At 44.1% G+C, this 57,671-nt stretch carries 41 protein-coding genes, 1 tRNA gene and 1 pseudogene (2 of these 43 running past the window's edge); 21 read left to right on the top strand and 22 right to left on the bottom strand.

Annotated elements, in window-relative coordinates; all coding sequences use genetic code 11:
* Positions 1 to 471 carry the 5' end (the start) of an IS256 family transposase gene (locus STSP1_RS01955; RefSeq protein ID WP_161491560.1) on the bottom strand. 768 nt of this gene lie to the left of the window's left edge, so only the first 471 of its 1,239 coding nucleotides appear in the window; the start codon lies at positions 469 to 471; its stop codon lies beyond the left edge, outside the window.
* 147 nt (positions 472 to 618) lie between these two features.
* On the opposite strand from STSP1_RS01955, the gene STSP1_RS01950 reads away from it, so the two are divergent.
* The 6 genes from STSP1_RS01950 to STSP1_RS01925 all read left to right on the top strand — a co-directional run bounded on the left by STSP1_RS01950 (position 619) and on the right by STSP1_RS01925 (position 11,990).
* Positions 619 to 1,164, top strand: coding sequence for a hypothetical protein (locus STSP1_RS01950; protein ID WP_085754738.1), 546 nt, complete (start codon positions 619 to 621; stop codon positions 1,162 to 1,164).
* Between the two features lie 622 nt (positions 1,165 to 1,786).
* Positions 1,787 to 8,068, top strand: a complete 6,282-nt coding sequence (locus tag STSP1_RS01945) for a CARDB domain-containing protein (protein WP_085754737.1) — start codon at positions 1,787 to 1,789, stop codon at positions 8,066 to 8,068.
* 99 nt (positions 8,069 to 8,167) lie between these two features.
* Positions 8,168 to 9,199, top strand: a complete 1,032-nt coding sequence (locus STSP1_RS01940) for a 3-deoxy-7-phosphoheptulonate synthase (protein ID WP_085754736.1) — start codon at positions 8,168 to 8,170, stop codon at positions 9,197 to 9,199.
* Between the two features lie 43 nt (positions 9,200 to 9,242).
* Positions 9,243 to 9,962: a 1-(5-phosphoribosyl)-5-[(5-phosphoribosylamino)methylideneamino]imidazole-4-carboxamide isomerase gene (gene hisA, locus STSP1_RS01935; RefSeq protein WP_085754735.1), complete on the top strand. Its 720-nt coding sequence runs from the start codon at positions 9,243 to 9,245 to the stop codon at positions 9,960 to 9,962.
* Positions 9,959 to 11,182: a ribosome small subunit-dependent GTPase A gene (gene rsgA, locus STSP1_RS01930; RefSeq protein ID WP_085754734.1), complete on the top strand. Its 1,224-nt coding sequence runs from the start codon at positions 9,959 to 9,961 to the stop codon at positions 11,180 to 11,182. Before hisA ends, rsgA begins: the two co-directional genes overlap by 4 nt.
* Positions 11,183 to 11,195: 13 nt before the next feature.
* The gene (locus STSP1_RS01925) at positions 11,196 to 11,990 is read left to right on the top strand and encodes a M48 family metallopeptidase (RefSeq protein WP_085754733.1); all 795 of its coding nucleotides are present in this window, start codon (positions 11,196 to 11,198) and stop codon (positions 11,988 to 11,990) included.
* On the opposite strand, the gene STSP1_RS01920 is transcribed toward STSP1_RS01925, so the two are convergent.
* Positions 11,976 to 13,670 carry an ATP-binding protein gene (locus tag STSP1_RS01920; protein ID WP_085754732.1) on the bottom strand — a complete coding sequence of 565 codons (1,695 nt, stop codon included), beginning with the start codon at positions 13,668 to 13,670 and terminating at the stop codon, positions 11,976 to 11,978. The genes STSP1_RS01925 and STSP1_RS01920 overlap by 15 nt on opposite strands.
* A 112-nt stretch (positions 13,671 to 13,782) precedes the next feature.
* Positions 13,783 to 15,222, bottom strand: a complete 1,440-nt coding sequence (locus tag STSP1_RS01915) for a sodium:solute symporter family protein (protein WP_085754731.1) — start codon at positions 15,220 to 15,222, stop codon at positions 13,783 to 13,785.
* 383 nt (positions 15,223 to 15,605) lie between these two features.
* Here STSP1_RS01915 and STSP1_RS01910 point away from each other — a divergent pair, with 383 nt between their 5' ends.
* From STSP1_RS01910 to STSP1_RS01885, 6 genes are all read left to right on the top strand, one after another.
* Positions 15,606 to 17,825, top strand: a complete 2,220-nt coding sequence (locus STSP1_RS01910) for a glycoside hydrolase family 76 protein (RefSeq protein ID WP_161491559.1) — start codon at positions 15,606 to 15,608, stop codon at positions 17,823 to 17,825.
* 186 nt (positions 17,826 to 18,011) lie between these two features.
* Complete coding sequence (rpsD, locus tag STSP1_RS01905) at positions 18,012 to 18,626, top strand: 30S ribosomal protein S4 (protein ID WP_123806948.1); 615 nt, start codon at positions 18,012 to 18,014, stop codon at positions 18,624 to 18,626.
* A gap of 172 nt (positions 18,627 to 18,798) precedes the next feature.
* Positions 18,799 to 19,887, top strand: coding sequence for an MlaD family protein (locus tag STSP1_RS01900; RefSeq protein ID WP_085754728.1), 1,089 nt, complete (start codon positions 18,799 to 18,801; stop codon positions 19,885 to 19,887).
* A complete protein-coding gene (locus tag STSP1_RS01895; protein ID WP_085754727.1) occupies positions 19,884 to 20,477 on the top strand; it encodes an ABC-type transport auxiliary lipoprotein family protein in 594 nt (197 codons plus the stop codon). The genes STSP1_RS01900 and STSP1_RS01895 overlap by 4 nt, the downstream gene beginning before the upstream one ends.
* Positions 20,464 to 21,129: a 7-carboxy-7-deazaguanine synthase QueE gene (locus STSP1_RS01890; protein ID WP_085754726.1), complete on the top strand. Its 666-nt coding sequence runs from the start codon at positions 20,464 to 20,466 to the stop codon at positions 21,127 to 21,129. Before STSP1_RS01895 ends, STSP1_RS01890 begins: the two co-directional genes overlap by 14 nt.
* Before the next feature lie 8 nt (positions 21,130 to 21,137).
* Entirely contained in the window at positions 21,138 to 22,610 is a 1,473-nt protein-coding gene (locus STSP1_RS01885) for a radical SAM protein (RefSeq protein WP_085754725.1), read from the top strand.
* Between the two features lie 9 nt (positions 22,611 to 22,619).
* Here STSP1_RS01885 and STSP1_RS01880 read toward each other — a convergent pair whose 3' ends face one another.
* The 6 genes from STSP1_RS01880 to STSP1_RS01855 all read right to left on the bottom strand — a co-directional run bounded on the left by STSP1_RS01880 (position 22,620) and on the right by STSP1_RS01855 (position 30,833).
* Positions 22,620 to 23,648: an SPFH domain-containing protein gene (locus tag STSP1_RS01880; protein ID WP_085754724.1), complete on the bottom strand. Its 1,029-nt coding sequence runs from the start codon at positions 23,646 to 23,648 to the stop codon at positions 22,620 to 22,622.
* A gap of 28 nt (positions 23,649 to 23,676) precedes the next feature.
* A complete protein-coding gene (locus STSP1_RS01875) occupies positions 23,677 to 24,156 on the bottom strand; it encodes an NfeD family protein (RefSeq protein ID WP_085754723.1) in 480 nt (159 codons plus the stop codon).
* 79 nt (positions 24,157 to 24,235) lie between these two features.
* Positions 24,236 to 27,391 carry an efflux RND transporter permease subunit gene (locus STSP1_RS01870; RefSeq protein ID WP_085754722.1) on the bottom strand — a complete coding sequence of 1,052 codons (3,156 nt, stop codon included), beginning with the start codon at positions 27,389 to 27,391 and terminating at the stop codon, positions 24,236 to 24,238.
* Complete coding sequence (locus tag STSP1_RS01865; protein WP_085754721.1) at positions 27,391 to 28,566, bottom strand: efflux RND transporter periplasmic adaptor subunit; 1,176 nt, start codon at positions 28,564 to 28,566, stop codon at positions 27,391 to 27,393. Before STSP1_RS01865 ends, STSP1_RS01870 begins: the two co-directional genes overlap by 1 nt.
* The gene (locus STSP1_RS01860) at positions 28,556 to 29,995 is read right to left on the bottom strand and encodes an efflux transporter outer membrane subunit (protein ID WP_085754720.1); all 1,440 of its coding nucleotides are present in this window, start codon (positions 29,993 to 29,995) and stop codon (positions 28,556 to 28,558) included. Before STSP1_RS01860 ends, STSP1_RS01865 begins: the two co-directional genes overlap by 11 nt.
* Positions 29,988 to 30,833 carry a metallophosphoesterase gene (locus tag STSP1_RS01855; protein WP_085754719.1) on the bottom strand — a complete coding sequence of 282 codons (846 nt, stop codon included), beginning with the start codon at positions 30,831 to 30,833 and terminating at the stop codon, positions 29,988 to 29,990. The genes STSP1_RS01860 and STSP1_RS01855 overlap by 8 nt, the downstream gene beginning before the upstream one ends.
* Positions 30,834 to 30,987: 154 nt before the next feature.
* Here STSP1_RS01855 and STSP1_RS01850 point away from each other — a divergent pair, with 154 nt between their 5' ends.
* Positions 30,988 to 32,097, top strand: coding sequence for an L-threonylcarbamoyladenylate synthase (locus STSP1_RS01850; RefSeq protein ID WP_085754718.1), 1,110 nt, complete (start codon positions 30,988 to 30,990; stop codon positions 32,095 to 32,097).
* Positions 32,094 to 32,549 (top strand): ribose 5-phosphate isomerase B, encoded by a 456-nt coding sequence (rpiB, locus tag STSP1_RS01845; RefSeq protein ID WP_085754717.1) that lies wholly within the window; start codon positions 32,094 to 32,096, stop codon positions 32,547 to 32,549. The genes STSP1_RS01850 and rpiB overlap by 4 nt, the downstream gene beginning before the upstream one ends.
* Positions 32,550 to 32,608: 59 nt before the next feature.
* On the opposite strand, the gene pyrG is transcribed toward rpiB, so the two are convergent.
* Positions 32,609 to 34,384, bottom strand: a complete 1,776-nt coding sequence (gene pyrG, locus STSP1_RS01840; protein WP_085754716.1) for a glutamine hydrolyzing CTP synthase — start codon at positions 34,382 to 34,384, stop codon at positions 32,609 to 32,611.
* 16 nt (positions 34,385 to 34,400) lie between these two features.
* Positions 34,401 to 35,132, bottom strand: coding sequence for a 3-deoxy-manno-octulosonate cytidylyltransferase (gene kdsB, locus STSP1_RS01835; protein ID WP_161491558.1), 732 nt, complete (start codon positions 35,130 to 35,132; stop codon positions 34,401 to 34,403).
* 474 nt (positions 35,133 to 35,606) lie between these two features.
* On the opposite strand from kdsB, the gene ileS reads away from it, so the two are divergent.
* From ileS to STSP1_RS01800, 7 genes are all read left to right on the top strand, one after another.
* Positions 35,607 to 38,444: an isoleucine--tRNA ligase gene (gene ileS / locus STSP1_RS01830; RefSeq protein ID WP_085754714.1), complete on the top strand. Its 2,838-nt coding sequence runs from the start codon at positions 35,607 to 35,609 to the stop codon at positions 38,442 to 38,444.
* Positions 38,445 to 38,464: 20 nt separating this feature from the next.
* On the top strand, positions 38,465 to 40,261 hold the full coding sequence (gene lepA / locus STSP1_RS01825) for a translation elongation factor 4 (protein WP_085754713.1): 1,797 nt from the start codon (positions 38,465 to 38,467) through the stop codon (positions 40,259 to 40,261).
* A gap of 40 nt (positions 40,262 to 40,301) precedes the next feature.
* The gene (locus STSP1_RS01820) at positions 40,302 to 40,880 is read left to right on the top strand and encodes an RNA recognition motif domain-containing protein (protein ID WP_226997494.1); all 579 of its coding nucleotides are present in this window, start codon (positions 40,302 to 40,304) and stop codon (positions 40,878 to 40,880) included.
* Positions 40,881 to 40,884: 4 nt separating this feature from the next.
* Positions 40,885 to 42,162, top strand: a complete 1,278-nt coding sequence (gene lysA / locus STSP1_RS01815) for a diaminopimelate decarboxylase (protein WP_085754712.1) — start codon at positions 40,885 to 40,887, stop codon at positions 42,160 to 42,162.
* Positions 42,163 to 42,469: 307 nt separating this feature from the next.
* Positions 42,470 to 43,813, top strand: a complete 1,344-nt coding sequence (locus STSP1_RS01810) for an IS5 family transposase (RefSeq protein ID WP_118158561.1) — start codon at positions 42,470 to 42,472, stop codon at positions 43,811 to 43,813.
* An 80-nt stretch (positions 43,814 to 43,893) separates the two neighbouring features.
* The gene (locus STSP1_RS01805; RefSeq protein ID WP_085754711.1) at positions 43,894 to 46,002 is read left to right on the top strand and encodes a S8 family serine peptidase; all 2,109 of its coding nucleotides are present in this window, start codon (positions 43,894 to 43,896) and stop codon (positions 46,000 to 46,002) included.
* 122 nt (positions 46,003 to 46,124) lie between these two features.
* Positions 46,125 to 46,583: a TraR/DksA family transcriptional regulator gene (locus STSP1_RS01800; protein ID WP_085754710.1), complete on the top strand. Its 459-nt coding sequence runs from the start codon at positions 46,125 to 46,127 to the stop codon at positions 46,581 to 46,583.
* On the opposite strand, the gene STSP1_RS01795 is transcribed toward STSP1_RS01800, so the two are convergent.
* The 11 genes and pseudogenes from STSP1_RS01795 to xseB form a co-directional block, all read right to left on the bottom strand.
* Positions 46,584 to 47,537: a calcium/sodium antiporter gene (locus tag STSP1_RS01795; protein WP_085754709.1), complete on the bottom strand. Its 954-nt coding sequence runs from the start codon at positions 47,535 to 47,537 to the stop codon at positions 46,584 to 46,586.
* Between the two features lie 93 nt (positions 47,538 to 47,630).
* Entirely contained in the window at positions 47,631 to 48,983 is a 1,353-nt protein-coding gene (locus STSP1_RS01790; protein ID WP_085754708.1) for a citrate/2-methylcitrate synthase, read from the bottom strand.
* Between the two features lie 207 nt (positions 48,984 to 49,190).
* Positions 49,191 to 49,943: a hypothetical protein gene (locus STSP1_RS01785; RefSeq protein ID WP_085754707.1), complete on the bottom strand. Its 753-nt coding sequence runs from the start codon at positions 49,941 to 49,943 to the stop codon at positions 49,191 to 49,193.
* 14 nt (positions 49,944 to 49,957) lie between these two features.
* Complete coding sequence (gene hydF, locus STSP1_RS01780) at positions 49,958 to 51,187, bottom strand: [FeFe] hydrogenase H-cluster maturation GTPase HydF (RefSeq protein ID WP_085754706.1); 1,230 nt, start codon at positions 51,185 to 51,187, stop codon at positions 49,958 to 49,960.
* A gap of 240 nt (positions 51,188 to 51,427) precedes the next feature.
* Positions 51,428 to 52,765 (bottom strand): DUF4380 domain-containing protein, encoded by a 1,338-nt coding sequence (locus STSP1_RS01775; protein WP_085754705.1) that lies wholly within the window; start codon positions 52,763 to 52,765, stop codon positions 51,428 to 51,430.
* Positions 52,766 to 52,827: 62 nt separating this feature from the next.
* Complete coding sequence (locus STSP1_RS01770; RefSeq protein WP_085754704.1) at positions 52,828 to 53,973, bottom strand: cellulase family glycosylhydrolase; 1,146 nt, start codon at positions 53,971 to 53,973, stop codon at positions 52,828 to 52,830.
* A gap of 129 nt (positions 53,974 to 54,102) precedes the next feature.
* A pseudogene (locus STSP1_RS01765) lies at positions 54,103 to 55,104 on the bottom strand (IS3 family transposase); the annotation flags it as partial.
* 20 nt (positions 55,105 to 55,124) lie between these two features.
* Entirely contained in the window at positions 55,125 to 55,394 is a 270-nt protein-coding gene (locus STSP1_RS01760; protein ID WP_085754702.1) for a transposase, read from the bottom strand.
* A gap of 332 nt (positions 55,395 to 55,726) precedes the next feature.
* The gene (locus STSP1_RS01755) at positions 55,727 to 57,328 is read right to left on the bottom strand and encodes a DUF11 domain-containing protein (protein ID WP_085754701.1); all 1,602 of its coding nucleotides are present in this window, start codon (positions 57,326 to 57,328) and stop codon (positions 55,727 to 55,729) included.
* A 120-nt stretch (positions 57,329 to 57,448) separates the two neighbouring features.
* Positions 57,449 to 57,530 (bottom strand) — tRNA-Leu (locus STSP1_RS01750).
* Positions 57,531 to 57,537: 7 nt separating this feature from the next.
* On the bottom strand, positions 57,538 to 57,671 hold the 3' portion of the coding sequence (xseB, locus tag STSP1_RS01745) for an exodeoxyribonuclease VII small subunit (protein ID WP_085754700.1). Its footprint extends 70 nt past the window's final position; the window shows 134 of its 204 coding nt (coding positions 71-204); its start codon lies beyond the right edge, outside the window; its stop codon occupies positions 57,538 to 57,540.

The following is a 57,671-nucleotide window of genomic DNA, read 5'->3' as shown; positions in this document are numbered from 1 at the left end:
TTCATCCAGCGGCCTGTTCTGCCAGAGCTTGCGGTATTCTGTGAAATTCGAGGTTATGCGAGATATGCTGCTCTTGGAGTAATTTTGCTCGAAAAGCTCCTGGAAAATCTCTTCGATCTTTCGAGTCGTAAGGCCTTTGCTGTATAACCTAAAGGCTAAATTATCATATTTGCCTCTCTGAGAATTTAACAGATCAAGAAAAAATGGCTGAAAATTACCAAGACGATCTCGGGGAATGTTTATCCTGAAAGTGGATTGCAATCCCTGGACTAAAGCCTGACGGTAACCATTACGCTTGTTGCTCGTGGATTTGTCTTTCCGGCAGCCGTTGACGTAACCCAAAAATTCATCCTGCTCGGCTTTGAGAATAGTCTCGAATGTAATCCGAATTGCATCTTCCAAACTTTTCCCGCTGTGGGCAAGAAAATCTTCAACCGCTTTTTCCAAAATTGTGTTATAATTCCTTTTCATAGGGGTTCCTTTTTGTTTAATTTGACTTTTTTTTAACATACTAAGCATATAGCTTAGAAAAGGAATCCCTTTTTCTTTAGACACACTAATTGGGACGGTCTCAAATTAGAAGAGCTAATAGATAAAATAACAGACCGAAGAGTGAAAATGCAGAAAGTTATAATATTATTTTCAGCGGCAATATTATTTCTCGCCCCTGTAGCGAAATCACAGGAGCTTGGAGCAAATTTTAATCAATTTTTAGGACGCCCTGTCGAATTTATTGAACAGATGGAGCAAAACGAGATTACTTATGTCCGTGCTTTTATAGACTTTATGGATTACTTTCTCATCCTTGATGAAGACAGAAAGATAAGCGGGGTGGATTTGGATGCTATTCGAAATCACAAGCCTTCAGAGCAATTTGCTGCTGTGAAAGACAAATCAAAAGGAAGGCTGAAGCTGATTTCAAGCTTTAAGATACGTTTCGATATCTGCAAGGGCGATGTTCCGCCGCTTCATTCTCAGCAGATGGAATATGTGTTTACTGCTGCTGAGGAATTTCTCAAATCTTACAATATTGGCGAAAAAATCAGCATACTCGTGATGGGCAATGAGCCAATGTTTGCATCTGGAAGAGATTCCAAAGACTACGCCCAATTTATCAACGAGCTGGCTGACAGAATCGCCGGCTGGAAAAAGAAATACGGCTGAAATTTTCTGGTATTTGCCGGTTCACTTAACAAAGTGTCATTCAGCAAGCACCCGACAATTCCCGAAGTTATTAAAGTTGCAAAGAGAAACACTAACATAGACGGCCTCGATATTCATATACATGCTCGCGAAAGAAAACATTTATGGGAGGATTTTAGGTTTATTCGTGAGAAAGCCGTCCATGGTATCCTGAAGACTGGTACAAGACCTTTTATGATGCCTGCAAAAAATATGATGTGTTCGCAACATCAGGGCGGACATTCTGTGATATGGGAGCTAAAAAGTTTACCGAAGACAGCAAGATGTGGTGCTTGGGATCTGTATTCAGCGGCAAATTTATGGGGAAAAACGAAGACAGCGATCAAAATCCAAGCCCTCTATTATACCCTGAATTTAAGGCGTCTGTCGAGGAAGCGGGACAATTGCAATCAAAGCAGTCTGAATAATTTTAGTTTTCATCCTTAAAAATTCCCTGTTTCATACCTTTTTGCGGAGCATTAACTGCCGGCTTGCATACTTTTTTGGCGATTTAGCGGTATTAATTCTTGTTATTAAGCCGCAGAATGATAAAATACCTGAGTATTAGTTTTGATAAAAATTGTCTCAAAAACGGAGTGAAATTATGAATCGAATCGTTGTTTTGTCGCTCGCTTTGGTTATGGTTTTCAATGCTGGAGCTATTGCTTACAGCGGAGGAAACGGAAGCGCTTCTGCACCTTATGAAATTTCTACCGCAGAAGATCTTTTCAACCTCTCCCAAGAGAGTTCAGACTGGTCATCCCATTTCATCGTTACTTCTGATCTGGATCTGTCGGGGTTTCCTGATATCACAATCGGCGATTCAGGCACACCTTTCACCGGAAGCTTTGACGGAGGAACTTCATCTGGCGGCCTTACTGTATTAGGCGGTTACATTTACCAGAAAGGTTACGAGATAAGCGGCTTAAGCACAACAGGAGAAGGCCTTTTCGGGGTAATAGGTGCAGGCGGAGAAGTGAAAAATATACTTCTGGTTGATCCTTTAGTGCAGGCTGGAGACAGTACTGATAATGTTGGTGCTGTATGCGGCGAAAATGACGGCGGCTCAATCTTAGACTGCTCAGCTGTTAAGTCTGAGTTTGCAGATCCTAATACAGTGAACGTATCCGGCGATGATTCTATCGGCGGTATATGCGGCTATAATTCTGGCGGCACCATCACGGGCTGTTTCTCTTCTGTTAATATAGAAGGTGATTCTATGGTGGGCGGAATTGTCGGTGAGCAGAAAAATTCATCCCAGATAAGTGAAAGTGCTTCTGCGGGTGTTCTGAATGCTGGTAGCTCTTTTTCATCAAAGGCAGGCGGTATTGTTGGAGAAAACAGCAACAGTGATATTCTTAACTGCTACTCATTTGCAGAGATTACAGGCCCAAGGTACACAGGGGGAATTATAGGTTCCAATACCTCTGGCACGATTGCCCAATGCTATTGGGCAGGCCCTTCTCTAAGCTTTGATTTATATGGCGGCGGCGTTGTGGGAGACAGAAGCTCCGGCGCATTCTCAGGCTGCCTCTTTGATAATACCAAGGGCGAAGGGCTTACTGGTGTTGGTTCAGGGGCCAGCGTTGGAATTGAAGGCAAGACAAACGAGCAGCTCAGGCAGTATGATACATACAATACTGCCGGATATGATTTTGAAAATATTTGGCTAATTGTGGATGGCAATGATTTTGCGAGGCTTGATGACACCGGCTTCCAGCCGCCCCAGCTTCCAAATCTTGAACCCGCTGTTACCAGCGGAACATCTCTAAGCGTTGGTACAGGAGACAGCTTTGATATAAGCTATTCAGAGATAAATGACGGAACTGCCTCGGCCCTCCCGCATTCAGTGAAAGTTTACTATAACAATGTTGACAGCGGATGGGATTCAATCCTCGGTACTCAGGGCAATATTTCAGAAGGCAGCCCCGGCTACGTTGATTCCGTCGCTGTGCCTGAGCTCGAAATTGACGCTTCATACAACGGCAGCTTCACCCTTACTGCTTCCGATAATGGAAATATGCTTTACTTTAGAATATACAGCGACGGGGACGAGGAGCTTCTGGAATTCAGCGAGCTGGATAACTATTCTCAAACTGTTACAGTTGAAGTGGTTCCCTCGCCGGAACTGAGCATTACATCAGTTAGCCCTGAAACGCAGATGGTTGAACCTGACAGCTCAACAAGTATTGATGTTACGATTGAGAACGATGGGCCTGCTGTTACAGGAGATTTCGACCTTTCTCTTTATTATTCATCTGAACCTGTCAGTAATTGGCCTGATGCAATAGCAGACTCTTCAGCAGAACATATCAGTACTCAGGTTATAAGCGGCATAGGGGAGCTCTCTGCCTCTACTGAGACCTTCAACTTTAATTCAGGAACGCAGGCAGGCCTTGGTTATTATGCCTTTATGGTTGATTCTGGTGAGGCTGTGAGCGAATCTGACGAGAGCAACAATTTCTCCACTGCTTCTACAGATTCAGGCGATATTGAAATAACAGTACTCTCCGGGATAGATCTGACAGTACCAAGCGGTTCTTCAGAGCTGCCTGATATCTATGCAGGCGAGCAGATGCAGATTACCTCATCTATTGAAAATACTGGTCAGAATCCGGCAGGAGCGTTTGAAGCAGCTCTTCAAAGCTCTCAAGACGGGGTAAACTGGACTGATATAGATACAGTTTCGGTTTCATCTCTTTCAGCGGGAGCGAATATCTCTAAAGAATTTACATATACCGCACCTGAACAGGCAGGTGCATATCAGCTTAGAATACTGGCCGATTCAGGCGAGGCGGTTCCGGAAGACAGCGAAAACAACAACACTTGGGATACAGGCGGGGTTACAGTTTTAGATACCATAGACCTCACTGCTGAATTCACAGGTGATTCAGTTATAAACGGAGCTGAACCTTCCCAGAGCCTTTCTATACCATTTACAGTAACAAACAGCGGAAGCGGCGCGACCGGCAGTTCATTTACTACCACCCTGTATATGAGCGAAGATCCGCAGAGCTGGGGCTCAGCAGCAGCGGTTGCTGACGTGTCCAGCGGTGAGCTTGAGGCAGGGGCATCATTAAATGAACAATTTGATATTACCCTGCCTGAACAGGAAGGCACCTACTATTTCCGAGCTCTTACTGATTCAGCCGGTGAGGCAGCGGAAGTTCCTGCGCCGGCAAATGAAAATAACAACTGGACGCCAGATTATATTACTGTAGATATTCCTCCGGTAGTTGACCTTACGCTGTCCAATGTGCCTTCAGGCCTCGGACAGGTTTATTCAGGTGAATCGGTAGATTTCAGCATAACTGTATCGAATGGAAGAACCGGCGAAGCCTCAGCATTTGATGTAAAAGTTTATCTAAAGAAGGCGGATACTAGCTGGTTTGAAGTTGCTTCAGAGGGTGTCATAGCCCTTGCCGGAAATTCCTCAGAGCAGGTAAGCTTCAGTTTTTCTCCTGATACAGCAGGAACTTATCAGGTGAAAGTGGCGGTTAATCCGGATCACGCAGTTGAGGAAGTTGACTATTCCAACAACGAACAGCTTGCAGGTGAGCTTGAAGTTCTAGAAAAGATTGATCTTGTCTCCTCGTTTGCTGATTATCTAACAAGCCCAATAAGCAGTCCTGCAGGAATGCAGGTTAATGTTCCGGGCGTAATAACAAATATGGGCACGGATACAGCTCTTCCGGAATCAGGGAAGATTGTAACATCGCTTCTGCTTTCCGATGTTTCCGGGGATTGGGGCTCTGCTCAGCATGCAGCCAGTTTCGAGAAAAGTTTCGTTCTTGCAGGCGAGCCGTCGAACGGTAATTTCCAGTTTACTGCCCCTGTTACTCCAGGCGAATATTTCCTGAAAACTCAGGCCGATTCAAGTGCTGTGGTTGATGAGTTTGACGAAACAAACAACCTCTCAGATGAGGTGATAACTCTCAACGTTCTTCCAAATATTGATCTGGCAGTAACTGACTACCCCCAAAGCGGGACATCCGCTTTTCTAAACGGGGATGTGAATGTTAGCTCTGTGATCACTAATCTGGGTGTTAACACTGCCGGTGAGTTTGATGTTGAGATTTACAAATCTTCCAGCCCAATTGATGACTGGGAATCTCTCAGCCCTTCAGATTCTATCACGGTTTCATCGCTGGCTGCTCCTGAAAGCGCTAATGCTGATTTCAGCTTCCCTGTAACCGAAACTGAAGCACAAACTGTTTACCTGCGAATTAAAGCAGACAGCGGCTCGGCAATTGAAGAAACAGGCGAGGTGAACAACTGGTCTGAGGTTTTTGAGCTTGAAATTAAGCCTGATGTTGATCTTTCCGCAGATTCTTCAGTTGAATCAGCTGAAGTTCCAAGCGGCGGAGCTGTAGAATTCGATATTACCGCATCTAACAGCGGCAGCTCAGATTCAAAAGCTTTTGAGGCCGCAGTATATATCTCAGATCAGGATTCCGGCTGGGATACTCTTGAGGCCTCTGATATCGTTTACAGCGACCAGATCATCGGCGTTACTGCCGGCGGCAGCGAGACTATGCAGGTAAGCTTCTCTTCTCCTGCCTCTGCCGGTACTTATTATCTCAAGGCTAAGGTTGATAATGCAGAAGCGATAGACGAGACAGATGAAACCAACAATTGGAGCGAAACTGTAACGCTTACTGTACCTAAAGAGATAGATCTTACCGCAGCAATAGATGAGGGAATGATAACCGCCTACGAGGGCAATGAGCAGACACTCGGCTTCTCGGCAGACTGCGAAGGGAATGCTCCTGCTGAAAACTTTAAAGTATCGCTATATTACAGTGAAACAGAAGGAGACTGGCAGAATGCTGAGCTCCTTGATGAAGAAGTGCTCAGCTCTCTGGCTCAGGGAAGCAGTTATAACGGCGAATTTACATTCGATCTACCGCCCGTTAATTCTGCATACTATCTAAAGGCGATGGTTGATTCTGCGGATACTGTTGTCGAGACAGACGAAGCTAACAACTGGTCTGCCTCCGAGCAGATAGAAGTATTGTTTACATATTCAGGCGGATACGGAACAGAGTATGCACCTTATCTGATTGAAACTCCGCAGGACTTTGCTGATCTAACTGAATCTGTCCTCCAGCTCAATGCATACTATGTATTGCTGAATGATATCGATATGACAGGATTTACTGTGGGCTCTGTCGGCTCTGCCTCAATGCCTTTTGCGGGCGAAATGAACGGTAATTTCAAAGTTATCAGCAATCTCAATGTAGTTGAAGATGGCAAAACCGCACCTTTCGCGGCTGTTACAGGCAGTGTTAAGAATATGGGAATTGATAATTCATCCGTAACCTCTAACACCGATTCGGCAGCCGGCTTTGCTGTACAGCTCAGCGATGCGGTAATCGAGGATGTTTTTGCGATAGCAGACGTTGAAGGAACAAAAGCCTACGGGTTTGCAGAATCCGTTTCAGGAGCGGCTCTCCGGCGCTGCGTTAGCTTAGGAACTCTTCTTTATTCTGAAGAGAGTGCAGGCTTCGTTGGAACTGTTACAGACGGGGCAGCAGCATCACTGATTGAAAACTGCTACACCAGCAGTCTTGCTGATTCCGGATCCACAGGTACTTTCTACGGATTCTATACTACGCTTGCCGGCTCTTCAGAAGTAAACAGCTGTTTCTGGAACAGCGAGCTGGGCGGACAGGCCAGCCCTGGAGCTGCAGGCCTCTCTGATTCTGAAATGAAGAAAGAAGCCAATTTCAAAGCAGCGGGCTGGGATTACATTGATGAAACAGCAAACGGCGAAGAAGACTATTGGTACACCGCTGAAAGCGGATATCCTGAATTCACATGGACAATCTTCAGCGGCGGAGCAGGAACGGATGCCAATCCGTTCGTGATATCATCTGCTGAAGATATGGAAAAACTCGCAGCAGAAAACGGTTTCTGGAAATACAGCTTCGCACTTGGAACAGATATCGACATCTCCGAAGCTGCTCTTACACCTATAGGCAATGAATCAGTGCCGTTCACTGGAGATTTCAGCGGCGATGGATATGCGATTTCCGGCTTCACCTGCAATGCCCTTGAAAACGGTTTATGCGGGCTGTTTGGCGTAAATGAGGGTTCTCTGGACTGGATCACCCTTGAGGATGTAAACATAAACATTACAGCCGAAGAAGCAAACGCTGGTGCTCTTGCAGCCGTAAATAAAGGCCTTATAAGCCAGTGCGAGGCAATGGGCAATATTACAATTGCCGGCGAATATAACAATGCAGGTGCGATAGCAGCTGTAAATGAGGCCGCTGGAACAATTGCAGGATGTTTTGCAGACTGCCTGATGACAGCGGAAGGTGATCTTGATGCAGTTTCTCAGGTGGCAGGGTTTAACTCAGGGCATATAGAATCCTGCTATGCCGAGGGAACCATTAATGCAGATGCAGTGGCAGTGTTTGCAGGCTTCCTCTCAGGCATAAACGAAGGAACACTCTCAAACAGCTACACTGCTCAGAGCGTAACAGACGTATCGGGCGATAATATACTGGGAGCTCTTGCCGGAGCTAACATTAACGATTCTCCTGAAGCCCTCTCAGGCTGCATATTCAACAGCGACAATTCTGCTTACGGTGTTGGGGCAGGCGATTCAGCCGGAAGCGCCGGATACCCCCACAGTCAGATGACCGGCAGCGGTATATATCAGTCGGCAGGATGGGACAGCTCCCTCTGGTTCTTCACTTCAGACGCCTACCCAGAGCTGCTCTGGCAGGTAGATCAGTATTCAGATTTCCTCCTGCTTGCTGATAACTGGCTCGCAGAAGGCGAAGGTATCCCGGGAGACTTTAACAGCGACGGTGTTGTTAATTATCAAGACTTTGCTTATCTTGCCTCTGAGGTGCCTGCTGGAAATGTTGACTGAAATCAATAAATAAATAATATAAAGGCGGGCCAGCAGATTTGCAGGCTCGCCTTTTTTATTGCTTGGATGTACTGGTTTGAAATTTTTTAGGAAAATACAATGAGAGCAACTGATAATGTAAATATCGTAGCATTAAGAGAGCTTACAACCCCACGAGAGCTGAGAGAGGACTTACCAATAACTCAGAAGCAGGCGGATGTAGTTTTGAATGCACGCAAAAGCTTAAAAAATATTATATCTCATCTTGATAAGAGGATGGTGGCCATAGTAGGCCCATGCTCTATTCATAATGAAGATTCAGCAGTTGAATATGCTGAAAAACTTGCCAAAATTCAGGAAAAAACAAAAGACAAGCTCCTCATAGTCATGAGGGCGTATTTTGAAAAGCCCCGCACGACTATAGGCTGGAAGGGCCTGCTTTACGATCCAGAACTCAACGGCAGTTACAATATGAAGAAAGGTCTGCACTTAAGCAGAAAGATTATGCTTTCGATTCTCGATGCAGGTATCCCGATAGCCACAGAAATACTGGATCCAATTGTACCCCAGTATCTTACTGATCTTATTAGCTGGTCGGCGATTGGAGCAAGAACAAGCGAATCGCAAATCCACAGGCAGATGGTCAGCGGTCTTTCAATGCCTGTTGGATTCAAAAACTCCACAGATGGAAGCCTCTACACTTCCGCTCAGGCTATTAAAACTGCCAGAAATCCGCATTTCTTCTTTGGTATCAATATTGATGGGCAGGTGGCCCTCGCTGAAACAAAGGGCAACGCCTATACCCATTTCATCTTGAGAGGAGGATGCCTTGGCCCAAATTATGAGGTTGAGCATATAGCTTTCGCTGAGGCACTTCTTCGCAAGGAAAAAATCGGTTCGGGAATCGTTGTTGACTGCAGCCACGCTAATTCAAGAAAAGATTACAAAAAGCAGAGTAAAGTTCTGGATAATATAATAGAGCAGAAGCTCAGCGGCAATAAATCTATAGTTGGCGTAATGATAGAAAGCTTCCTTGAGCAGGGCAGTCAGAAGATTGGTTCGGGCAGACTCAAGCCAAACGTTTCAGTTACCGATTCCTGTATCGGCTGGGAGGAAACAGAGCAGCTCCTGATGAAACTGGCAGAGGTATAGCTTGATAAAGCGTAAATCTAAATCTAAGCAATTGGAAACTTTAATGGATGTTCTTCCTGCAATAGACCTTATCGACGGCAAATGCGTGCGTCTTGTTCAAGGCGATTATGAGAAAAAAATAACATACAAAGACGACCCTTCAGATCAGGCCAAAGACTTTGCAAAGGCCGGTGCGAAATGGATTCATCTTATAGACCTCGACGGAGCAAAGCAGGGCAAGCCTGTAAATCTTAAAACTGTTAAGAAAATTGCCAAAGGCAGGCTCAATGTTGAATTCGGCGGCGGTGTTAGAAACGAAGACTCAATTAAGATTCTCCTGGATGCAGGCGTATCAAGGATAATAATAGGAACAAGAGCAATCAGAGAATTCGACTGGTTCACCCAGATGGCAGAGAAATATCCAGATAAGCTCGTTCTGGGGCTTGATGCAAGGGGAGATAAGATTGCAACTCACGGCTGGCTTGAAAACACAGACTTGGAGCTTATTGAGTTTGCAAGGAAGGCGTCTGCGCTGCCAATCAATTCAATAATTTATACCGATATCTCCAAAGACGGCACGCTGGAAGGGCCAAATCTTGAACGAACCTCGAATCTTGTTAAATCGGTGGATTCATCCGTTATAGCCGCAGGCGGTGTTACCTGCGTAGATGACATTACTAAACTTGGAGAGGCAGGGGTAGCCGGGGCCGTTATTGGAAGGGCTCTGTATGAAGGAACTATCACTTTAAAGGGTGCTATTGAGGCAGCAGGTAATAAAGGTTGAAAAAAAGCAAACGCAAATTTTTCCAGCAGCAGCTTAAAAAGCTGAACGAAAGTGAAAAAAAACAGCTCTACAAAAGAGCTGCAAATTTGCGTAAAGCCTCTCAGGTGGGAGCGATGAACAGGAAACACTCATTCAGAAGCAAAATAGATCACCGCAGCAATTGGGATAATGTTACAAATTTTGAAAAAAAGAAAAAAGCTCCCAAAATGGACATCGACGATTGGGCGCTGAAGGTTCTTGAAGAGGAGGGGATCCAGACACTCAGAGAAACTTGCAGGCACAGGGAGGACTTAGGGGAATACAGCGAGAAGCATTACGGAATGATAGAGGAAGTGATGCCGGCAGAATGTTTGGTGTATTCCGAGGGCAGCGATGTAAGGTGTATAATTGGCCCTGAATTTTCAATGACCCAGAAGAGCGATCTGGCTGTTGGTGATAATGTTTACTTCTCATATTCTAAGCACGGTACTGCAGTGCTTCATAGCGTGGAGCAGAGAAAGTCCTGCATATCACGCCCAGACCCGACAAAAGCAGGAATAGAGCGCGTAACAGCAGCTAATGTAGATAAGGCTGTAATCGTAGCTGCAATCAAAAGGCCAGAGCTCAGGCCGAGCCTTATAGACAGATATTTGATAGCGGCGCAGAAGGGCGGTGTTGAGCCCGTTATATGCGTAAATAAAATCGACCTGATTAATGATTCTGCAAGAGAGAAGGAAATGGAGATCTTAAAGGCCTATCAGGAAATAGGGCTTGATGTTGTGGAATGCTCTGCGGAAAACGGTTCCGGTTTGTACGAGCTCAAAAAATCGCTGGCATCTTCGAGAAGTGTCTTCGTTGGCCACAGCGGCACGGGCAAAACCTCGCTCCTTAACCGGCTGTGCCCTAATGTGGATGCTCAAACCGGCTCAGTACATAACGGGACAGGACTCGGACGCCATACTACAAAAAATTCCAAGCTCTATCAGATTGAAAACAATATCTGGATTATTGACACGCCCGGAATAAGGGAATTCGGGCTTTGGGATATGAATCCTGATGATTTGAAATGGTATTTTGAAGAATTCGATTATTTTGCTGAAAACTGCCGATATTCAGACTGCTCCCATACTCACGAGCCAGGATGTGCTGTTAAACAAGCAGTTCAGAGCGGCGATATCAGCCGAACGAGATACGAGAGTTATCTGAGGATACTTGAAACTATATCTAAAAACAGCTCTTAACAAGGGGGTAATTATGGGTAAATTTTGTAAATCTGCGCCGATTATTCTAATTCCTTTGCTGATTGCCTGCAGCACTGTCCCGATTAGCAATCGCGATAGATTGAATTTCGTTTCTGATTCCAGAATCAATTCAATCGCTGCCCAGGAGTATCAGCAGTTTCTAAGCGAAAACAGACCAACGATAAATCAGAATCAGCAGCAGGTGAAACTGGTGAGAAAGGTTGGTTTTCGCATAAGAGATGCTGTTGAGAGGTACTTTATTCAAAACAATCAGCAAATAAGCTTCAGCTGGGAATTTAATGTAATCCAGAATTCACAGGCCAACGCCTGGGCAATGCCGGGCGGGAAGGTGATGGTATATTCGGGAATTTTTGAAAAAACACGCAATGAAGAAGGGCTTGCCGTGGTGATATCGCACGAAATAGCTCATGCCGCAGCAAAACATGGAGCGGAAAGGATGAGCCAGCAGACTCTCTTAAATCTCGGCGGTTATGCTTTGAGTAAAAGCGGGGCTGGTGAGGGGTTTATGAAGGCCTTTTCTATAGGAAGTCATTACGGGATTATGCTTCCATACAGCAGAAAGCATGAATACGAAGCAGACCATCTTGGCCTTATCTTTATGGCTATGGCAGGCTACGATCCGAAAGCTGCTGTTGATTTCTGGCAGAGGATGTCGGAGAATTCTTCGGCTGCCCCTGAATTTATGAGTACACACCCCTGCGACAGAAAAAGGATTCAGGCTTTAAAAGACCTTATGCCTGAGGCGAAAAGATACTATCGCCAAAGCATCAAATCAGGCAGGCAGTGAGAAGAAAAAGCTTGAGCCAACTCCCTGCTCTGATTTCACCCAGATTTTCCCCCCGTGCTGTTCAACAATACGTTTGCATATTGCAAGCCCTATACCGCTGCCTTCGTGTTCCTGCTGGGTATGCAGACGCTTAAAGGCGATGAAGATCTGGTTGTAGTATTGCTTCTCGATCCCGATTCCATTATCACGAACCTCAAACCGCCACATATTTTCCGTTTTTCTGCTTTCAATATGAACTGCCGGTTTTCGCCCTTCCGGCTGGTATGTTATTGCGTTGTGAATTAGATTAGTAAATAAGAGCTGCAGACGCATTTTATCGCCCTTAATCGCCGGCAAGTCGCTTACTTTAACTTCAGCGTTTTTCTCGTTTATTTCCTGCTGCAGATCTTTGATTGCCTGATCTACTATCAAGTTACACTCGCAATTTTCCGTTTCCAGCTCTGTGTTGCCTATGTTGGAGTATGAAAGCAGGGCTTTGAGCAGGCCTTTCATTCTTCTCGACCCCTGAACAGCATAGTCAATGAGCTGTTTGCCCTGCTCGTCGAGATTCTCGCTGTATTGATTTTCAAGAAGCTGAACGCAGCTTGTAACCGAGCGGAGCGGCTCCTGAAGATCGTGAGAGGCAACGTCTGCAAACCGGCGCAGCTCATCAAGAGATTTTTTCAGATCTCTTTCTGCTGCCTTTCGCATTTCAGTATCTTTTTGCAGCCGCTCGATCATAAGGTTGAATTCATGTCCGAGCAGATCAATCTCATCCTTGCCCTCTTCCTGCATCATTCGCACAAGAACACCGCTGTGCCGAATCTTTATGATATGATCGATTAGGGTTTCCAGCCTCTGGCCGATTGTTCTGTAAACAATAAAAAGAATCAAGAGCAGGGTAATAAGGCCGGTAACAATCTTTGTAAATATGTTTACTTTGTTCGCCGTGCTAGCTCTTGCTGCAATCGAAGAAGGCACTTCAACCTTCAGCGCATACTTCTCAGACTTGCCCAATCCGTCCAAAGCTATGTGTGCTATAAATTTTCCGCCTCCCTTTCTTCGGATATTGATTCCGCCTTCACTCTGTTCCTTTGAGAACGGGCCTTTTTCTTCAGGGACAATGTTGATTTTGTCGCCAGTTTTGCCGGATATCTCGCTGGCAATTTTCTTACCAAACAGCTCGCATACTATAACTGTACCAACTACCTGGCCATCACTGATTACCGGATCTGCTGAAATCAGAGTCATGCCCTGAGATGTCTTCGTCAGTCCATAACGCCTTGTATCGGTGTTGTTCAGGTTGAGATTTTTCTCCCTTATGAATTCCTCAGAAAAAACCTTGCCCCAATCTTCACCTCCGGAATTATAAACCACTTCTGAATTGATATTCAGTATTAATACATTTTCAAGTCTTGTAAGCTGTTTGATTTGCGATACAAGGTCCTTGTATTCATCTCCCCCGCTTTTAATAAAGTCTGCAGTGGCTTTGAGCTCGCCAAGCTCACGGGTTGTGTTGCGCAGACGTTTTCTGTCCTCTTCAATAGTTCCCGCATACCACATAAGGTATTTCTCAAGATTTTGCCTGTCGCTTTCAACCTGCGTTGATTCGGAGACAACCTTGTGAATACCGATGTCAACTATAACGTTTATGCCTATCATAAAGGCAACAACTAAAACTATTTTTGAGCCTATGGACATTAAAATCCTTAACTGTTGTTATATCAATACTTTTTAGTACGAATGATTATTGATTTTTCGTTCTCGATTGTCAATAAGACAATTGAAATAATTCTGATTATTTTGCAGTTTATCACACTTTGGCTGTACTTTTTTCTGGCATAGCAAAGGAAAAGGCTATGAAAAAGACAGCAGAAAGAAAAATACCGTATGCGCTGGGGTCGAGTCCGTATTTTGCAATCGGCTCAGGGAGCTTTACTACTTTCGTTAGCATCAGAAGCGTGGGAACTCCGCCTGCAAGCATTCCAGCTAGCGCACCGGCCGAGCTGGATTTCTTCCAGAAATACGCTCCGAGCGTTGGAATAAAGAGCCCCGATACCATAAACGAATATGCGTAAAGGATTGCGTTCAGTACAGTGCTGAACTGTGCGGCCAGTGTAACTGCAAGGGTTCCGATTACAAATGTAGCAGCCATAGAGAGCCTAACCGATGTTTTGTGAGATTTCTTTCCGATAATATGCCTTTCGAGCAGGTCGTTTACAAAATTACCAGAGGAGGCCATCATGCAGCTGTCCGCTGTTGACATAATTGCAGAGAAATACGAGGCGATAACGATACCGGTTACCCCTATCGGAAGCACATCCCTGATAAGCATCGGCAGGGCGGCTTCGCTGTCTGCCTCAGGATATATCACCCTTGCACACATACCGAGAAAAACGCCTGTAAACGCCATTACAGGATATTCGAGCAAGCCGGCGGTAAACCAAGCCTTTTTTGCATGTTTTTCATTTTTGCAGGCATAAATCCTTTGATAGAGCGTCATACCAATAAGCCAGATTGGTATTATCGTAACCATCCAGTTTATAAATGTAGAGGCTTCAATGTTGGTGAGGGTGAAATATTCTTTAGGCAGGGTTTCTCTTAATGCTGAAATACCGCCAATTTCTAAGAGCGTGGCGGGGATTGTGATGAAGATAAGCCCGCTGAGCAGTATCATCCACTGTATTGTATCTGTGTATATAACAGCTTTCAGGCCGCCGAAAACGGTGTAAACCACTGTTATTACAGCTATTACTAACAGGGAAAACAATATCGGATCCATGTCGAATGGGTTTTTCTGCAAAATTGTGGTAGAGGCGAGTTTGGCGCCTGCAAGCATCTGAGCACCGGTAAATCCGAGATAACCGATTCCAGATATTAATGCAGCTGCCAGTGCAACCTTGTCACTGTATTTACAGCGAAGGAAGTCCGGATACGTAAGATACCCTTCCTTTTCATCGAGCTTCTTGATCTTGGGTATTACAAACACTGCAGTAAGCCATGCGCCTATCAGACCGGTAAATAAAAGCCAGCTTCCCGATAGACCCATTGCAAATCCTACACCGCCAAGACCAATTGAGAACCCTCCGCCTACATCTGTTGCCACGATCGAAAAACCAACGTGCGATGCTTTGATAGACCTGCTGCCTACATAGTAATCTTCAGAGCTCTTATTTTTAAAGAAGTGGTAAAATCCAACCCCCAAAACGCAAATCATATAAATGCCGAATATAAGATAGTCTAAGATGTACATATAAAGCTGAATGCCCCCGAATTAAACAATAAAGCAGTCGTAGACACATAATTACCTCGTTCGCCGAGAACGCAATTCTAATATAATAATTATATTTGTCAAAAATGAGCTTATCGCTAGAATGCCTGTTATAAACAACATAACAATACACCAAGCTCAATTACGGATGAAACGGGAAGCTTACATTTAACATTTCAAAGAACAGCTTGCCAGTGTTTTTTGTATTTGTTGATAATTGCACTTAATTATTACTGATAACAGCAGGGTTATGAATGAAAAAAGTCATCTTAACAGGTTTTATCTTTTTTGCTTCAGTCAATCTGCTTTGTGATGAAGCGTTTGCACTCAAAAAGAGCAGGCTCCGCGAATGGGGTCAGGAAAGTATGAAAAAAATCAAGGGCGATTTCAGACTTCCAAACGGCCTATACTGCAAAACGCTATCTGACAGGACTTCTGCGTATGCATGGGGGCAGGGGATCGTTTTCGGAGCTTTAGCAGCAGCGGCAAGGGTTGATCAGAGCTATCTTGCTGAAGCAGAAGCCCTTGCGGATTTAATCCAGACAAACTACTGGTGCACCTCAGGCGGGCTTTCTGCTTATAATGCTTCAGCAGGCGGCTGCGGGGATAGATATACAGATGATAACGCATGGATTGTTCTTGCAATGCTCGAGCTCTATGATATTACCGGAAATGATGTATATATTCAGCGATCTGAGCAGGCTATGGATTTTATTATGGAATTCGAAAACGGCACTGCAAACACTCCAAGCGGCGGGATTCGCTGGCACGAATCTAACACTTGCGGAACAAGAACATGCTCAACAGCTCCGGTATGCCTTGCAAATTTAGTGCTCTACAGTAAAACATCCAAAGCCGAATACCTCCAAAACGGGCTTAGAATATATCAGTGGGCGCTTGACTATGGTTTACAGTCTGATAGGGGCACATTTTATGAAGGCGTGCATTGTAACGGCACTTTAGATTATGTTAAGCTCGGATATGACACTGCACCATTTCTGCAGGCGGCTGTTGAGCTTTATAAGATCACCGATGACCAGCAATACCTGAGGCAGGCCAAGAATATGGCTTATGCACTTGAAACTGAAATGATAAACGCTCGTACTAATGCCCTACATCAAACCGGCAAATGGGGCGGACATGATATGACAAATGCATTTGTTGATCTTTATGAGGTTGATCAAAATCAAAGATGGATAAATCTTGCAGCCGGCTATCTGAGATTTCTTCACGATAACTGTAAAACCGAAGGACGATATCCAGAAGACTGGAGCAGCACTAGCGGGGATTTCACTGACGACCTTATAGACCAAGCCTCTGCTGCAAGAGCGTATTGGACTCTCGCCAGGACTCAGGGAGGCGCAGCCCAGTTTTATCCTGCTGTTCTTTTTGACAGCTGCGGCTATCAGGGGTGGTCTCTAGGGCTTGATTACGGCAGCTATTCACTTGATGACCTGAAATTCCGCGGAGTATTGAATAATTCTGTTTCCTCTTTTCTTCTGGAAGATAATTGTTCTGTCAAGTTGTACGATGCCGGCAATTTCAGCGGCGAAACGCTCACTAAATCTCTCAGCGATAATTGCTTAAACTATGAAGGATGGGGTAACAGGGCTTCCTCTCTGAAGATTACAAACAGATGCCCGGTACATTCTATTACCCCTTTGGTAAAAACAGGCAGCAGTGATTGGGCTCAATCCTCTGTCTGCTATGCAGAGGTGGGGGATGCAGTAAGTTTTAAGGCTCAAACTGACGCAGTACATTGCAGCTGGAAAGGGCCTAACGGATTTACATCTTCCGAGAAAAGCATCACTTTCGAGCCTGCTTTGCTGATGCATTCGGGTGTTTATACCGCAGTCTGCACGAATTCTTGCGGAACTGTAAAGGAGAAGATGTTCAAACTTAATGTTTCCAACCCGGAAAACTTCCCGCATGAGCGGTCAAATCTGGCATTGAATAAGCAAGTTACTGCAGACAGCTATATCAGCGGAGAACACCCCGCACTGGCGGTTGACGGTTCTCTTCGAAGCAACAGTAAATGGTGCGCCAGTTCAGGACGCATAGAGCCTCATTGGCTTACAGTTGATTTGGGCGATTATTACGATGTGGACACATTTGTGATTGCCCATGCCGCAGCTGGAGGCGAATATCAAAGCTGGAATACAAGCGATTTCTGTATTCAGGCAAATCAAGATGGACAAGGCGGATGGGAGGATATTCTCTGCATTGAAGAGAATTCAGGCAGTATAACCAGAGCAGTTTTAGATGAGCCTAAAAGGATACGTTTCGTAAGGCTGCACATAACCGCCCCGACACAGGGGACAGACCCGGCGGTTCGAATTTATGAATTTCAGGTTTTCGAAGCTTTCTCAGAGCATTGCCTTAAGGCGGATATATCAGGCCCTGCCGGCCAGCCGGACGGCGCAGTGGATATGCAGGATTACTTCCTGATCTCCGAAAAATGGAGAGATGCAGACCAGACGGAAAATTATTTAGGTGATTTTAATGGAGACTCAGAGGTTAATTTGAATGATCTGCTCATTTTCTCTGACAGGTGGCTCAGCTGCATCGGTTCAGGCTGCCTTTAAAAAGCCAGTAGGGCGTTTCAATCTGTTATTTTTTCAAAAAAATGCTTGTTTTTCCTTGGTTAAATAATAAAATCCTCTTTTTCGTTGTGCCGAAGTAATCGGAAGTTCTGCTCCGAGAAAAAACGGCTGAATTAGAAAAGGGCTTCCCGCCCGTAAGCAGAACTTATCTTGAAGGAGATTGAATTTATGGGAAATTATACAGGACCAAAAGTAAAGCTCAGCAGGGCTCTTGGTGTGCCGGTAGCGGAAACGCCCAAGCACGTTAGCCCGAAGAAAACCAACCGCCCGGGAGCGCACGGCTACAGGAGGCAGAAGCCTACTCTTTACGGCGTTCAGCTTAAAGAAAAGCAGAAAATCGCCTACTACTACAATGTGAAGAACAACCAGCTTAGAAGGTATATGAAACTGGCTGAATCTTCCAAGGATGCCTCAGATAAAGTCTTCCAGACACTTCTGGAAACAAGGCTTGATAATGTAGTACGCAGGCTTCGCTGGGCAAGAACTATTTGGCAGGCCAGACAGATGGTATCTCACGCACATTTCAGACTCAACGGCCGCAGGGTTGATATTCCATCGGTTAGAGTGAAGCCGGGCGATGTGATCGAGGTTAAAGAAAGAAGCAAAAAGTTCGTTCAGCAGGCCGCAGAAGAGGCCGGTTCGCTCGGGCTCTCAGTGCCTGAATGGATTGCCTCAGACACTGGTAATATGAAGGCCTCCATCACAAGGCTTCCTGAATTTGATGAAGTCCGTCTTCCATTTGATGTGGACTTCTCAAAGATTATTGAGTTTTACACGCTTTAGGCTTTCAGCTTAAAAAAGACTTTCGGACAGCGGTGCAGACTTGCATCGCTGTTTTTTTATGGTTAATATATTGCTTAAAACTAAAAAAGTTATTGCAAATTAGAAAGTAAACTTTAGTATAAATCCCCGTGTTTCCGAGAACGTGAAGTTAAGTTTATAAGCTGAGGGAGATATGTCGAGGGAGCCGAATTATTTTAACATAGGGCTTTTCTTATTAACAGCAGCGCTGCTGCTTGTTGTAGGGGTTGTGGTATTTGGCACAGGAGCTGTGGGCGCCAAGAAGATTCGGATGGAGTCTTATTTTGATGAGTCCATTCAGGGATTAAGTGTTGGCTCGCCACTGAAATACAGAGGCGTTGAGATTGGCAGAGTTGAAAGCATAGATCTTGCCTCCAAGGTTTACAGCAGACAGCTCAAAGACGAGCAGATAAATAAATACGGCAAATATGTTCGCGTTGTAACTGCTGTGGACCCGCAAAAAGCCCCTGAAAGCCTTCTGGATAAAGACAATCTTTCCGAAACTAATCTCCGTGTTCGCGTAACTGCGCAGGGCATTACGGGAATCTCCTTTCTTGATGTTGATTATTTCACTCCAGCAGAAGACTATCCCGTTTTGGAGTATTCCTGGGAGCCGGAATATAAATGTATCCCTTCAACTGAAAGTATGATGAACAGCTTTCTTTCCAAGGCTGAGGATATAATGAAAGAGTTCTCTAAAGTAGAGTTCGGGAATATTTCTGACGAGCTTAATTCGCTTCTCGCCAAAACCAATCAGGCTATTGATGATGCGAGGATAAAAGAACTTTCAGATAATTTTATCACTCTCACAGAAGATTTAACCAGTACTTCAGAGAATGCAAGGAATCTTATTGCGGATTTAGATGAGTCTTTGAAAGCGGGAGAATTAAAAGAGCTTCAGAACTCTGCTATTGACACCCTTGAAAAAATTCAGGCATCCGCAAATGAGTTTGATAAAGGTGTTGCCTCTTTCGACGAGCTCTGCAATAATGCAAACGTACTTTTAGAATATAAAGAGTCCCAGACTGAAAGCGTTACTGTTCCGGAGCTTCTCCAAGAACTCAGAAACACCCTTACCCGTATAAGAACGATGGCAGCATCAAATTCACGCAGCATTGAAAAGCTTATCGACAACAGCAAGAGACTTACAGATAAACTAAATGATACCGCCGAGAAGATAAATCAGCAGCCTTCTACGGTGATTTTTTCTAATCCTCCTGAAAAGTCTGAGGTACTAAAATGAGACACTTGATTATTATTCTTACATTCGTCTTTATTTGCGGGTGCGCAAACGAAACAATGAGCGTAAAAGATTTGTATCTGCTTGAACCGGACCTTCCTGAAAGCATCGCTGATGCTCCGCAAGTTCCGATAAATATTGGGCATTTCCATACAGCAGATGCTTTTGATTACAAAAACTTTACATACAGAAAAGCGGAAGGCGTTTATGAAATAGATCATTACAGAAAATTCATTTCACCCAAAAGTTCAATGGTTGAAAACCGTCTAACCCAATGGCTTGATTCAAGCGGATTCAATGTTCAGCCCGATAATGTAAAGAGCGAGTATATTATCACCGGCATAATTAACGAATTTTATGCTAATTTTGTAAACTCTCTGAAACCGGAAGCTGTAATAGAACTGAAGATATTCATATCGACAAGAAACGCCGATCCGGTAAGTTCAAAAACATTCAGAGCAAAAAAACCGATTCTTGAAACTGATGAGAAAAATGCTATTGATTCTTGGGAGCAATGTTTAGAGCAAATCTTTCCAGAGGCTGCCCGGTTTATCTCAAAATCTGTTAAGGCACGCATAAATGAAAATCAGTGAAATATTCTATTCTATCCAAGGGGAAGGGCGTCTTGCAGGTGTTCCATCGCTGTTTATTCGCACAGCAGGCTGCCCGGTGAACTGCCCTTGGTGCGACACTGATTACGCCAAATCCTTTGATGCAGGTGAAGAGATGAGCGTTGCTCAAATTCTTCGCCGAGCTGATGCAAGAGATGGCAGCAATGTAGTTATCACTGGAGGCGAGCCGTTAATACAGGAGGATTTAGCTGATCTGTGCTACGGTCTCCGAGCAATCAGCCCGCATATTACCTTGGAAACAAGCGGGATACTGCCGGCAGGTGATCTGGCAGTGGATCTTATGAGCATAAGCCCGAAGCTTAGCAACGCACAGAACGATGAAGAAAAAAACTTCGAGCATTTCTACCCCGAGATTATCTCAGGTTTGATAGAGGAGTATTCCTCTCAGATAAAATTCGTAGTATCTGATTTACAGGATGTGCTTGAAGCCGGCAGGGCAGTGAAAGAGATTTCGGCGGTTGGGAGGGCAGATTTGATGCTTATGCCAATGGCTTCTACATTTGAAGAATATCAGCTCAAGGCTCCTGAAGTGGCTCAATACTGCCTTGGTTTTGGATACACCTTTTGCCCGCGTCTGCAGCTGGTTTTATTCGGCGGCGGAAAAGGGGCTTAAAAGCTCTTATGGCAAGAAAAAGAGTAATCATAGACTGTTATACCGACGAACCTGCCGGTCTTGGGGTGCCTCCATTTTTAGGTACGCATCCAAGGATAGTTTTCGGAGAGCTTAAAGGTAAAGCGGAATATCTCACAATAGACGATTTGAGAATTTTTTCTGCGCAAATCAAGCTAACTTCCAGCAAACTCGATCCTCCAACAGCTAAAACACGAATTGATCTTTTAAACCGAACCAGAAGCCCTGAAAAAGCGAAACAGCTGCTCAGCTCTGCAGATCAGATTATTGTTGTTGCAGGCCTGCAAACTCCGGGCAAATACCTCTCAGCCCAGCCTGCCGGACTCAAAGAAATTTCAAAACTGTTAAAACCCCTCAAGGCCACCAAAATACTCACAGGCCCTGCCGCTTCAATCGGTACTCAGCAAATGGGCGGATTTGCTGCTGAGCTGCCTGATAGAGGGATATTCGATCATATTCGTGAATATAAATTTGCTGACTACAGAGAAATGCAGCCCGCTTTCACAAAAGGGGCAGATGTTCTCAAACAAATAACTGCTGAAAGAATTATCGAAATAGAAACTGGCAGAGGGTGCTCACGTCAGAGCGGCTGTTCTTTCTGCACCGAGCCTCTCAAGCAGCAGCTCTGTTGGAGGGAGCCTGATCTGATTATTGAAGAGGTTAAAAAATTAACACAAAACGGTGCAGCGCGCTTCAGGCTCGGCAAGCAGTCCTGCATTTACAGCTATATGAAATCAAGCCCCGAAAAGTTAGAGCAGCTTCTCTCAGGAATAAAGGCTCTCGAGCCTTCGGTTTTTCATATTGACAATGCCAACCCTGCTTTTGTAACCAAAGAGCTTACTGAGCTTTTTGTTAAATATCTAACACCCGGCAGCACTGCTGCAATGGGCGCAGAAACATTTGACCCTGAGGTTTACCGCCTCAATAACCTAAACAGCTCTCCTGAGAATACCCTTCAAGCGATAGAGATAATTAACGAATGCGGGCGGAGTTATGGAGATAATGGAATGCCCGCACTCCTGCCCGGGATTAATATTCTGCTCGGCCTTGAAGGCGAATCGGAGCGAACGCTTGAGCTGAACTTTCAAGCCCTAAAAGATATGCTCAAGAAAGATCTGTTCGTTCGCAGGATAAACATAAGGCAGGTTGTTCCGTTCCCGGGAACAAGGCTCTATGAAGTGGCTGGGGATAGATATCTTCGGAAAAACAAACACCTTTACTCCGCATGGAGTCGAAAAATTCGAGAAGAAATAGACCTTCCAATGCTCGAGAAAATTTTCCCCGAAGGCCATAGATTATACGGCCTTCTTGCAGAAACCCATGAGGGAAACGTAACATTTTTGCGGCATCCGGGCAGCTACCCGATAATCGTAGGCGTAAGGCAGAGATTAGAGCTCGGCCGTTTTTATGATGTTAAAGTTACCGGCCATATGCTCAGAAGCCTTACCGGAGAGCTGATTTGAAAATTAATCTTATCCTTGATTTTCGCCCTCTGAGCTGCTCTTCTTTGAGGTTCTGTTTCTTTGGTTCTGCTGGTTATCTGAATTTTTCGGAGTAAAATTTTGGTTTTTAACCACTTCTGAAGCAGTTTTGATAAATCCTGAAATATCTGCAAGGTCGCTTGGTATTATCATTGTGTTGTTAGTTTTGGCGAGCCTGCCGAATTCCCCTATATACTGCTCAGCAATACGAAGGTTAACAGCATCAGAACCGCCGGGTTCGTTGATTGCAGTAGAAATCATCTTAAGACCTTCGGATGTGGCTTTAGCAACGAGCTTGATCTCGGAAGCCCTTCCGGCAGCCTCATTGATTCGCTTCATTTTCTCACCTTCACTGAGGCTTATAGACTCTTGCTTTACACCTTCAGCACGATTGATTTTAGCCTGCCGCTGACCTTCAGACTCAGCTATCATAGCCCTCTTCTCTCGCTCAGCTCGCATCTGCTTTTCCATAGCATCTTTAATGCTCTGGGGCGGAATGATATTCTTCACTTCATATCTTGTAACCTTCACTCCCCAAGGGTCGGAGGCTTTGTCAACTGCATCAACAATTGTCTGATTTATCTCCTCACGAACCTCAAAGGTTTTGTCGAGCTCTAATTTGCCTATAACGCTTCGCATGGTTGTCTGGGCAAGCTGGATGGAGGCAAAATGATAATTATCAATTCCGTAAGATGCCTTTACTGCATCGATAACCCTCAGATAAAGCACCCCATCTACCTCAACGGCAATATTATCTTTAGTAATGCACTGCTGTGGGGGCACGTCAATCGCCTGCTCTTTGAGGGTATGCTTGTATGCAACCTTATCGATAAACGGAATAAGAATATGGAAACCGGCACTGAGGGTTTTTTTGTACTTTCCAAGGGTTTCAATTATGAATGCGGTTTTCTGGGGAACAACCCTTGCTGTCTTGATAAGGGCAATAACGACCAGAATTCCGAATAGGAAAGCAAGTAATCCGCCTGTGGAGACATCTGCTATTATAATCTGATTCACCATTTAAAATACTCCTGAGAAATATTGACAGTTATTCTTCTACGCACCTTTTTACCTTCAGAGTGAGGTTATCGTGCGAGATTATTTCAGCATATTCGCCGGCTTTTATACGCTCCTTGCTTGAAGCGTTCCATGTGCTGCCCTGAAATTCAACTTTGCCTGTAACACCAGGTTTAATATCTTTTGCAACCTTTACAATCTTGCCGGTAAAATCGTCTTCATTAAAGTCGTTCAGGCCGCCGCTTTTCTGGTCGCCGTAAAACATTCGCTTGGCGTATTTTCTCAGGAAAATAAGGCTCAGTACTGAAAAGACTGTGAACATTATCATCTGCGCAGTGAAGCTTACTGTAACAAATCCGGAAAGCAGCTGAGTGATTACTGCTGTTAGAATTGCCCCTATACCGAAAAACACTACGATAAATCCGGGGAAAGAGAACTCCAGAAAAATCAGAACTATCCCCGCTACCATCCAAAGAAAAAAGGGATCTGTAAAATTGCTCAGCCAATCCATTTTTATACCTTTAGAATAAAAAACAATCTTTACCTGCTGGTAATATTAACATAAGGCTCGGTAAATAGCTATAAAAATTCTAATTTTTTCGCGCATTTTTCGCCGTAAAAATAGACCAATATATATCCTCAATTATCATATACAGCGACGGGACAAGTATCAAGGTGATGCAAGTAGCAAACAGGACGCCGAAAGCGAGACTCACGGCCATTGGAATCAAGAATTGTGCTTGAAGGGACTGTTCAAGAATCATTGGAACAAGGCCGAAAAAGGTGGTTAATGTGGTCAGCAGGATAGGGCGGAGTCTGCTCACAGCAGAATCTATAACAGCCTGATAAAGACTCAAACCGTTTTTTCTTTCTCTGTTGATAAGGTCTATGAGTATAAGCGAATCATTTACCACAATTCCTGTAAGGGCAACTATTCCGAAAGTGCTCATAAGGGACAAATCGAATCCCATAAGCAAATGCCCTGCAACAGCGCCTATAATCCCAAACGGGATTGCACTCATTACAATTACCGGCTGAATATAGCTCCTGAACTGAACTGCTATGAGTGCATAGATGCCGAAAAATGCGTAAATGAATCCGTTTCCAAGGCTCGACATACTCTCATTCATCGATTTCTGCTCTCCCTCCACATCGTAGGTGAGTTTGGGGTAATCTCTTTTCATATTAGGAAGGATTGTGCTGAATATGTAGTTATTAACCTCCTGCGAGTTTGCCTCAAGCGGGTCAACATCTGCGCTTACAGTGATAGTACGCTGCCTGTTTGAGCGGTTGATTTGCGAATAGCCTCTGCCGTATTCGATATTGACAGCAGTTTCAAAGGGTATCTGTCTTGAGTCGGGGGTTTTAATCATCACATTCTTAATATCCCTAAGAGTGGTTCTTTTCTCGTATGGATACCTAAGCATAATCCGAACTTCATCCTTCTGCCTTTGAATCCTCTGAACCTCATCGCCGTAAAATCCCTGTCTCGCCTGAATGGCAATATCTGCAAGGGTGAGCCCTGCGTCCCTCCCTTCACGAGACAGAGAAAGTTTAATTTCTCTTTTGCCTTGCTCAAAGTTGTCTTTAATGTCCTTTACCCCCGGGATTTGAGCTATTCGTTTTTTGAAAATCTCAACAGAAGATTTGAGTTTTTCAAAATCCCTGTTTCCAAGCTCTATTTTCACTGCCTCCCCTGCATCCTGCATTGTGTAGTTGTATTTAATCGAATTCAGTCCGGGTATCAGACCTACATTTTCCCGCCATCTGTTCACAAATTCTTTCGAGGAAATACTCCTCTCTTCAGCACTACGAAGCTCAACTTCCACAACAGCAAGATGAGATGATGCAGACCCGTCTGATATCTGAGGCCCGGGCGAATTGTCAACTATCTGAGACTTGCCCACAATCGTTGTGATGTATCTGAGCATTGATTTCTCATCTCTTTCAGATTTGTTTAGTTCTGAGGCAGTTTTTCTGCCGGCTTTTTCAACTTTTGCAGCGGCCTTTCGGGTTTTCTCAGATGGCGTTCCCACGGGCATTTCTATCGAAACGCTTACGGTATCCGAATCAACTGAAGGAAAGAAAGTGTATTTTACATAGCCTGCCCTTATTACTGCAAATGTAATGATCAAAACAAACAATCCGCAGGCCATGGTAACGTATCGCCAGCTTATAATTTTTTCAATAATCCTTTTGAAAGTCCCTTCGGAGAATTTTTTGTAGGATTTATCTATAAGATTTCTGAGCCTTCCCGGGCGGTCTCTGCCGGTCTTTTTCATAGAAGCATCAAGATGAGCAGGCAGGATAAGCAAAGACTCCACCAGAGATATTGCAAGAACTGCTATAACCACAATTGGTATAACCCTGAGGATTCGTCCCATGATCCCAATAGTAAACATCATAGGCAGGAATGCTACAATGGTGGTCAAAACGGCTATCGTAACAGGGCTCGCCATCTCTTTTGCGCCTTGTACAGCGGCCTTAGAGGCAGGTACTCCTTTCTGATGGAGCGCATGGATATTCTCGCCTACAACAATAGCATCGTCAACGACAATTCCAAGGCATATTATAAAAGCAAACAGAGAGAGCATATCTATCGATACACCCAGAAAAGACAAAATGATCATCGCCCCCATAAATGAGATTGGTATCCCGAGGGTTGTCCAGAAGGAGAGCCGGATATTGAGCGAGATCAGAAGGCAGATGAATACAAGAATCAGGCCGTTTCGTCCGTTGTTAAGCAGGAGGCTCAGCCGAGATCGCAGATGCACTGAATAGTCGTTGTAAGTTTGCATCTTTATGCCGGCTGGCAGAGAGCTTCCGTTTTTCTCAACGTATTCATTAACTGCGGCAGCTATATCAACAGCATCCTGCCTTCCCACTCTGCCTACCTCCACGAGTACAGCAGGCTCTCCGTTGAATCTTGTTATCATAGGAGTTTCTTCAAAGCCGTCTATCACTTTGCCGATCTCTGAGAGCCGCAGAAAGCTGCCGTCCTTGTTGGTCTTTACGATAATATCTTCGAATTCCTCGCCAACATACATCTGTCCTTGCGTACGTATGAGAATTTCGCCGCTGCCGGTTTCTATCGAACCGCCCGGTACATCAATTGAAGACTCCGCTATAACTCTGCTGATTTCACTGAAAGTGAGGTTGTATTTTCGAAGCAACTTTTCTGATACTTCAATTGAAATTTCGTAGGGCGGGGCGCCCTTAATGCTGCATTTGGTAATCTTCTCGCTGTCTAAAAGGTCATCTCGAACGTCTTCGCCTATTTTTCTGAGCGATTTCTGGGTTGCATTCCCGTAAACCATAACAGTTACGATATGATCTGACTGGTCAACCTCGGATATCTCAGGCTTTTCAGCCTCTTCAGGGAATGTTCTTATGCGGTCAACCTCTTTTTTTATCTCATCGAGCATTTCGCTTGTATCAGCAAAATCCTCCAGCTCTACTAACACCCAGCCAACCCCCTCAGAAGCGGTTGAGTAAACCTTCTTTATGTCTTCCAGCCCTGAAACAGCCTCCTCTAATGGCAGGCAAATCCCTGTTTCCACCTCCTCAGGTGAAGCTCCGAGATACTGAACAGTTATTGTTATCATCTTGTTGTCTATATCAGGGAATATCTCAAGATTGCTCGTTAAGGACGCTGCAATACCTCCGCCTATTATCACAAACATAAGCAGATTAGCCGCAACGTGATTCCCTGCAAACCAGCTTATCAGCCCTTTCTTTGAATCCATCAATTCTGCTCCGATTGTTTGCTTTCGCTGCCTGCCGGATTGATTTTCATACCTTCCACTGGGGAATCAATCATACTGGTGATTATTTTTTCCCCATCTTTCAGGCCTTCGGATATGTATGCAAATTTTCTGTCTATGCGAAGAACTTTAACTTTTCTGATTTCAAGCTGGTCTTCAGTGTTTGCTACCCAAACCTCTTTCATATTATGAACCGCTGTGCTGGGCACGGCTGCGATATTTTCTCTCTCATCTCCGATAAATCTTGCCTTTACAAACATCCCGGGTAGAGGTATTAGTCCGGAGCCTTCAAAGCCTTTTTTTCTTATCTCCACGATTACAGTTACCATTCTCGTGCCGCGATTAACTCTTCCTGCATTTCTTGCAGCCCGCCCGAGCCAGCTGTATTTATCCCCGGCAAATTCAGCCTCAACCTGAACTTCGCCTCCATTACGCCCGCCAACTGCAAACCACTGCAAGTCTTCATCTCTCAAAGGCACTTCAACATTAAAAATTTCGGTTGAATAAACTTTCCCCGCAGGTTCGCCCGGGGCTATATATTCACCTTCTTCTTTAAGTTTTTCTGTGAGAATGCCATTGAAAGGCATTGAAATCCGCGTTCTGTTAAGATCGAGCTTGGCCTTTTCAAGCCGTGCTTTTGCGCTTTCAAGAGCAGCTTCTGCCTCATTGACCTGCGGAATCCTGAATACAAGCGGGTTAGCCGGCTCTTTATCTGGATGAAGCTCTCTCCATTCCCTTTTTGCTACATCAGCCTGAGCAAGCTCCTTATCGAGATTCACCTCTGCCGCTGCAACGGAAGCCCTTGCTGTTTCAAGTGCGATTTGGTAATCACGCCGGTCTATCTCAAGCAATGTTTTGCCTTTCTTGAAGCCTTCGCCTTTGTTTATATCGAACCGGGTAATCTTTCCAGGCACCTCGCTTATGATTTGCGATGATGTTTCCGGCACAACATTACCGTAATTTTCAACAATCACAGGTCTGTCTTCGAGTTTTACAACCAACGTTTCCACTGCCGGCACTAATTTAGAAGCCTTTTCCGGTGTGATTTTCGTCCGGGTCTTAAAGATAAGATATGCCCCGAGACCAGCTGCCGAAAGTATCAGAAGAAATATAACTGCCTGAGCAGCGGGCCTTACGGCTTTTTCATTATTTTGCATCTATTCCGCCTCGCTTAGTTTTTTTGTTATCCTGACCCATTTCCCAGTTACCACCAAGGGCAAGGTGAAGATTGCATCTGTTCACCCAAATCTGACCTGTCATATAATTAACCTGAAACTCCGTATTCCGTCTGCGTCTTTCTGCCTGTAGAAGGGCGGTAAAAGCTGCAAGCCCGGAGTTGTATTCACGCTTAATGCTTCTTTCAGCCTTTTTTGCCTGTTTCAGGCTTTCGTTAAGATTTTTAAGCCGAATGTTGTAGAGTTTTTCCTGCATCAGCAGAGTTTCAACCTCTTTTAATGCGTCGAGAAAGGATTTTGAATACTCCAATGCAAGCTCTTCAACTCTCGCCTTATTGTATTTCACAGCCGCCTTTAATCTTCCGCCTTCAAATAAAGGCTGAGTAATATTAGCTGCGATGGAGTAAACAGAATTTTTGCTTTCTAAAAGGCCGGAAAAATCCTCAGAAAGCCTCCCCGCTGAAGTTGTAAGAGATATCTGCGGGTACATATCAGCGATGCTCACATTTAAATCCTGAACTGCCGCTGCGAGCCTGCGACGGCTGGCTCTGAGATCAGGTCTGCGATCGAGAAGCGAAGCGGGGACTATCTCTGCAAGCTCTGCCGGTTCGGGCAGCCCGATTTCATCCTCTTTCAGCTGGGTTTCGCCGGGCGGGCGGCCGAGGATTATATCAAGCGAGTAAAGATAGTTTTTAAGCTGTTTTTCATAATCAGGTATCTCAGCCCTCACAGATGCAAGGTTCTGCTTTGCAAGATGAACTTCAGATACATTCGCTACTCCATTCTGATATCTTCTTTCCACTGTCTTAGCGGTTTTTTCCCAGCTTCGAGCATTTTGCCTGCTCACCCCCAGCTGCCTGCTTGCCACAACTGAAAGCGCCCTTAATTTTACCGTGCTTGAAACAACCGAATGCATAACAGAGAGCCTGCTTTCTCTGCTTGCCAAAAATCTCTCAAGAGCGGCTCTTTCTCCTGCTGCCTGCTTACCGAAAAGATCGAGTAAATAGTTGATTCTCAGGCCCGCCTGCAGATTATCAGAAGTTTTATAGGCCGGCATGTCCTTCCCTCTTGATGCAGACATCTCAAGATTTGCATAAGGCCAGTCCTGAGAGGCCTGAATGTTGAGATTTTGCTTTGCCTGATTAACCCTTGAAAATGCCGATTTAATGCTTGGGTTGTTCTTTAAGGCCGTTTGAACCAAACGGTTAGTCTCCGGGTCTTGAAACTGTTCCCACCACTTGCCTGAAAAAAACTCATATTCGTCATTAGCACCTGAGAGGCTTTCGGGTTGGTTTACAAATTTATCCGGCGCATCAGGTGCATATCTTTCTCTGCTGTAATAATCTCTTGGCGTGCAGCCGGCAATCAAAATCACATAGAAAAGAAGAAATATGTTCAATAGTTTAACCATTTCCCATTTTGTCTTTCAGCAAAGTTATGATACTTATTTCTCCAGGGCAGTTCAGCCTTGCTGTGAGCCTACTGCTCCCCACGCCAGCGGTCGTTATTCCGGAAAGATTCTTGTATTTCCATTGCCCTCTGGCATAACGCCTCGGAGCGCGGCAGTTAGTGAAAACAGGAATCCCGCTCGGCAGGCAGAACTGCCCTGCATGGGTATGTCCTGCAAGCATCAGCGAGAAATTTGTCTGCTGAGCCCTCAAATAGTAGTTCGGGTTGTGGCACAGCAGAATCCGGAATTTTGTGTCATGGTTTAACGAACTCATCATGGCATCCCAGTCATCATTACGCAGTTTATGGTGGTCTCCAAGGCCTGCAACGCTGATCTTTTCGCCAGCTTCTGATTCAATCTCTGCGGAGCTGTTAATGAGCATACAAGCACCGGCATTCCCAAGATGTTCTGAGATGAACAAGGAATCGTGATTTCCTAGAATAGAATGAATTACTGTGGTTTTGCTTTTTATTTCTCTCAGAAGCGAGTTCATAAACCTGCATACCCATACCGGAAATTCACCGTCTCCCCAGGCATAATCTCCGCCCAAAAAACAATAGTCGAAATCGAGTGATTTCACCATCTCAAGCACCTTTTCGTGAAAACCCTCTCTGCCCGGGTAGTGTAGATCTGCAATAAATAGAATCTTTTTACCTGAGAATGAAGCCGGCAAATTGGGAAATGCTAGATTGTAGCATCGCACTTTAATGTTGTAATACTCTCTTCTGGCACGTTTCCAAAATCCAGCAGCCTTGAGGATTCTCATTGCAGTTATATCCTCGAAATCTGCGTTTATCATGCCGGGTTCTTTTTGTTGTAAAAAATTCAAGGCATCCCTTTTATATTCAGCAGAGCTTTAATCAATTTGCAAAAGAATTATACGCAACAATTGGGCTTGTTCAACGATTAACAACGATTGATTTTATCTAAAATAACAATATAATAATATTTCTATGCATACAAAAATATATCAAAACTTAGAGATAGAATCCCAAGAGCTTTCCGAAGCTGCGGAGATTTTGAAAAGGGGCGGTATAGTAGCCTTCCCAACGGAAACTGTCTATGGGCTCGCAGCCAGGGCAGACAGCGAAACTGCCTCTAAGCTCAGCGAGCTAAAGAGCAGGAAAGAGGGGAAATATTATTCCCTGCATATACCATTTCCTGAGGCTTTGAGCAGTTATGTCCCTGAGATAGATCTTAAATCCAAGAAGATAGTAGATAACTTCTGGCCTGGACCGCTTACTATGGTCTTTAAAGTCCCGCCCGAAAAAATGCCTCGTAATCATCGTAAACTCGCTGAAAAATGGGACTCAATTTACCACAATCAGACCGTAGGCGTCAGATGCCCAGACGAAGAAACCGCTGCAAGGTTTCTATATCTGGCTGGTATTCCCGTAGTGGCAACAAGCGCAAATATTTCCGGAAAAGAACCGGCTGTCAGCGGCGAAGAGGTTATAGAGCAGTTCGACGGAAAAGTTGATGCTATCATTGACGGGGGCGTTTGCACCGAGGCATTGAACAGCACAGTTGCTATGATATCCCAAAACAAGCTTATGGTTCTCAGGGAAGGAGCTGTGAAAGAACAGGAACTTTTGGATATTTCAGCGATTAAGCTGCTTTTTGTCTGCGAGGCCAATACGCTCTCAAGCCCTATAGCAGCAGAGCTCTGCAGGAAAAGTCTTGCGGAAAATTTTGATTGCAGTGTTTCCCAGCTCGAGGAAAAAGGCTATAATATCTCATGTGCTGGTGTTAAAATTGAAATAGATAAGCCTGCACAGAATGCTGCAATGGAATTTGCTAAATCTATCGGCGGAAATCTCGATGAACATATAACTACCGGTCTTTCTGAAAAAGATATTATAGAAAGCGATGCGATATTTGTAATGGCAAAAAAACAGAGGGAAAGGATCCTCGAATTTTACCCTCAAGTGCGTGATAAATGTTATCTTTTGCGTAAGGGAAAAGACATAATTGAGCCGGATGGGAAAGGCGAAGACTTCCAGAAATTTGTAGAATTGCTGGAAGATTCGGTCAATAAAAGATTAGGTGAAATTGTATTATGATTATAGCTTTAGCTAACGACCATAGAGGTTACGAAACAAAAGTACTTATTAAAGGCCTTGTCGAAAAAATGGGGCACAAATGCGTAGATTACGGCTCCGACGGAAAAAGCCCTGTTGATTATCCTGATGTAGGCTATTCAGCAGCTATAGCTGTTTCTAACGGTGAGGCGGAAAGGGGAATCCTAATTTGCGGTACCGGCATTGGTATGTGTATTACTGCAAACAAGGTGAAAAATGTACGCGGCGCTCTCTGCTTTGATGAGATAAATGCGCGCGTTTCAAGACAGCATAATGATGCTAACGTTCTTTGTCTTTCCGGCGATTTGCTCGGAGAGAGTTCTGTAAGAAGGATAGTTGAAGTATGGCTGGAGACAGACTTTATGGGGGGAAGACACCAGCAGAGGCTCGATAAGGTTCGCAAAATAGAGCAGGGCGAAGACCCGCGGGAATAACTTTTAAAGCCTCAGCCAGCGGGTAATTTATAATTTCACCCGAAACATAAAGCGAAATATTATTTACGCACCGCCTTTTTAACAAGGGTTGAAACGTCCTCGGGATAAATTCCCGGGTATTTATGCTTCATAGCTGCTACAATCAGGCCAAGAAACATTGGGCTGGGATTGAGCGGTCTTGATGTAAGGCATGGGTGTGCCTGAGTTCCGATGAAATACGGGTGTTCAGGCAGCTCTAGAATTTGCATTATAGGATGGTTCGGCGCTTTTCCTGAGAACACGAGTCCTGCATTTTGAAGCTGTTCTATGTATTCAGGGTCAACTTCATATCTGTGTCTGAATCTGAGCCTTGCGGTCTGCTCATCACCAAAAAGCTTATAAGCAAGCGTATCCTTCTTGATTTCCACATCCCTTCCCCCAAGACGCATATTTCCGCCTAGCCCTTCAATCTTTTTCTGTTCCGGCAGGAGGTTTATCACTGCGCTGCCGCAGTTTGGAGCGATTTCAGAGCTGTTGGCATCTTTTATCCCGCATACATTCCTCGCATATTCAATCACAGCCATCTGAAAGCCGAGGCAGAGCCCCAGATATGGCAAATCGTGCTCTCTTGCATACCTTATGCATTCTATCTTGCCCTCAGTTCCCCGTACGCCGAATCCGCCCGGAACTATTATCCCGTCAACGCCTCTTAGAGCAGCTTCAGTGTTTTCCGGGGTGATGTCTGTAACCTCTATCCACTCCACATTAACCTTGCAGCCAAGCCATGCCTCGCAGTGCTCAATCGCATTGCTGATTGATGCATAGCTGTCCCGTACGGATATGTATTTGCCGGTTATCCCTATTGTAACCTCATTTTTATGGTCTTTAGTTACCCGATCGGTAAAATCGCACCATTTTTCCCATTCACTGCGTTCCTTGCGCAGATCTATCTTGTCTTCAATCCCCAGCATTTTTATGATGCTGAAATCCACGCCGCTGTCTCTGAGCATTGCGGGGATAAGGTATATGCTTTTTGAATCGTGCATACTGAATACGTTGCTGAAGGGTACGTTGCTGAAAAGGCTGATCTTCTCTCTAACCTGCTCTGTTACCTCTTCTTCGCATCTGCAAGCTATAATTGAGGGCTGAATACCTTTCTGAAGCAGTTCCCTTATTCCAAGCTGTGCGGCCTTTGATTTCTGCTCTCCGAGGGTCTGCGGGGCAAGGATATAGGTTAGGGCCACGAAACAGCAGTTGCTGTCTCCCTCCTCGTTTGCCAGTTCACGCATTGCCTCGATGTAGAATGCGTTTTCCAGATCGCCTGCAGTTCCTCCGATTTCCACGAAAACGACATCCGCTTCGCTGTCTCTTGCAAGCACACGAAGCTTGCGTTTGACCTCGCCTGTAACATGAGGGATAACTTGAACATCCCGGCCTAGGTAGCCGCCGCCTCTCTCTGTTTTCAGCACAGAACTGAATACTTGACCGTTGGTGCTGAAATTCTGTTTGGAAAGGTCTAAATTGAGCATTCTCTCATAAGTTCCAAGGTCCATATCGCATTCCATGCCGTCATCGAGAACGAAAACCTCTCCGTGCCGGAATGGATTAAGCGTGCCGGAATCCATATTGAGATACCCTTCTAGCTTCACGGGAGATACCTTAAGGCCCTTATCCTGCATAAGCTTGGCAACGCACGAGGAGAATATACCCTTGCCCAATCCGCTCATAACTGTACCGAGAACTACTACATACTTAGTTTTTCCCTTAACATACCCTTTTGGTACGGGAGAGAAGAATTCAGTATCCGAGGATTTATTGCTGATGCTTGCAAATATATCTTCCCTTTTCTGGGACATTGTTACCGCCGTAAAATTATTTAAGTATTCTTTTAACAAAAGCCATATACTGCTTTTCCGTATCTATTCCTTCGTGCGCCTCCGGAATTTCATCTGCTATGATCCTGAAGCCGTTTTCCAGAGCTCGAAGCTGTTCGAGTGATTCGCTTATCTCAAGCGGAGTCTGGTGCATTTGGGTGATTTTCATAAGAAAATCCTTTCTGTACGCATAGACCCCTAAATGCCGTTTCATAAGACTTAAATTAGGCTGCCCGTCTTTACGTGAGTACGGTACGGGCTGTCTGGTAAAATAAATCGCATACCCGTTTTCTGCAACAACTGCCTTTACCGCGTTCTGGTTTTCAGCTTCTCTTCGATCCTTAACCGGCGTAACAAGCGTTGCCATATCTGCCTCTTTGTTGTTTTCAAGCAGTTTTGCAAGCAGGTCGAGATTTTTCGGGTCTATCTCAGGCTCATCAGCCTGAACATTAACGATAATATCGCAGTCTGTGTTCTCAGCGGCTTTGGCAACCCTGTCTGTACCGCTCTTCAAAGCAGGGTCAGTGAGGACGCACTCTGCGCCGAAACTTTGGCATGCCTGCAAAACTTTCTCGCTGTCAACGGCGATTATGACTTTATCTGCCGATTCGGCTTTAGCAGCAGTTTCATAAGTGTGCTGCACAAGATATTTGCCAGTTTCTGAGGCGAGAATCTTACCCTTGAAACGGGTGGAATCATATCTGGCGGGAATTATTATAACAGTCTTCAAGTTGTATCCTTGCAGTTAGTTTTCTATTTATTTTCTAAAACTCACTGCCTAAATACTATATATATTTTCGGCATTAAAGTCAATATGAAATAATATTTCAGGTTTATTTTTAGACAGGATTGAAAGGATGGGATGTAAATCCCAAATTAAACACATATATTACCAAATTGCTGGGATTTTTGGGCAATTGACGTGTGGCGAGAAGATTCCCCGCACAAGAGCGGCCGCCGCTTTCTGCCGCCAGCTTTTATCGCATAAATAAATAATCAACAAAAATTAGTGCGGATTAGCGTTTACTAAGTCCTTCGCTAAAATCAACGCTGCTCAGAGACTGAAAATGCTGCTCTTTGGATTTTGGGATTTTCGTATTTCAACTTTTCGTTCTTCTAAATACACGACAGCATATCTTGACATTAACTCAGTAAACGTTATGATTAACGGTCTATATGTTAACTGAGAAACGGAACAGTAGAAATGTCGGAAAATAAAAATTACAAGAAAACGCTGAATCTTCCCAAAACGTCTTTTGCAATGAAGGCCAACCTTACCCAGCGCGAGCCGCAGATGCGCAAGCAGTGGGCGAAGGAAAAGATATATCAGAAAATCAGAGAAGCCCGGAAGGGCAGCAAGCCATATATTCTGCACGACGGCCCTCCGTATGCCAATGGAGACATCCACATGGGGCACGTGATCAATAAAGTACTCAAGGATATTGTTGTAAAATACAAGACTATGAGAGGCTTTGATGCCCCGTATGTACCGGGCTGGGACTGCCATGGGCTGCCCATTGAGGCGAAGGTGATGACTGAGCTCGGAGAAGAAGCGGCGGATATGGAAAAGCTCGAGATCCGCAAACGCTGCAAGAAGTATGCAAGCAAGTATGTAAAGCTTCAGTCTAAGCAGTTTGCATCTCTTGGAGTTTTCGGAAATTATGAAGACCCGTATCTCACAATGGTGCCCGCTTACGAGAAGGGAATACTTGAGGTTTTCGGCAAGCTTGTAGAGCAGGGGCTTGTTTACAAGCAGCTCAAGCCGATTCACTGGTCTGTAGGCTGCCAGACAGCTCTTGCTGATGCTGAGCTCGAATATAAAGACATTACATCCCCGAGCATTTACGTAAACTTCCCTGCAGAAAAAGATTCAGCAGAAAAGCTGAGACAGCTCGGCCTTGCAGAGGCGGGCGAAACAGCAAGCTTTATGATTTGGACAACCACCCCTTGGACTCTCTGCGCCAATCTTGCTGTTGCTGTTAATCCGTCGCTTGAATATGCAGCTATAAAGTATGAAAGAAACGGAAAGAAATATGCAGACATTATATGCGCTGAGCGTATTGAAGCGGCATCCCATGCTGCAGGGCTAACAGATTTCACCGTTTCTGAGGCGAGGGTTAGAGGCTCTGAGCTTGAAGGGCTGAGATACACTCATCCCTTTATCACTGAAAAACCTACTGAAGCAGATGCATATTTCGTTGTGCAGGCAGATTACGTTACCACAGAAGACGGAACAGGGCTCGTTCATACAGCACCCGGGCACGGAACTGAAGACTATATGACCGGCGTGAAAAACGGGCTGGAAATTTACTCGCCTGTAGATGAAAACGGCAACTACGATCAGAGCGTTCCGGATTTCCTTGCAGGCAAGAATGTTCTGAAGGTGGATGAAGAGGTTATTGAAAGGCTTTCAGCAGACGGCCTTCTTTTTGCAAGAAAAGATATGCTTCACAGCTACCCGCATTGCTGGAGAAGCAGAATGCCTGTTATTTTCCGGGCAACAGAGCAGTGGTTTGTGGGCGTGGACAGAAAGCTTCAGGACACTGGAAAGACGCTGCGGGAGATGGCTGTTGCCAGTACTGAGGAGGTTCGCTGGATACCCGGCTGGGGCAAAAAGCGGATTGCAGGTATGCTTGAATCAAGGCCGGACTGGTGTCTCAGCAGGCAGAGAAGCTGGGGGCTGCCGATACCGGTATTTGTTAATTCAGAAGGGCGGAGCCTGCTAACCCCTGAGGCTGTTGCCTCAGCAGCAGAACATATAGACAGGAAAGGTTCGGACAGCTGGTTTACCGACAGCCCGAGAGAAATACTCGGCGAGGATTTTGATTTGCCTGAGGGTTTCAGTTTTGATGATCTGGAAAAAGAAGAAAATATATTTGATGTATGGTTTGAGTCCGGCTGCAGCTGGCACAGCGTTGCAGCAAACAGGGGATGGGATCTGCCCGTTGATTTGTATTTAGAAGGCAGCGACCAGCACAGAGGATGGTTTCAGCTTTCTCTTCTGCCCGCGCTTGGAGCGATGCACAAAGCGCCTTTCAAAAATGTTCTCACCCACGGATTTACGGTGGATGCTGAAGGGCACAAACAGAGCAAGTCTTTAGGGAACTATGTAAACGCAATGGAGGAGATCGAAAAATACGGCTCGGATATCCTCAGACTCTGGGTTTCCAGCGTGAATTATCAGGAAGATATGCGATGCAGCGATGAGCTCATCGGCAGGATGAGAGATTCTTATAGGAAAATCCGCAATACCATAAGGTATATGCTGAGTAATATAAAGGACTTTACGCCTGAACAAGCTGTCGCTGTTGAGGAGATGGAGCAGATAGACCAGTGGGCTGTTTACCGTTATAATCTTATGGTCAAAAATGTTATCGAAGATTATGATAATTTCGTCTTTCATAAGGCATTTGCCGGCATATACAATTTCTGCACTGTGGAAATGAGCAACATTTACATGGATGTTGTGAAGGATCGCTTGTATTGCGAGCTGCCCGAAAGCCCTTCAAGAAAGAGCTGCCAAACTGTACTTTGGAAAATCCTTAACGGTCTGATTAAGTTAATTGCGCCAATAATGGTGCATACCGCAGAAGAGGCTTGGGAAGCACTTGATCAGAAAGATGAAAATTCCGAAAGCGTGCATCTTTCTCTTATAGATGCTCCCGAGGAGATTCCATGTTCTGCTGAGCAGGATAAATGGAAAACGATTTTTGAAATACGCGATGAAGTTCTCAGGAAACTTGAAGAGCTTAGGCAAAACCAGACTATAGGCTCAAACCAGCAGGCAAGTGTCATCGTAAAGGCGGATGAGCAAACTGCTGAGATGCTTGAACAATTTGGTGATGATAATTTTGCGGAGCTCTGTATAATCAGTGAAGCTGAAATACAGCGAGGCGAGAATCTGGAGGTTACAGCCAGCAAATCCAAGCACAAAAAATGCGAGAGATGCTGGAACTACTCCGCTACAGTGGGTGAAGATGAAGACTATCCAGACTTGTGCAAGAGATGCGCCAAAGCTGTTAAGCAGTCTTCTGCTGTTTGAGAACTCCTTTAAGGGAATAAATGAATTTAGCAAATATAAGAAATTTTTCCATAGTAGCACATATAGACCACGGCAAGAGCACTATTGCAGATAGAATTATGCTGCATGCAGGAGCGGTTACTCAAAGGGAATTTCATAATCAGCTGCTCGACAGTATGGATCTTGAAAGAGAGCGCGGCATTACGATCAAGGCCTCCGCTGTTACCATGTATGTCAATTACAAGGGCGAGAGATATATGCTCAACCTAATTGACACGCCAGGGCATGTGGATTTCAGTTATGAGGTATCACGGGCTCTGACTGCCTGCGAAGGGGCTCTTCTTGTCGTTGATTCTGCTCAAGGCGTAGAAGCGCAGACTGTAGCCAATGCATACCTTGCTATTAACGAAGACCTCGAAATAATTCCTGTGTTGAATAAGATTGATCTTCCTGCCGCAATGCCCGAAACGGTGATTGAAGAGCTTGGAAACATTCTTGGAATTGGACGGGAAGAGTGCATTTCGGTAAGTGCTAAATCCGGAAAAGGTATAGATGAGCTCATTGGAGCAATAATTGAAAGACTGCCTGCTCCGGAAAATAACATAAATGATAAGCTTCAGGCCCTGGTTTTTGACAGCCACTTTGATGAGTACCGCGGAGTAATCTGCTACCTGAGGGTTGTTTCCGGCAAAATTAAAGAAGGGCAGAAGATATCATTTATGAGCTGCGGGCACAGCTACACAGTAACCGAGCTTGGCAAATTTACACCAAAGATGGATAAGCGCAAAGAGCTCGGCTGCGGAGAGGTTGGCTATATGATTGCCAATATAAAGAGCCTCTCGGATGTACGTGTCGGCGATACTATCACCAGCCTTGATGAACCCGCTGAGAATCCTCTACCCGGCTATGAACCACCAATGCAGATGGTTTTCTCAGATTTCTATCCTGCTCAGAGCAGCGATTATCCAAAGATGAAAGCTGCATTCGAAAGGCTTGCTCTCAATGATTCAAGCTTTACGTTTTTCCCGCAGAATTCGCCGGCTCTGGGCTTTGGTTTCAGGTGCGGCTTTCTTGGACTTCTGCATATGGAAATAGTTCAGGAGCGACTTGAAAGAGAGAACGATATTGAAGTTATCCAAACCTCGCCAAGTGTGAGCTATGAGGTGATGACAACTTCGGGAGAAATTTTCAAGGTCGATTCGCCTTCTCAGCTTCCCGAGAGAAGCGAAATCGAAGAGTTCAGGGAGCCCTTTGTAAAACTTGAGGTTATTATGCCAAAAGACTACATCGGAACTGTTATGCAGCTTGCAGAGCAGAGAAGGTGTGTAGTTGGCAAAACTGAATATCTCGGAAGTAATCGGGTAATGATGCAGTTTAAGGCTCCGCTCGCCGAGATTGTTTACGATTTCTATGATATCCTCAAAGGAGCAACCAGAGGCTATGCAACGATGGATTATGAGCTTATCGGCTTTGAGAAAAGCGATCTTGTAAAAATCGACATTCTGGTTAATAAGGTAGAGGTGGATGCCTTATCCACTATAGTTCACAGGGAATCTGCTGAGACAAGAGGCCGGAAAATGATCGATCGCCTTCGTCAGGCAATCCCGAGGCAGCAGTTCGAGGTGCCGCTGCAGGTGGCTATCGGCGGAAAAGTGATTGCAAGGGAAACAATCAAGGCGTACAGAAAAGATGTAACCTCTAAGCTTTACGGCGGGGATATTACCCGCAAAATGAAGGTATTAAAAAAGCAGAAAGAGGGCAAAAAGCGTATGAAGAGTGTTGCATCTGTACAAATCCCTCAAGAGGCGTTTAAGAGCGTCCTAAAATCAGGTGAATAAGTTGCCCTCTGTAAATGTAGTTTAATTATCAGGAGATAATATGTTAAAGAAACTTAAGGCGATGTGGCCGGTTGTTACATTAGTGTTAATACTGCTTTTTGGAGCAGGTATTTCTTTTGCAATGGATTCCGGTGCAAGCAAAAAAGAAGTTGCCCAGCAGATTGCATTTCACGGTGCTGTAACCCTTTTTATGGTTTATGTAACTGCCGTGCTTGGACTCAGCGAAACTAAAAGTCCTTATCAGTCTTCAAAACGAAGCAAACGCTCTCCAAAGCAATCCAAATCCAGCAAGAACACCAAAAACACAAAGCCTTCTGCACCGAGACTTCCCAAAGAAGGACCTGTAACTATCCACGTAAGAAATTTGGCCTCAGATGTTTTTGAAACCCATCTCAGGGAAATATTCTCCAAGTACGGAGAGGTGAATTCAGTAAGAATCATTGCTGATAAAGAGACAGGCGATTCAAAAGGCTATGGTTTTATTGAGATGTCTAAGCCGTCCGAAGCGGGCAAGGCTATCGAAGAGGTTAATGGAACTGATCTCTCAGGCAAGGCTATTAATGTAACCGTGGCGAAAAGCCGCAGACCAAAAAACAAAAATTACACCAATAAAAGCTGATTTTATGGACAGATTCAACTACAAAAACGGGGAGCTGTATATAGAGCAGCTCCCTGCTTCAAAGATTATAGAAGAAGTAGGTACTGCCTGTTATGTGTATAGTAAGAATACCTTCCTTGACCATCTGCACAAAATCCAGAACGCCTACTCAGAAATGGATACAACCGTATGTTATTCTATAAAGGCCTGCAGCAATATTAATATCCTAAAGTTTTTAAGGGAAAACGGCTCCGGTTTTGATATCGTAAGCGGAGGCGAGCTCTTCAGGGCGATTAAGGCCGGCGCGGATATGAAAAAGATTGTTTACGCTGGAGTGGGCAAGACCGACCAGGAGATTAAGCAGGCCCTTGATGCCGGCATAGAATATTTCAACATTGAAAGCGAAGAGGAGCTTGAAAATCTGATCAGGCTGAGCTCTGAGCGGGGCTGCACAGCTAAAGCTGCCTTGAGGGTTAATCCGGACGTAGATCCTAAAACCCACGCATACATAACCACAGGGAAGAAGGAAAGCAAATTCGGAGTGGATATTGAGAGGGCTGAAAAGGTTTTCGATACATACTCCCACAACCCAAGCGTTAAGCTTCGGGCGATACATATTCATCTGGGCTCAGGCGGAAACACTGTTGACCCTTATGTTGAGGCTATCGAGAAGATCTTAACTCTTGTGGATACCCTGCGCAGTAAAGGTTATGAGATTGAAGCCCTTGACATAGGCGGCGGATATGGTGCGGATTATGTAACCGGATACGGGCCTTCGGCGAAGCAGTATGCTGAGGCTATTGTGCCTCTGCTGAAGGGGAAAAACCTGAAACTAATCCTTGAGCCGGGCAAAAGCATTGCCGCTAACGCCGGAATACTGCTCTCTGAAGTACAGTATATAAAGCAGGGGGGCAGCAAGAAATTTGCAATTGTTGATGCAGCTATGAATGATATGATAAGGCCATCTCTTTATGAAGCATTCCATTTTATATGGCCGGTGAAAGCGGGCTTGGAATTTGTTCCTAAGCAACGGACCGAGGATATGCAGATGAAAGGGCTGGAGAAATATGATGTAGTCGGGCCGATTTGTGAGGGAAGCGACTTTTTAGCCAAAGACAGGCTCTTGCCGCCTCTTAAGAGAGCAGATGCGTTGGCTCTTTTCACGGCGGGTGCTTACGGGTTTACAATGGCAAGCAACTACAACTCCAGGCCAATGCTCCCAGAGGTTCTTGTGGACGGTGATGATTACAGGGTAATAAGGAAACGTCAAACTTATGAAGATCTAATCAGGCTTGAACAATAAAACAGACCCTTTTATTTTACTAGTTTTTTAACATCAAAGAACAAAATCTTTCAGTGGCAGTAAATTAACAAGATTGAGCGTAATGATTAATTTGCCAAAAATACTATGTTCAATTGTTAAAAAATATTAAGTAAATCTTCAAGATATATAAATCGACCTTAAATAGTCGTCCCTGAAAAAGTCTGCAAATTTCCTTAAATTCTTTTGTAATAATGGTTTATATGATTGAAAAGCTTTCAGGATATGGTATAATATTGCAAGTGTTTATCTAACATCTATCAAAACCTTGCAATATTGGGACAAAATAATGAAGGCAAAAAACAATAAAGCAGGCTTACTCTTTCAGCAGCCATTAAAACCTCTTGTAAATCCTGATCATTCTTTAGTACAACTTTCAGAAGCTGTCAACTGGTCTCGCTTTGAGGAAAAGTTTGGTACTTTATACAGTCCTGATTTAGGCAGGCCAGCCAAGCCGATTCGCCTGATGGTCGGCCTTCAATACCTCAAATACACTTTCAATCTCAGCGATGAAGCAGTCGTTGCCGGCTGGATTGAGAACCCTTACTGGCAGTATTTCTGCGGTGAGAGATACTTTCAGCATGAGCCTCCCATAGATCCTACTAGTATGACTAAATGGCGTAATAAGGTAAAATCTGATGGTCTTGAAGAGCTGCTTGCTGAAACTATTAAGGCAGGCTTGAAACTCAAGGTTATCAAGAAGAGCGATTTCAACAAGCTTGTTGCAGATACAACCGTTCAGCAGAAGAACATCACTTATCCGACCGATGCAAAACTCTGCCACAGACTTCGCAGTAAACTTGTAGCTCTTGCAAAAGCCACCCAAATCCATCTTCGCCAGAGCTATGAAAGGGTTGGGAAAAGGGCATATGTGATGCAGGGTAGGTATCGACGTGCAAGGAAGTTCAAGGAAGCAAAAAAGGAAGTGAAGAAATTGAGGAACTACCTGCGGCGGATTACGAAGGAAATTGAGCGGAATATAGCAGACAATAATCAGTTAAGAATGATTTTTGATACATTGCTTCAGGCCGCAAAGAAGCTTTTAGCCCAGACAAAGAAAAGCAAGAATAAGCTCTACAGCATTCATGAGCCTCACGTCTGCTGCATTGCGAAAGGTAAGAGCCACAAAAAATATGAGTTTGGCAATAAGGTTGGAATTGTAACTACTGCCAAGAATAATTTCATTGTAGGAGCGTTGGGTTTTGAAGGCAACCCTTATGATGGCCATACCCTGCAAGCTAACCTGAGGCAGACAATGAAATTTATCGGGCGTAAGAAGCTTGGAGATGTTTATGTTGATGGAGGTTATAAGAAACACGGCTGTGAGGATATTGGGAATGTTGAGATTGTAGAAAGGGGCTGGCGAAAGAAGAAACGAAGTATCAAGAGGTGGCTTAAAAGAAGATCAAGCATAGAACCAACGATAGGCCATCTCAAAGAAGACAACAGGTTGGCAAGAAACTTCTTGAAAGGTGTAGAAGGGGACAAAATGAACGCTCTCGGCAGCGCTTTTGGGTACAATATGCGTAAACTTCTAAAGAAGTTTACTTTTGCCCTTATTTTTACGCTTCAAATTGTTGGATTTTATAGAAATTTGGGAATCAAAAACAAGTTAAAGACTCAATTGATCTGATATATTTCGGGAATTTTTCCGAAAACATTGATTTTTCAGGAACGACTAAATAGGTTTTATAATTCAAAGGGGGGTTCGCTATGACGAATTCAGCAATGAAAAGCTTATGCCTTCTTATACTTTTTGCTTCGGGAGTTTTATCAACTGAATTTTCTTACGCAGCCTCTGCAGCCTCTGATCTAGCCCCGTACCTTCCTGATAACTGGCTTGAAGAGATTCCTGTAGGCTATCAGCAGCTTTCCGATTCCGAAAACCATACTTCCAATCCTTTCTACACCAGCGGGACCGATTTGTACTACAATATGGCCGTAAAAAATGAAGGCAGTTCTATGGCAGGGGATTTCTCTGTCCGGATTGTTTTAGAAGGGCCTGAAACTAACAGCTGGATTTTCGATCTCAGCGTATGGCCTTTTTTCTCCGGCGAAACTTTCAGTTTCTACACAGATAAATATCTGGGCAGCCTCCAGCCCGGGGCATATACAATTTCTGTGGAGATTGATTATTACGATGAGGTGCAGGAAAGCGATGAAACCAACAATTATTTCGAACGGATAATCAGCGTAGGACAGGGCGGTTACAGCTCTATATCAGGCAATATATTCACCGATTTTAATTTTAATGCCAGCAAAGATGCCGGCGAGACTGGCCCGCAGGGCTGGACAGTTTATTCTGACACGAATTTCAACGGAACATTAGACTCAAATGAGCCAAACGATGTTACAGATTCAAGCGGAAACTATACCCTTACAGAACTCAAGGCAGGCAGTCATTTAATATCTGCAATTTCGCAGTCTGGATGGCTTCAAACCTATCCTTATGAGCTCTCTCCGCTCCAGCCCCAGCAAATGGGTGCAGCACCTTTGCCTTCCGAAGACTGCACAACCAAAGGTTCTGAAGCACCCCTTTTCAAAATGGGTCAGACAGACAGCGAAATCAGGCCTGATATGATCGAAACAAATGATTTGATTGGAATGAGTGATTTTCGGAATGATTACAACTTCGACGGCTACAGCGGCCAAGGATACGCAGTTGCTGTTATAGATACAGGTATTGATGTTGATCACAGTTTTTTCGGCCCTGATCTGGACAATAACGGCGTGGCCGACAGGATTGTATATCAGTATGACTTTGCCGAAAATGACAGCTCGGCTGCAGATTACGACGGGCACGGGACACACGTTACCAGCATAATTGCCGGCGAAGATGATACCTATCCGGGAATCGCGCCGGTTGCGGACATAATTGCCCTTAAAGTATTCGATGATGAAGGCAACGCCACTTTTGGTTACGTAGAAGAAGCACTCCAGTGGGTTGTGAATAATGCGTCAGCCTATAATATAGCGAGCGTTAATATATCGCTGGGAGATGGGGAAAACAATGACAGCTTCACCGCGGGCTACGGACTGAATGATGAATTTTCTGCTTTAGCAGAAATGGGCGTAGCTTCATTCTGCTCTGCTGGAAACAGCTATATAGACCACGCTCCTGACGAGGGCTGTTCATACCCTGCCTCTGATCTGAATACAATGTCAGTGGGAGCTGTTTTTGATGACGATATCGGTTATATGTCTTACTCGGGCGGAGCGACAGCATTTTCTACCGATGCAGACAGAATTACTCCATTCAGCCTCAGGCATCATCAGATATCCTGCCTCATGGCTCCTGGAGCGAAGATTACAGCGGCAGGAAACAGCGGGAATATTTTAACTATGAGCGGTACTTCTCAGGCTTCACCGATCCTTGCGGGAGTGAGTGTTATAGCCCAGCAGATTTCAGAAGATCTCCGCGGAACTAAGCTTACTTTCCCTCAGCTCAGGGAAATAATTAAAGCAACTGCCCAAAATATTTACGATGGGGACGATGAAAATGACAACGTCCAAAACACTTACGAATACTATAAAAGAGTGAACGCATATAGCCTTGCTGAGGGATTGGTTCAAATATCAGATGTTAATAAAAATTACGTTGATATTTACGCAGGGGAGGCGAAAACAGGAGTAGATTTCGGTTTTTACGAGCTGACTCCCGATTTGAACAGCGACGGTGCGGTTAATGAGAGCGATTTATCGATTTTTGCCTCTTGCTGGCTTGAAACTCCTGAAGAGGATTGTCTGAAGACAGATTTGGATGAAAGCGGCTTTGTGGACTATATCGACTTTATTTATTTAGCCGATTTCTGGGGCATCTAATTTTTAAGAAAATTTAAATGTTTTGATAATTAGCAATTTGCTGTTGAACATAAAATATTATTCTCTAAAATTCTAAACGCTTTCAGAACGATATTTAAACAACAATAAAGGTTGTCAAGAGTATGGCTCAAAAAAAATCAAAGAAATCTAAGCACCTTACGAATAAGGAAATGAATCATTTCAAATATCTCCTCCTTAAAAGAAGGGCGGAAATACTTGGTGATTTCACTCAAATAGAGAATGACACGCTCAAGAACACGTTGGGCGAGTCTAACGGAGACCTCTCAAGTATGCCGATACATATGGCTGATTTGGGAAGTGATAATTATTCTCAGGACTTTGCTCTGAATTTGATGAAAAGTGAACGTGAAACTCTTTCGGAAATCACGCACGCCTTACAGAAGTTTGACAAAGGCACATACGGTCTCTGCGAAGCTACTGGCGAAGCTATTAACAAAAAGCGGCTCGAGGCAAAGCCATGGGCAAGATATTGTATTGCATATGCGAGGCTGCTTGAAAAAAATCTCGTACGTGAAGGTCAAGAAGTTAATCTTGAAGACTATAAGCAGTATCTCGCCTGATTATCCGTGAATGAAGCAGTAGGCTGTATAAGCGATATATACTAGCAGAAGAAAGGCGCCGTTAGGCCTTGATATTTTTCCTCCTCGAACTGCAAAGATCTGGAATATTATGCCCGTTGCAAGCACGAGAAGGTAGTCTGCCCCTTTGAGCCTTGCTTCAAAGCTGAAAGGGCTCACAGAAGATGCCACACCTGTAACTAGGAGGGCATTGAATATATTTGAGCCTATCAAATTACCTACAGAGATATTTTCATGCCCCTTCAGAGCAGCTGTTACGCACGTAATCAATTCGGGCAGGCTCGTCCCTATCGCAAGAACTATCAACCCTATTACAGCCTCGCTTATGCCTATAGCTCTGCCGATATACACAGCCCCTTCCAGCGCAAGCTTTGCGCCGCCAATCAAAAAAACGAGCCCTGCTGCGAGAATGATGATGCTTTTTCGAAGAGGCATCTGAGTTTTGGGAACAGGCTCTAAAGCTGCGATTTTTCTTCCCTTGTGGGCCTCATATACTACAAGATACAGCAGAATTATAAAAGCTGAAAGCATAAAAAGCCCTTCGATTCTGCTGATATAGCAGTTCCAGAGGAATGCCAGCATTAGTAATACAATAATATTCATCGCAGGCATTTCAATCCTGCTTACACGCCGGCTAACTGTCATAGGCCTTATGAGCGAGCTTATGCCGCCTATCAAAGCAATATTGGCAATATTTGAACCGAAGATGTTACCTAAAGCCGCAGAACCAGCCCCTTTAACGGCTGCCGCTGTACTTGAGGCAACTTCAGGAGCGCTCGTGCCTATGGAAACTACCGTAAGACCAACTACAAATGTGCTTACTCCAGCCTTCTTTGCAAGAGAAACAGAACTCTCAACGAGCATATCCGCACCTTTGCAGAGCATATAAACACCGGCAATATTTGCAAGAAGAGCTAATATGAGGTGGAAATCCAATCAAACTCCTTACATAATTAAAATCCAAGAAAATAAACAGGGCAGCGCAATAATTGCATTCTGCCCTGTGGTATTAATTATGCCGCAATTATTTCAACGTTCATCCAAAGGTATGTACGGCTTCCTTTTCGCTACACTCTTGTATGCAGGCCTTATAATTCTTCCGCCGCTTGCTATTTCTTCAAGAGCGTGAGCGCTCCAGCCGGCGATTCTGGCCATTGCAAACATCGGCGTGTAAAGATCTGTCGGAATTCCGAGGATCTTGTAAACGAAGCCGGAATAGAAATCTACATTCGCACTTATTACTTTGTCGCTCTTCTTCACGTCTGCAAAGACCTGAGGGGTGAGCTTTTCAACATTTTTGTAAAGCTCGAATTCTCTTTCATAACCCTTTTCCGAAACGAGCTCTTCGACTTTTTTCTTGAAGATTTCAGCTCTTGGGTCGGATTTGGTATATACTGCATGTCCCATACCGTAAACAAGGCCGGTTCTGTCGAATGCCTGCTTGCGTATTATGCGTGCGAGATATTCCTCAATTTCTTTTTCATCCGTCCAGTTGCTTACGTTTCTTGAAATATCTTCCATCATCTCAATCACACGGATATTTGCGCCGCCGTGCTTGAGCCCCTTCAGCGAACCGATTGCTGCTGCAATTGCCGAATAAATATCGGTATCAGAACTCATAACCACATGAGTGGTGAAAGAAGAGTTGTTTCCGCCGCCGTGTTCTGCGTGTACTACTAGAGCCAGATCGAGGATCTCAGCTTCTACCTCAGAGAAAGCTCCGTCAGGCCTTATTAGCCTTAGGAAATTTTCCGCAGTACCCATATTTTCGTCCGGGCGGTGAATAACGAGGCTCTGATTATCAAAATTATGAATTTTGGCCTGATAGCCGTATGCAATCATTACAGGGAATTTCGCCACAAGCTCAATACATTGGCGAAGTATCGTTTTTAATGTTCTGCCTTCGGGATTTCTATCGTATGAATAAGCAAAAAGCACACTTCGAGCCAGTTTATTCATAATATTGCGGCTCGGGGCCTTCATACTTATCTCTTTGTACTCGCTCGGCAGATCCCTGTATGAGGCCATAAGCTGCTTAAAATTACTGAGATTCTCCTTGTCTGGCAGTTTACCGAAAAGCAGGAGGTAAACGGTTTCTTCAAATCCGAATCTTTTCTCTTTCAGGAAGCCATTGCAAAGGTCGAGAAGGTCTATCCCGCGATACTTCAATGAACCCTCTACTGGAACTTTTTCCTTCTCGTCAACGATATAGCCATGTACATCGCCTATCTCGGTAAGTCCGACTAAAACACCTGTGCCGTCGGAATTACGCAGACCCCGCTTTACATTGTAGTTTTCGTAATGCCTGAGGTCTATCTTGTTTGCAGACTTTGCGTATTTCGCATTCTTTTCAAGGAACTGTTTTTCAAATTCATAATCCATTCTTACCTCGCTAAATGCTTAATATTTTTAAGGAAATATGCGCAGTACTGCCATCTTCAGTCTTTCAAACAAAAAATGTTTGCACTAATTCCCCGCGGAAAGCCTGCTTAGAGAAAAGCAACCGCTTATTCTAAGTAAAAGCGCATATTTAAACCTTGGATATTCTAATGGCAAGGTTAAATTTTTCAAACTAAAAATTTCCCGCCTTTATTTGTTTTTTGCGGTTTCTTCATTTTTCTGCTCCCTTGGCTGGGGCTTACAGGATTGGCAGGGCTCTCTTCCTGAATCAGCGGCCTCTTTGTAGGAGCTGAAATAAACAAGATTTTTCTCTAAAATTCTTTCTACGAAAAAGCAGTCTGTTTTGTGAAATGTCTGGCTGTTTTTGGACGCGCAAAACTTATAACAACCAGCTTTCTTCTCGGTACGTTTATCCTTACCATAAGTCTTTGCTGTGTCCTTATTTATCTCCGTCTCCCTGCTGGTATTGTGCTCTTTTTCAATGTTTGTTTTTTGGGAAGGGCGGTTCCCTTCCGGCTTAGAATCTTTTTGCCTGCTTTCAACTTCCTTTTCAGGCTTAAGTTTCTTTACTGCAAGCCCTTCTTTTAGCAGTATTCTTGAAAGGGATCTGCCTTCAAGCCTTATATCCGCCTTAACTGCAAACTCATTCTCAGCACGTTCTATAGAATGCAGGGTAATGTGTTTGGCATTATCGAAGGATTTGTCAAGAAAACGGTTGAGCCTTGAGGAATAAAACTTCAAATCCTCCTTATCATCAACAGCGGGGGGCATGGAAATGGCTTTAACAATAATTTTGATTTTTTCCCCTACAACGGGCGGCCAGCCTTCTATATTCATTATTAAAGTAAGATCGCCGTTAGAACTTTTGTAATGTGCGTTGTAAGGGGGTTCAGCCGCAGCAAGGCTCATAATGAGAAGCAAACAAAGGAAATGAAATTTCATTTTTTCCTCCTGAATCAAGTTTTGTATTTATTGTAAACCTCCCATGCAGCAGGGAACGGTTTCAAAGACCTTTCAAATATTCCAAGAGTATAGGCGATAGTTAAGCCGTAATTTGTTATTGGCACACCTGCCTCTCTGGCGGTCATTATCCGCGAAAGCATTTCTCTCTTGTTCCACATACATCCCCCGCAATGGATAATGAGCTTGTACTCTTCGAGATTCTCAGGCCAGTCGTGCCCGCGCCAGTGGTCTATTTGCAGCTTTCCGCCCACAAACTGGTGCAGCCAGCGAGGGATTTTTACTGTTCCTATATCGTCAGTAATTGGGTGGTGCGTGCAAGACTCGCAGATCATAATCTTGTCTGTAGGTTCAAGGTTTTCTATAACCATAGCCCCTTTGGTCATTTCTACGAGATCACCCTTAAAGCGGGCAAAAAGAATGCTGAAGCTTGTCATTGGGACATCCAAAGGGGTATCTGCGGCCACCTTGAGAAATGCCTGCGAATCGGTTACAACCAGATCGGGTTTATGCTTTAGCTTATCAAGGGTACTCATAAGCTCCCTGTCTTTGCAGACAAGTGCCGAGGAGTCTCCATCAAGCAGATCCCGTATGCTTTGAACTTGCGGCATTATAAGGCGGCCTTTAGGGGCTTCCTTATCGATCGGCACAACCAAAACAGCTATCCCGCCCGGGCCTACAAGATCGCTCAGTATGGCAGGGCTCTCCAGAAAATCCGGCGGGGCGGTTTTAATGAGCATTTTTCGAAGCTCTGTTATGCCGTCTCCAGTTTCAGCTGAGCAGATAACTATATTGGAAGTCTTTTGCTTTAATGTTTCTAAAGAAGAATCTTTCAGTTTTTTTAAGTCAGTTTTATTTACTGCAAGAATGTAAGGTACGCTTAAGCGGTCAAATTCTTTTATAAGGTCGAGCTCAAATTCGGTTAAATTTCCAGGTTCGATAACAATAACAGCAAGATCAGTGCGTTTTATAACTTGACGCGTTCTCTCTATTCGCATTTCGCCGAGAGCTCCAATATCGTCTATTCCAGCAGTATCGATAAAAAGCACAGGGCCAATAGGCAAAAGCTCCATCGGTTTTTCCACAGGGTCTGTGGTTGTGCCTGCATAGCTCGACACGATTGAGGAGGATTGGCCGGTGAGGGAATTGAGGATTGAGCTCTTGCCGGCGTTTCTTTTGCCGAAGATTCCTATGTGAAGCCGCAGTGATTTTGGTGTTTTCTGCATAAATGTGTCTCCGCAATAATAGTTAACACGTGATTATAATCGCAGGAGGACGCAAGTGCAAAATATTTCAGTTAAGTAATGATAATTTATGTTCTGTTGCATTAGTTGATGAAATAAAACTCCTCAAGACAAAAAATATGTATGTGTATGATCTTATAGTTTGTGTTTCTCGAAAAGGTTTTAACTCAAACTGCTTGTTCAGTTTATCCAGCAGGTTCTATGGTTAAAGATACTGATGATTTAATCTGATAAGATCGACACTCTGTCAAGTTCTCCTAAAGCCTTTTTATTTTTATCACAAACTACAATTGAAACAGCTTTTGCCTGTGAGAGCTCCTTATGTCTGCTGATTTTCAAACTAAGATTAAGACTTTCTAGTGGCGAAACAGAAATTCCCGGAAAACTTTCTTTTACTACCTTTTCTTCTTGATTTAGAAACACTGCTTTTATCGTCCCTTCGTAAAACACTCCGAATTTTCCAGTAATATTCATTTCCTCTTCCTTGTATATCACATCTAATGGCTGGCATATTACCCCGACATTACTGCAGTTAACTATTTCCTTTCTTGCCGGTATTTTGGCACTGTACCAGTCATAATGAAAACTATATTCCTCGCTAGGTTTCAAAGTTGCATAAGGACTTATCAGCTCATTTTCAAAATTATATGGAGTAACCGAAGGGTCGTCATTGGTAATTCGATTGATTTCTCCCCATGCAACAAATTCCCCAAGACCATCCATCCATATCTCAACGGATGAATTATCCGGATAAGTCTTTTCAGGTTTGTAAGTAAACCGTTGGATAAAAACATAGCCATCGGTACCATCGACAGTTGCTGTCCATCCAGCAGCGGAATCAAGGCCTATCTTTCCTACCCTTCGTTGATAGTGAACTTTCATAATCCCTTTATCATAATCAGGCTTATAGGAGATGTTATTTACCAACCCGTACTGTACTCCATATCCCTTTTGAAAGATACTATTCTCATTTATGGGACAATAAGCCCAGTAATTCTTGTTATAGCCTTTGCCATGTCTGTTACCTGCATAGAACTGGGTATGAGCCCAAATCCCCCACCTGCGAGTCTTGGTGTCGATATTTTTCATTGTTGCATCTATGCTAACCCGGGTGGTGCCGTCGAATATTTCTATTGTTCGCGATAATTTTACCCCGCTTCTCAGATCTTCTCTGCTAGTCAGGCGAACCTTTTTGTTATTAATAATTTCAATTTTGTATGGCTGTCCGTCGAGAACAGGATCCGGTGGTCCCGGCCATTGCTTTTCATTGCTCCATCCTTGAGGAGCAAGCCAAAGCTTATCACCGCCATAATTTAACCAAGAATTCTCTGGCCCTAAACCGCTGGCAGGAGGTTTTTTGTCATACAAATCTTTGTTAACATAATAGAAGCCATAATCACCAAGTTTGTACTGCAGGACTCTACCGCCAATTTCAGGAACCAACTTCAAGTCAATCAAATCATTGCTGAGATATTTGCAATTCCAGACTTTTGTATCTGCTTTACAGTAGCCTATGACTAGCAGAAGCCCCAGCAATAAACACCAGCTATTATTATTCATTAGATTCTTTCCGATTGAATTATTCGTTACCTTGAATTTAACTACAAGTTAAATTACCCTGCTTAGCGTTTAATTATTTTTTTAATAAATTCCACTTCTTTTTGTTTATAAGGCGTTCCGTCAGGTCTCAGGATATCGTGGAACCATAGTTCGGGCTCTGAGGTATATTCCTTTGTCCAAGAGTCCCATGGATAATTTGTCTGGCTTCTTCCAGCCACAAAACCCCAATTTATAGCTGCAACTCTGTGTTTTTTGAATATAGGCAGAATATCTTCAAATGTGTTCCCTGTCCCCCTTGACATATATTCACCGCAGATAATCGGGCGGTTATATTCCTTAAGCATATTTACCCATTTACTTGTTATTTCAGGGTTATGATAAACATGAAACTGCACAAGATCCGATTTTTCCAAAGCAAATTTATTAAGAGCAGAAATATCATCGCCTTTTTTCCAATTACCTTCCCATACACTGGCTGTAAGAGGTTGTTCAGGATTTAATTCTCTTACCCACTTAAATGATTTTTTCATAAGCTGCAAAGCCAGCTCTTTTTTGTTATCAGGTTCAAGATGCCCGTAAGCAGTTTGATTAGTATTACCGGGTTCATTGAAAATATCCCATATCAGCACTCTGGGGTCGTTTTTATATTGCTTTACAATCCCTTGGGCATAAGCTTTAAGCTTATCCCAGCTTTCAGTGTTCTTGAGGGTTTCTATATGTGGGCACTGCACCCATGTAGAATTGTGCACGTGCGGCTTAGGTTCTGGTTGTTTGCCAAGAGACGAATAAGGGTTCCAGCAACTGTCAAACAATACCGGCATAACCTTAATATCGAATTTGTCAGCAATTTCAATAAATTTGTCGATACGTTTTATAAAGCCCTTGGAATCTTGTTCCCATAACATATTGTGCAGAAAAACACGGACGATATTAAATCCAATCTCTGAAGCCCATTCTAACTCTTGTTCAATAGTATCAGGTTCAAAAGTATCAGCCTGCCACATCTCAAGTTGATTGGATGCGGTAGAAGGTAGATAATTACATCCAACTAACCAAGGTTGATTATTGTACCACTGCCAAGCCTTCTTTTCAGACCATTGTTTTGGGTCTCTATTCTGTGACTTATGTTCAGAATTGTTATAATCATTTCCTAAACAAGATATAGCAACAGAAACGACCAACAGTAAGCAAAATCTACGAAATTTCATTTCCACATTCCTTTACATATGATGAGTATATTTTATTAATTTAAATTATCAATATGACTGTACCCCATTGTTAGGTCCATTTTTATGGTTATGATTTCCGATTATTATTGTAGCTTTTTCATTCTTGCGTCAAATATTCTTTTCGTTTACGATTGTTTCACCAGCCAAAGGATAAGGCTCTGCGGGGACGCAACCTGAGCGTTGGCTGGTCATCGGAGCAGAAGCCTGGCAGCACAAGTCAGCTGTCCGGCTTTTCTCTTTTACAGTCTGCTTTGATGCATCAAGCGATAAATCCCGGGGGCTTGGGGGCAGAGCCCCCATGTGATAACCCGGATGATCCGTCAGCCATTGCTGCTTGAACTCAAGCGGTGGAACATAGTCCAAAGAGCCATGCAATCTCTCTTGATTATAATAACGCCGGTAGTTTTCAATTGTAACCCGCGCCTCGCTCAGGCCGTAAAACAGTTCCATATTCAAACACTCATCACGCAGCCTGGAGTTGAAGCTTTCGCCGACACCATTTTGCCAGGGCTTGCCCGCCTCGATATAAGCAGTACTAACATTCTGTTGCTTAAGCCAGTTTTGAATCGCTTCGGCGATAAACTCCGGGCCGTTATCGCTGCGTAGATAAACCGGTCTGCCGTGTATAAAAAACAAAAACTCCAGCACGTCAATCACCTTCTTTGCAGATATCGAATGATCGACATACGTCTCAAAGCTTTCCTTTGTGAATTCATCAACAATGTTAAGAATACGCAGCTTTTGCCCGTTTAAGCACGAATCTTCCATAAAGTCATAAGCCCATACATGATTCGGATAGAACGGTTTGATCGGCCTGTCAAGCCCTTTACCCCTTCTTCGCATTCTGCGTTTGACAGGGACGGTAAGTCCGTTTTCACGCCAGAGCCGTTCGACTTTTTTGTGGTTTATTACAATATCTTTTCTGCGAAGCTTTTCACAGGCTTTCCGGTTGCCTTCACGTGGATGCTTCTTTGAAATCTTTTTGAGCTCTTCAATCATTCCTGAATCGTCCTTTTCAATTGGTTTATAAGCGAAACTGGATCTGCTGATACTGACCAATGTACAACTGCGTCTTTGAGACACGTCTTTCCTTTGCAGTATGCCGGCGGCTTTGCGACGCTGGCCGGTTTCTAAAAATTTCCCTTGATAACCTCCCGCATAGCGTCGATTTCCAGGTCGCGTTCGGCGACAAGTCGCTTGAGCCGGGAATTTTGCTTTTCCAACTCACGCAAACGGCGAACATCCGGCACTTCCATTTGGCCGAATTTCTTCTTCCAGCGATACCATGTATTCTCACATATACCGTGGGTTTTACAAACCTGAGCAACAGTTTGATTGGTTGTCTCAGCCTGGCGAAGCATCCTGACAATCTGCTCTTCACTAAAACGTTTCTTTTTCATTAGATTTCTCCTGTAATAAAAGACTAATTTACAAGGAAATCATAACATAGTCAATGGAACTAATTCAGGGGGATGGGCCAAATATAATCCATAGTTATCACAAAAACTTGTTTATCCGCCCTTGTCATTAGTGTTTTTTACTTAGCATACAGAAGATTTTCCAAGCTTTCTTATTGATGTGTTTTGTTACAATAATTTTGCATTTTTCTTATAAAAAAAATAAACTGCCGCAGTCTCTAGACCGCAGCAGTTTAAAATTAAAGCCTTTTATAAATTTCGTAAATCTAAGTAAAACAATAATTTACGATCATTTTAAGCTTCCGGCTTTTTGTTTATTCATACTGGTGTGTTGATTCAGTTTCGATAACTTCACGATCGAGCTGATCACTGACCATACTTACGCTAAATCTTACATCCCCAGCACTCTCAGCCTTAACAATTACTTTCCACTGAGCTTTATCTTTCGGAGCCAGCTTGCCAAGCGGCTTGAATTCAATTGTGCTGCCGGAAACTCTTGCCTCGGTTGCACCTTCAGTTCTTACGAAGCTCTGCGTATCTTCAAGTTCGCAAGTTATCTCAATATTTGTACCAACTGCAGTACCCTGATTTGTTGCAGTGATTACATAGGTTTCCTGACCGCCAACCTCGATTGGATCTGTTACATCAATAACTTCAAGAAGTATCGCTGGTATTCCGAGAACCTTAGTTGTGCAGTTAGCAGAATTCATAGATGCGCAGTAAGATTTTGCCATAACTTTATTTGTGTAATCGCCTATCTTAGAGGGCTTAACCTTAACCATTGCATTAATTTTCTTCCCGGCATCAAGCTGAGCAATATTCCAAACAACTTGGCCATCTTGGAATGTACCTCCGTTTGATGCGCTGAGGAATTCAGTTCCCTGCGGCACTAAATCAGTTACAACAAGGTTTTTAGCTGCTCCATCACCTGTGTTTTCGATAGTAAAGTGATAATCAATGTTCCGGCCGAGAAATATCTTTTCAGCGCATTCACTTGAAACCTTGATCTCAGGCTTTACTAATACAATCTTATCTTCATCTGAAGCTTCAAGATCAGAAGCTGAATTTGCCATTGGTGTTAGATTATAGGTGTCTGCTTTGCTTGCAGATAGAGCTGCATTAAAAGTCTTAGACTCCCCTGCAGCAAGATCACCGGCATCAAATCTAACCTGTTTTCCGCCCTCTTTCAGCTGCATTCCGGCAGGAAGATTTTCTCTGATTACAACATCTTTTGCAACACCTGAGCCAGGGTTGGTTACCGTGTATTCAGCCACTATCTCATCACAGAGAATAGCCTTAGCCGGGAGCTGCTGTTCAAGAATCAGCTCAGGATTCACAACTTTTGTATAACTGCATGAAGGAATCAGATACGAGTAAGTTGTGCAATTCTGAATTGCAGCCATATCCGCTGCTTTACCCGTTATTTCTATTTGATTTGATGAATCCGGTGCCATCTGGCCAACCATAAATTTATACTTGCCGTCTTCCATCTGGGCTTTTGGTTTTGAGGAAATGAACTCAAAACTTTTAGAAGGCTGCTCGTAAACAGTAACTTCAGAAAGGGTTTGGGCAGATTTATTAATCACATCTAAAGTGTAGCTGAATTTCTCTCCAAGAACTACCTCTTCCGGCATATTTTTGTTAACCTGAATCAATCTGCTTAATTTAACCGCACTTTCCTTCATCGAATCAGAATCGTAAGCGGCCTTTTCTACCGTTGGCTTGGGCTTCTTTTTCTCCTTAACAGGCTCTTCGCTGACAACTTTGCAGTCTTCATCCCAGAAAGCTTTTCCTTCACTTCCCGGCTCCACCTGTTTGCCCTGCATTCCGTAGTAGCTCTCGCAACTGTAGCAGCCTGCGAAAAGCAAAAGCATAGAAATGATTACAATGATTGATGATACTGTTCTTACACTCATTTTGCACCCCACACAAACAAAAGATATTTAAATTATATAATTTAATTTAGCATATCTTATTTTAAAGTCAAGCAAAAAAGACCAAACTCTAATAAAAGACTTGAATGTGGTAAAATATAATGCGAGCGAGAGGAGTCGAACCTCCACATCCGAAGATACCAGAACCTAAATCTGGCGCGTCTGCCAATTCCGCCACGCTCGCTTAATGTTTAGTCGGTGAGTTTTTCCACCTTATCCTCGCATTTCTGGAGTATTTCTCTGCAATGCTTAATAAGGTTCATACCGGCCTCATACTGGCTCAGGCTTTCTTCCAGGCCCACTTTGCCGGTTTCTATATCTGATA

It is taken from the genome of Sedimentisphaera salicampi, assembly GCF_002117005.1.
GTDB classification, from domain to species: Bacteria; Planctomycetota; Phycisphaerae; order Sedimentisphaerales; family Sedimentisphaeraceae; genus Sedimentisphaera; species Sedimentisphaera salicampi.
The sequence above is the reverse complement of the archived record's forward strand: the minus strand, read 5'-3'. Positions and strand labels throughout refer to the sequence as shown.

Bases quoted from the DNA above. Each gene is read 5' to 3' on its own strand.
- STSP1_RS01950 (WP_085754738.1), top strand. From the start codon at position 619: ATGCAGAAAGTTATAATATTATTTTCAGCGGCAATATTATTTCTCGCC.
- STSP1_RS01945 (WP_085754737.1), top strand. From the start codon at position 1,787: ATGAATCGAATCGTTGTTTTGTCGCTCGCTTTGGTTATGGTTTTCAAT.
- STSP1_RS01940 (WP_085754736.1), top strand. From the start codon at position 8,168: ATGAGAGCAACTGATAATGTAAATATCGTAGCATTAAGAGAGCTTACA.
- hisA (WP_085754735.1), top strand. From the start codon at position 9,243: ATGGATGTTCTTCCTGCAATAGACCTTATCGACGGCAAATGCGTGCGT.
- STSP1_RS01925 (WP_085754733.1), top strand. From the start codon at position 11,196: ATGGGTAAATTTTGTAAATCTGCGCCGATTATTCTAATTCCTTTGCTG.
- STSP1_RS01920 (WP_085754732.1), bottom strand. From the start codon at position 13,670: ATGTCCATAGGCTCAAAAATAGTTTTAGTTGTTGCCTTTATGATAGGC.
- STSP1_RS01915 (WP_085754731.1), bottom strand. From the start codon at position 15,222: ATGTACATCTTAGACTATCTTATATTCGGCATTTATATGATTTGCGTT.
- STSP1_RS01910 (WP_161491559.1), top strand. From the start codon at position 15,606: ATGAAAAAAATCAAGGGCGATTTCAGACTTCCAAACGGCCTATACTGC.
- rpsD (WP_123806948.1), top strand. From the start codon at position 18,012: ATGGGAAATTATACAGGACCAAAAGTAAAGCTCAGCAGGGCTCTTGGT.
- STSP1_RS01900 (WP_085754728.1), top strand. From the start codon at position 18,799: ATGTCGAGGGAGCCGAATTATTTTAACATAGGGCTTTTCTTATTAACA.
- STSP1_RS01895 (WP_085754727.1), top strand. From the start codon at position 19,884: ATGAGACACTTGATTATTATTCTTACATTCGTCTTTATTTGCGGGTGC.
- STSP1_RS01890 (WP_085754726.1), top strand. From the start codon at position 20,464: ATGAAAATCAGTGAAATATTCTATTCTATCCAAGGGGAAGGGCGTCTT.
- STSP1_RS01885 (WP_085754725.1), top strand. From the start codon at position 21,138: ATGGCAAGAAAAAGAGTAATCATAGACTGTTATACCGACGAACCTGCC.
- STSP1_RS01880 (WP_085754724.1), bottom strand. From the start codon at position 23,648: ATGGTGAATCAGATTATAATAGCAGATGTCTCCACAGGCGGATTACTT.
- STSP1_RS01875 (WP_085754723.1), bottom strand. From the start codon at position 24,156: ATGGATTGGCTGAGCAATTTTACAGATCCCTTTTTTCTTTGGATGGTA.
- STSP1_RS01870 (WP_085754722.1), bottom strand. From the start codon at position 27,391: ATGGATTCAAAGAAAGGGCTGATAAGCTGGTTTGCAGGGAATCACGTT.
- STSP1_RS01865 (WP_085754721.1), bottom strand. From the start codon at position 28,566: ATGCAAAATAATGAAAAAGCCGTAAGGCCCGCTGCTCAGGCAGTTATA.
- STSP1_RS01860 (WP_085754720.1), bottom strand. From the start codon at position 29,995: ATGGTTAAACTATTGAACATATTTCTTCTTTTCTATGTGATTTTGATT.
- STSP1_RS01855 (WP_085754719.1), bottom strand. From the start codon at position 30,833: ATGATAAACGCAGATTTCGAGGATATAACTGCAATGAGAATCCTCAAG.
- STSP1_RS01850 (WP_085754718.1), top strand. From the start codon at position 30,988: ATGCATACAAAAATATATCAAAACTTAGAGATAGAATCCCAAGAGCTT.
- rpiB (WP_085754717.1), top strand. From the start codon at position 32,094: ATGATTATAGCTTTAGCTAACGACCATAGAGGTTACGAAACAAAAGTA.
- pyrG (WP_085754716.1), bottom strand. From the start codon at position 34,384: ATGTCCCAGAAAAGGGAAGATATATTTGCAAGCATCAGCAATAAATCC.
- ileS (WP_085754714.1), top strand. From the start codon at position 35,607: ATGTCGGAAAATAAAAATTACAAGAAAACGCTGAATCTTCCCAAAACG.
- lepA (WP_085754713.1), top strand. From the start codon at position 38,465: ATGAATTTAGCAAATATAAGAAATTTTTCCATAGTAGCACATATAGAC.
- STSP1_RS01820 (WP_226997494.1), top strand. From the start codon at position 40,302: ATGTTAAAGAAACTTAAGGCGATGTGGCCGGTTGTTACATTAGTGTTA.
- lysA (WP_085754712.1), top strand. From the start codon at position 40,885: ATGGACAGATTCAACTACAAAAACGGGGAGCTGTATATAGAGCAGCTC.
- STSP1_RS01810 (WP_118158561.1), top strand. From the start codon at position 42,470: ATGAAGGCAAAAAACAATAAAGCAGGCTTACTCTTTCAGCAGCCATTA.
- STSP1_RS01805 (WP_085754711.1), top strand. From the start codon at position 43,894: ATGACGAATTCAGCAATGAAAAGCTTATGCCTTCTTATACTTTTTGCT.
- STSP1_RS01800 (WP_085754710.1), top strand. From the start codon at position 46,125: ATGGCTCAAAAAAAATCAAAGAAATCTAAGCACCTTACGAATAAGGAA.
- STSP1_RS01790 (WP_085754708.1), bottom strand. From the start codon at position 48,983: ATGGATTATGAATTTGAAAAACAGTTCCTTGAAAAGAATGCGAAATAC.
- STSP1_RS01785 (WP_085754707.1), bottom strand. From the start codon at position 49,943: ATGAAATTTCATTTCCTTTGTTTGCTTCTCATTATGAGCCTTGCTGCG.
- hydF (WP_085754706.1), bottom strand. From the start codon at position 51,187: ATGCAGAAAACACCAAAATCACTGCGGCTTCACATAGGAATCTTCGGC.
- STSP1_RS01775 (WP_085754705.1), bottom strand. From the start codon at position 52,765: ATGAATAATAATAGCTGGTGTTTATTGCTGGGGCTTCTGCTAGTCATA.
- STSP1_RS01770 (WP_085754704.1), bottom strand. From the start codon at position 53,973: ATGAAATTTCGTAGATTTTGCTTACTGTTGGTCGTTTCTGTTGCTATA.
- STSP1_RS01760 (WP_085754702.1), bottom strand. From the start codon at position 55,394: ATGAAAAAGAAACGTTTTAGTGAAGAGCAGATTGTCAGGATGCTTCGC.
- STSP1_RS01755 (WP_085754701.1), bottom strand. From the start codon at position 57,328: ATGAGTGTAAGAACAGTATCATCAATCATTGTAATCATTTCTATGCTT.